Genomic DNA, 54,965 nt, shown 5'->3' with positions numbered 1-54,965 from the left:
CAGCACCGCGACCAGGGCGACGCCGACCACCAGGCCGACCAGCTGGGCGGCGATGAACGGCAGCACCGAGCCGGGGGCGATGCCGGCGAAGGTGTCGGTGAACGCCCGGCCGATCGTCACCGCGGGGTTGGCGAAGCTGGTGCTGGAGGTGAACCAGTAGGCGGCGCCGATGTAGGAGGCGACCGCGACCGGGGCGAAGTGCGCGCGGCCGGCGCGGGCCAGGCCGAAGATCAGCAGCACCAGGCCGGCGGTGGCGACGACCTCACCCAGCCACAGGTGCGGCGCCGAGCGGTCGTGCGTGGACCAGCGCACCAGCGGCTCGGCGAACATCGCGTCCGCCAGCACCGCCCCGCCGATCGCCCCGAGAGTCTGCGCGGGCACGTAGGCGGCCACCTCGCGCGGGCTCGGCCCCTCGCCGTCGCGGCGCCCGGTCCACCACGCGGCCAGCGTGACCACCGGGTTGAAGTGCGCCCCGGAGACCGGGCCGAGCAGCGCGATCAGCACACCGAGCCCGAACACCGTGGCCAGCGAGTTGGCCAGCAGCTGCACGCCCACGTCCTGGGACAGCTTGGTGGCCTGGATCCCGGAGCCGACCACGACGGCGACCAGCGCGCCGGTCCCGACGAACTCCACCGCTGTGCGGCGGCCCGGCGGCGCTGTCTCGGTCATCTCGCGACCTCCGCCGAAACGGTGCCGGCCGGGGCCTGGAGCAGGGCGGAGAGCTTGGCGAGCGCCGGGGGCAGCACCCAGTAGTAGACCCAGGTGCCGCGCCGCTCGGAACCGACCAGGCCGGCCTCGCGCAGCACCTTGAGGTGGTGGGAGATGGTCGGCTGGGAGACGTCGAAGGGGCCGGTCAGGTCGCAGACGCAGGCCTCGCCGCCCTTGTGGGAGGCGATCAGCGACAGCAGTCGCAGCCGCACCGGGTCCGACAGGGCCTTGAACATCTTCGCCAGGTCGGCGGCGGCTTCCTCGCCCAGGGGCTCGCGGACCATCGGCGAGCAGCATGCCGCCGCATCGTTCTGGCCGAGCACCGACAGTTCCAGATTCGACATGTGTCTATGTTGACAGCCATCTATTCACAGAGGCAAGCTCGCTGTATCGACAGACGTCGAAACAATGATCCCGGATCGGGGAGCCCGCCATGTCCCGTGTTCAGCTCGCCCTGCGCGTCGCCGACCTCGAAAGCTCCATCACCTTCTACTCCAAGCTGTTCGGCACCGAGCCGGCCAAGCGCCGCCCCGGCTACGCGAACTTCGCCATCGCCGAGCCCCCACTCAAGCTCGTCCTCATCGAGGGCGAGCCGGGTGAGGACACCCGCCTGGACCACCTCGGCGTCGAGGTCGAGACCACCGAACAGGTCAACGCCGCCACCACCCGCCTCACCGAGGCCGGCCTGGCCACGTTCGAGGAGAACGACACCTCCTGCTGCTACGCACTCCAGGACAAGACCTGGGTGACCGGACCCGGCAAGGAGCCCTGGGAGGTCTACGTCGTCAAGGCCGACGCCGACACCCTCGGCAAGAGCGCCAACGGCGCGCCCGACGCCTGCTGCGGCACCACCGCCTGCTGCACCCCCGACGAGGAAGCCCTCGACCCCACCCGAAGCCCGGCCGAGACGAAGGCCGCAGCCGGCTGCGCCTGCGCAAGCTGACGTGTCGTGAGCGAAGGCGCACAGGACGGTCGGCGCCGCCACGTACGGTTCCGGCGGCGCGAACGACGTTCCGATCGTGTTCGTGAACCAGTAGGCGCTGGTCCGGGTGAGCAGGTCCTTCTCCTGGAACGGGACGCGGCCTGGGCTGGCGGCCACAGGGCCCCTTGAGGGCCTCCGTCCTCAGCGCGGTGCGCGGGGTGCCGCGGTCGGGAGACGGCTGTTCAGCGTTCGCCCCCCCGGGGGCAGGGCGGCGGGTGGGACAATCCCTCCTCCGGGGGAAGGGCCTCTGCGGGAGGCGGCGTCGTAGGCGGGGCGGACGCGGATGCATCGAGAAGCGCGGCGGGCGGCAGCCGAGCCGCACACGGGAGCCGGAGCGGGTGAGCCCTCCGGGGTCTCGAACCTGGTCGACGGCAGCACCGTCCACGGGGGCGTGTTCCAAGCCGGCCGGGACCTCGTCATCGACAACAGGACCACCGCGCCCGCTGTTGAGGTCCGGTGGCCGGTGCTCGTCGGCCGGATCCCCAGCCTCGCCGGGTACTTCCAGCACCGCCCCGAGAGCGGGATGCTGCGGACCGCTCTCGAAGGCGGCGGGAAGACGGCGGTGCTGGGCCAGGTCGTCACGGGCACCGGCGGCGTCGGCAAGACCCAGCTCGCCGCCCACTACGCCCACCAGGTCCTGCAGACGTCCCTCACGGCCGCAGCCGGGTCGGCTGCGGCCGTGCCCGGACCGGCGACGCCGGACACTACCGGCACGGACATGGCCCCGGACGGCGATGGGGCCGGCGGGACCTCCCCGGCGGCCTCGGTACGGCGGACGGCGCCGGTGGACCTGGTGGTGTGGGTGAACGCCGCCACGACGAACGCCATCACCACCGCCTACGCCCAGGCGGCCCGCGCCGTCGCCCCCGGCCAGTACGACGGACAGGACGCCGAGGAAGCCGCCCTCGGCTTCCTCGCCTGGCTCCAGGTCTGCGGCCGGCGGTGGCTGATCGTCCTCGACAACGTCCCCGACCCGGCGGCGCTGACCGTCCTGTGGCCGCCCGACACGGAGAACGGGCGGACGGTGGTCACCACCCGCAGCCGCCACGGCACCTGGACCACCACGACCCGCACCCTGCTCCCGGTCAACCTCTACACCCCCGAAGAAGCCCTCGCCTACCTGCGATCCGCCCTCGACAACCCCGAACGCACCGCATTACGCGGCGCGGACACCGACGAGCAGCTCACCGCTCTGGCTCAGGACCTCGGGCACCTTCCCATCGCGCTGGCCCAGGCCGCCGCCTACCTCAACGACACCGCCCGCGCCATCCCCCGCTACCGCGCCCTGCTCGCCGACCGCGCCCGCCGGCTGGAAGAGAACCTGCCCGACCGCACCGGTCTGCCCGACCAGCAACAGCACACCATCGCCGCCCTGTGGGACATCTCCATCGAGCAGGCCGACCGCACCCGCCCCCAAGGCCTCGCCCGGCCCCTGCTCGAACTCGCCTCCGTCCTCGACCCCGACGCCGTCGCCGACACCGTCCTCACCACCGAAGCCGCCCGCGCCTACCTCGCCCGGGCCCGGAGTACATCGACCGGCGAAGCCATCGGACCGTCAGCGGACAACGGCGACAACGCCCCCGTGACAGCGGGCCCGGGCCGGACCGACAACGAGATCCACCTCCTCGTACCAGTCAACCAGGAGAACGCCGAGGACGTCCTGCGCGTCCTGCACCGCCTCAACCTCCTCGACCACACCCCCGCACCGGCCCGGACGGGTGCCATCGAGGAAGCGAGTACCGCCGACGACCCGCCCGGCGGCGGGTGGGGGGCGGTGCGTGTCCACCGCCTCGTCCAGCACGCGGTCCGCGACAGCGCCCCCGCCCGCGAACGCCGCGCCCGCCTCGTGCGGGCGGCCGCCGACGCCATCGAGCAGGCCTGGCCCGACGAGGACCATCACGACCGGAACCTCGCCGCCGTCCTGCGCGCCAATACCGCCACCCTCACCGCCCACGCCGGCGACCACCTCTGGCACCCCGACGGCCACCCCGTCCTCTTCAGGGCCGGCGACAGCCTCCTGAACGCAGGCCTCCACGCCACCGCCTACTGGCAGCACCTCACCGCCGCCGCCGAACATGCCCTCGGCGCACACCACCCCCACACCCTCACCGCCCGCAGCAACCTCGCCTCCTCCTACAAGCAGGCCGGACGCACCCAGGAAGCCATCGACCTCCTGCAACAGGTCCTCACCGACTGTGAACGCGTCCTCGGCGCACACCACCCCCACACCCTCACCGCCCGCAACAACCTCGCCTCCTCCCACCGGCAGGCCGGACGCACCCAGGAAGCCATCGACCTCCTGCAACAGGTCCTCACCGACCGCGAAAACGTCCTAGGACTCCACCACCCCCACACCCTCAGCACCCGCGGCAACCTCGCCCATGCCTACTGGCAGGCCGGACGCACCGACGAAGCCGTCACCATCGAGGAACAAGTCCTCACCGACTATGAACGCGTCCTCGGCACACACCACCCCCAAACCCTCACCGCCCGCAACAACCTCGCCTCCTCCTACCAGCAGGCCGGACGCACCCAGGAAGCCATCGACCTCCAGGAACAGGTCCTCACCGACCGCGAAAACGTCCTAGGACTCCATCACCCCCAGACCCTGTCCGCCCGCAGCAACCTCGCTTCCTCGTACCGGCAGGCCGGACGCACCGACGAAGCCATCGACCTCCAGGAACAGATCCTCACCGACTATGAACGCGTCCTCGGCACACACCACCCCCAAACCCTCACGACCCGCAACAACCTGGCCCACTCCTACCGGCAGGCCGGACGCACCGACGAAGCCATCGACCTCCAGGAACAGGTCCTCACCGACTGCGAACGCACCCTCGGCACACACCACCCCCAAACCCTCACCGCCCGCAGCAACCTCGCTTCCTCGTACCGGCAGGCCGGACGCACCGACGAAGCCATCGACCTCCAGGAACAGGTCCTCACCGACTGCGAACGCACCCTCGGCACACACCACCCCCGAACCCTCACCATCCGCGGCAACCTCGCCACCTCCTACCGGCAAGCCGGACGCACCGACGAAGCCGTCGCCCTGCTGCGATCCGTGGTGAGGGGGCGGGTACGGGTTCTGGGGTCAGGTCATCAGGGCACGGCGGGTTCGCGGGTGGCGCTGGCGGTGCTGCTGACCGGACGGGGCCGCTCTCTGCTGCCCGGTGACACGGCGGGCGCGTGGCGGGACGCCGCTGAGGCGGTCCAGGCCGTCGGCCCCTGCTTCACCGAGAACCCCGGCATGTACGGACCCGCCCTCGGCCACGCCTACCGACTCGCCGCCGATGTCCTCGACGCCGACGGGCAGTCCGACGCCGCCGCCGAGTACCGCCTGCGCGCCTTCTGCACCGCGGGGCGGCGGCGTCCCAGCGCGCCGGGGACCACAGCTGAGTCCTGGGACCGGCCGTAGACGGGCCCGCACCAGCCGCGCGGAGTGGGCGTCGGCCGGCGGTGACGCGGCCGGCACCCGGCTTTCCTGCGTGCCGGGCCGCCCCGGCGGCGCCGGCCGACCAGCCGGGCGCGCTCACTGCGGAGCAGCGGGCCGCGTTGGAGACTGTCCGCAGTCGGATCCTGCGGGGCGGCCGCAGAAGATGCGACGCGTCCGGTGCCGATGACCCGTCAGGAGGCGTCCCGGAGAGGCGCCTGACCTTCCAGGGCCTCGAAGCGGACGGAATATGAGCGGCACGGGGCGGGGGCCGACTGATAGAACACCGGTCCGGAACCTTGTCACCACCGACTTCCCCCCGGAGTGCGCGATGCCCGAGTCCGAGACGTCCTTCCTGATGACGGTCGAGGACGTCTTCGGGCACCACCCCCACGGGACGTACGTCGCCGGCGAGGTCCTGCAGGGCGTCGTGCGGGTCGGGGACGAGCTGGAAGTCGTCGGCCTCCTGCCCACCCGCCGCATCACGGCCGCCACGTTCGGGGTGTTCCGCAAGCAGCTGGCCGAGGCCCGGGCCGGCCAGAGCATCGCGGTCCTGATCCCCGGCATCAACCGCACGCAGGTCGCGGTCGGCCAGGTCCTCGCCACCCCGGGCACGGTCCGGCCGCACAGCCGGCTGCGAGCGACACTCCACGCGGACACGGCGCTCGGCACGTCGCTCCAACTGCGCTTCGCGAAAGGGTCGGAGGCGGTGGAGGCGACGGTGCACCTGCCCGTGGGCACCGACGTTTCCGCGCTCGGCCGGCCCGTCGAGATCACCCTGGACCGTCCGGCCGTCTTCGAGCAAGGGACGGAGTTCGGCGTGGTGGTCCAGACCCGCGACGTCATCACGAGCACCCGCCGTCTCGGCACCGGCCTGGTCACCGAGGTGCTCGACTGACACGTCCGCGCGGAGGTGTCGGCCGCCGCGGGGCTCACTCCGCGTGCGTCGACGTGTTCGGGCCGGCCGCGGCGAGGCGGTGCTCCAGGCCGTCGAGGATCAGGTCCAGCCCGTAGTCGAACTCGGCACCGTAGTCGTATCCGGGCCGCAGCACGTGCTCCCGGGTGAACTCGGCCAGGTGCGGGTAGCGCTCCGCCGGGAACTGGGCCAGGAAGTCCGGTACCACCTCGCCGACGTCTTCCGGGGTGAACGGCAGCGCGGCCTCCGTCAGTGCGAAGCCGTACGTGTAGCTGTCCAGCAGGGAGAAGGCGTGCGCCGCCAGCGGGAACGAGAAGCCGCCGCTCCGCAGGGTGGCGAGGACCGCGTCGTGGTGGCGGAGCGTCGCGGGGCCGGGGTGCGTGCGCGACTCCATCAGCGGGGTCGCCCACGGGTGGCGGCGCAGTACCGCCCGGGCCGAGTGGGCGCGCCCGCGTAGCGCCGGACGCCAGCGACCGTCCGCCACCGGCAGGTCGATCTCACCGAAGACGACGTCCACGATGCCGTCGACGATCGCTTCCTTGTTGGCCACGTGGTGGTACAGCGACATCGGTTTGACGCCGAGTTCGTCCGCCACGGAGCGGATCGTCAGTGCGGCGAGGCCGCCCGCGTCGGCGACGGCGATCGCCGCGTCGAGCAGCCGCTCCCGACTGAGCGGGGTCCGCTTGGTGCCGGCCATGTCACCTTCCGCCCGTGGATCCGTGATGTGTGGACTCGTGACGCCCCCAACCGTGACGCCTGGAGCCGTCCTGCACGGAGTCGTGTTTGACAACGGCGTCCAGGGTACCTTACTAAGTAAGTCGTACTTAGTACGGCTGCAAGGGAGGCGGGACCGATGGGAACCACCGGACACGAGAAGACGGACACGACCGGCAGACCGGAACCGGCCGGGGGCACGGAGTCGATGCGGGCGATCGTCCAGGACGGCTACGGCTCGGCCGACGTGCTGCGCCTGGCCGAGGTGGAACGGCCGACCGTCGCCGCCCACGAGCTCCTCGTCCGGGTGAGGGCCGCCGGAGTCGATCGCGGCACCTGGCACATCATGGCCGGCCGGCCGTACGCCGTGCGGGCTGCCCTGGGGCTGCGCCGTCCGCGGAACCCGGTGCTCGGGATGGAGCTCGCCGGAACGGTCGTCGCGGTCGGGAGCGGCGTGACCGGGTTCGCGGTCGGTGACGACGTCTTCGGCATCGGCCGTGGCTCCTTCGCCGAGTACGCGGCCGCCCGCGCGGACCGGGTCGCCCACAAGCCGGCCGGCATGGCCTTCGAGCAGGCCGCAGTTCTGGCCATCTCCGGGACCAGCGCGCTCCAGGCCCTGGGCGGGCCCGGTCGTGTCCGGCAGGGCCACCGGGTGCTGGTCATCGGCGCCTCCGGCGGTGTGGGGGCGCACGTCGTCCAGCTCGCCAAGGCCTACGGAGCCGAGGTCACCGGCGTCTGCCGGACGAACAAGCAGGACCTGGTCCGCTCCCTCGGCGCGGACCACGTCATCGACTACACCCGCACCGACTGCACGGCCGGCGACCACCGCTACGACCTGATCGTGGACACCGGTGGCAACACCCGGCTGTCCCGGTTGCGCCGCGTGCTCACCCCGCGCGGCACCCTCGTCATCGTCGGGGGCGAGGACGCCGGCGACTGGCTCGGCCTCGGCCGGCAGTTCCGCGCGCTCCTCCTGTCCGTCTTCGTCCGCCAGCGGCTGACCATGCTCACCACCAGGCAGCGGAGCGCCGACCTGGAAGTTCTGGGCGAGCTGGTGGAGAGCGGCCGGCTCACCCCTGTGGTCGGTGACACCCTCCCGCTGGCGCAGGCGCCCGAGGCGGTGTGCCGGCTGGAGGCCGGGCAGGCGCGGGGCAAGATCGCCCTCATGGTCTGACGGGTGTCACAGGCGCAGTCCGACGGTAGCGCGGTTCGGCGGCGGCGATGACGGAAGGCTTGAGGCGCCGCCGCCGCGCCCGCCGTGCGGCAGGCCTGCGGCCCACCCGACCTCCTCCCCCACCCCGAGCCGCCGGCCACCGCATCTTCTGGGTGATCGTGCGCCATCGCGGAGATCACCTCGTCCACGCCCACGGGGCGGCGCGGCCCACCGTCCCGGGCCGGTGCGGCGGGCGGCGGGCCGGCGGGCGTCAGGCCGGCGGGGGCGGGACGGTGACCGGGGAGGAGGCGCCGGGGAGGAGGAGGCGGGGCGTGCCGGTGCCGTCGGCCGGGGTGGCCCAGACGTCGGTGGCCTTGCCCGCCCGGGCCGGGAGGGCGTAGGCGAGGGTGGCGTCGTCGAGCCAGGCGGCCTGGTCGTCGACGCTGCGGGTCTCGGCCAGCGGGTGTTCGTGGAGGTCGGCCAGGTCGAGGACGTGGAGGCGCCAGGGCGCGGCGGGATCGGCGGAGACCTTCTTCTTGAAGGCGATCCGGGTGCCGTCCGGGGAGAGCGAGGGGCATTCCACGTTCTCCCGCAGGGTGCGGGCCGACCAGGCCTTGAGATCGCCCTCGACCAGGTGGGTGCGGCCGGCGGTGGAGACGGTGGCGTAGAAGCGGTTGTCGTCGGCGGCGAAGTTGACGCCCCAGTAGTTGACGTCGGCGGCGTGGTGGCGGGTGCCACCGATCGTCAGCGGGATCTCCTCGACGGACTTGATCAGGTAGCCGGTGCGCAGGTCGAGGATCGACGTGCGGGTGGAGAAGCGGTCCGCCGCGTAGGAGTCGCCGACGGCGAAGGTGGTCCAGGAGAGCACCTGGCCGGAGGGCGAGACCCGGGCCCGGTTGGGGATCCCGGGGACGATCACCGACCGGAGCTCGGTGAACCGCCGGTCGTAGACCACCGCCTGGGTCCGGGCGGGGGTGCCCGGCAGGGCGCGCAGGCACAGAGCGCGGTCCCCCGCGGCGTAGAAGCGGGCGCAGGACGGGCCGCCGGGCTCGCCGCCCGGGCTGCGGGCGACGCGGCCGGTGGCGGTGTCGCGGTAGTAGAGACCGGGCTGATCGAGCGTGAACGAGGCGTCCGCGGCGGCGAGTTGTGGTCCGCCGTCGCGTTGGCGGGCGTGCACCACGTAGCCGAGGGAGCCGCCCAGCAGGACGAGGGCGGCGAGGACCAGCAGGACCGTTCGCGACTTCATCGGCGCGCCTTCCTTCCCGGGAGGATCCGCCAGGCGGCGGTGAGTGCGGTGGCCAGGGCGAGGGCGGCCGCGACGAGGGCCGGACGCGGCCCCCACCACGTCCAGGCCGCGCCGAACCCGGCCGCGCCGACCAGGCGGGCCAGGGCCTGTCCGGTCTGCAGGACGGCGAGGCCGCCCGCCCGCCCGGCGGCCGGGAGCGCGGGCGCCGCCAGCGCCATCAGCACGCCGTCGGTGGCGGCGTAGAAGACGCCGAGGAGGACCAGGACCAGCACGGCGGCCGGCAGGCCCGACGGGGCCAGGAGCGTCAGGTAGGCGGCGAGCAGCGCGCCGTGGCCGAGGAGGAACGGAATCCGGCGTCCGGCGCGGTCCGCGATCCGCCCGGCGGGGACGGCGAGCAGCAGGTAGCAGGCCGCCGCGCCGAGAGGCAGCAGGGGGAAGAGCGCGGCCGACAGGTCGAGGCCGCGTTGGAGCAGGAGGTAGAGGAAGGAGTCGCCGACGGTCGCGGCGCCCAGCAGCGCGGCGGCCGCGACCACCCGCCGGAAGGCGGGGTCGGCAGTCGGCCGGGCGGCCGTGCCGGCCAGGCCGGTCAGGCCGGGTGCGGCGTTCGGCCCCGCGGACGGGAGCGCGGACGGGACCGGGCGGGTCGATGCGGCCCGCGGTGGCGGCGCCGACGGGTCGGCCGGGACGAAGAGGCCCAGCACCACGACACCGAGCAGGCCGGTGGCGAAGCTGACCACGAACACCGCGTCGTACGCGTCCGCGGTCGCCCACAGCACCACGAAGGCGACCAGCGGGCCGAGCAGCGCCCCGGTCGTGTCCATCGCCCGGTGCACGCCGAACGCCCGGCCGAGGGTCTCCGGCGGTGCGCTGAGCGTGATCATCGCGTCCCGGGGTGCGGTGCGTACGCCCTTGCCGAGCCGGTCCGCGGCCAGCGCGGCGGCGATGCCGCCGGCGGCCCCGCCGGCCATCAGCAGCCCCAGCCGGGAGAGTGCCGACAGCAGGTAGCCGGCCCCGGCGACGGTCCGGTGCCGGCCGGAGCCGCGATCGGCGAGCCGCCCGCCGAGGAGCCGGACCAGTGCCGTGGCTCCGTTGAACAGTCCGTCGAGGAAGCCGAACTGGAGGGGTGAGAGGCCGAGACCCAGGACCAGGTAGAGCGGCAGCACGGCGGTGACCATCTCCGAGGAGACGTCCGTGACCAGGCTGACCGCGCCGAGCGCGACGACCGTGCCCGGGACGCGCCGCCCCACCCCGGCGGGGCGGGGCGGCGCGTCCGGACGACGGCCCGTGGTGGCCAGGTACATCATCAGTGGCAGCTGTAGGTCGGGCTGGTGTCCTTGGCCTTGCCGTCCGTCCCGACGAAGCTCCAGCCGTACCCGGAGTCGGTGAGGTCCAGCTTCAGCACGCCGTAGTCGCCGCTGATCCGCTTCTGGCTGTTCGGCTGGACCTGCTCGATCGGGTACGGCTCGGCGCCGCCCATCCCGCCGACGATCTCGACGATCCCGTCGGCGGTGGCCTTCCCGTCCGGGTCCTGCGGGGCGAACCGCTCGTAGTGGTGGTCGTGCCCGTTGAGCACCAGGTCCGCCCGGGCGTCGTAGAGGATCCGCCACACCGGCCGGGAGACCGGGTCGTTGCCGTGCCCGCCGGAGGAGTACAGCGGGTGGTGCCAGTAGGCGGCGACGCACTTGCGGGTGTTGGCCGCGAGGTCGGCCTTGAGCCAGTCGATCTGGGCGCTCTGGTCGAAGGCGTTGGAGTCGAGGGCGACGAAGTGCCAGTTCCCCTCGTCGAAGCTGTACCAGCTCTTGCCCTGTGGGTAGGCGATGCTGCCGAAGTACGCCTTGTACCCGGAGAGCGAGCCGGCCGGGTCGTAGGTCTCGTGGTTGCCGGGGACGGGGTGGGTCTTCGCCTTGAACGCGCCCCAGCTCTTGTCGTAGTAGGCGCGGAAGTCCGACAGCCGGGCGTCGTCGTACTGGTTGTCACCCATCGTCAGGTAGAACATCGGGTCGATCTTCCGGGCGAGGGCGGCGGTCTTCGGGTGCGCGCAGGCGCTGTCCGAGGCGGTGCACTGCGCCGCGATGTCACCGGCCGCGACGACGGTGAACGCCCCGCCCGGGGCGGTCCCGGTCGGCGACGGCGTGGCGGTCGGCGACGGCGTGGCGGTCGGCGAGGGCGTGGTGCCCGTGACGCCGTAGACCTCCAACTCGAACAGCGAGTACCCGTAGGACGTGCCGCGGGCCGTGCCGTACATCCGGACGTACCGCCCCTTGCCGGTCAGCCCGGTCCAGTCGTCCGTGCCGCCGTCGCCAGCCGCCTCCTCGGCCACGGCGGTCCAGGCCGCCCCGTCCGCCGACACCTCCAGCCGGTACGCCTTCGCGTACGCGGCCTCCCAGGTGAGCTTGATCCGCGAGACGGTGGCGTTCGCCCCGAGGTCGACCCGCAGCCACTGCGGGTCCTTCCCCTCCGCGCTCGCCCACCGGGTACCGGTGTTCCCGTCGAACGCCTTGCCCGCCGCGTAGGACGAGCCCTCCGTGGACGAGGCCGTGGCGGCCTTGCCCCGCGAGAGCAGCGGATCGGCCGCCGCTCCCGCCCGCCCGGACCAGCCGAGCAACAGTCCGCCGACCAGCACGAGCACCGCGGCGAAGACTCCGATGTGAACAGGCCTTACCGAGACGTGGGGACGCATCCCTGAACTCCCTGACCTCGAACGACGGCGAGAGCTGGACTCCGGCGGGGCCCGCACGCGATCCCCGCCGGTCGAGCGGTGGTTCCCTCACCACCGCGGCGGCCGGGTCAGAGCTCTCGCTGAGCGCGTCACGCCCCCGATCGAGGGCGCCGCGCCAAGCCGCCGCCAAGAGCCTAGTAAAAAGTAAAGTTTCCTGACAATAGTCCGGGGGTGCCGAATCCCGCACGGATCGACGGGCACCGACCTACGGGCATCCCGGGGCGGCGGCCCGAAAACACCCCCGGGGGTACGGTGGAGACAGAGGCACGAGGTCGACCGGCGCACCCCGGTCGAGGCGATGGACCCGCAACCGCCGGTCCGCGTCACCGGGCAGCCCGTACTGACACCGGGTATCGGCGGTGCGTGGTTCAGCGGGCGCTGCCGAGGTCACGGTCGCTGGCGGCGCCTTCGAGCATGAGGGTGGTCTCCTCGATGCGGCGGAAGCGGCCGTCGGGGGCGAACTCGGCGAAGAGGTAGACCTCCATGCGGACGGTGGAGCCGTCGGTCTTGGTGATGGTCATGGTGTGGCGGTCGGCGTAGAGGGTGCCGTCGGTGAGTTCGTCGTGGACCTCGACGGAGCCGCCGGCGACGACCGAGCGCAGGTGGGCGATGTGGGCGAGGAACTCGGTGCGGTCGGCCCACTCGCCGTCGGTGCGCTGGCGGTAGTCGGGGGCGAAGTGCCGGTCGGCGGCCTCGTCGAGGTCCAGGCCCGGGGTGAGGAGGAGGTCGGTGAGGGCGGTGCGGATGTCGGTGTGGACGGCGGTGAAGGTCATGGCAGGTCCTTGGGGAGCGGTTTCGGATGGGGGTCTGCGGCGTGGCGCCTGGCGGGGCAGGTGTCAGGCGCTGGTGGTGGCGAGGGTGTCGTCGAGCCAGTCGAAGATGCGGGCCAGGGCGAAGCGCATCGCGCCGGGGTGGCAGTGGGCGCCGGCGCCCTCCGCCACGGTGAAGTGCATCAGGGTCTTGGGACAGGTGAGGTGGTCGTAGAGCTGTGCGGGCTGGCCCTTGAAGAACTCGTCCTCTTCGGCGTCGCAGACCAGGGTGGGGCACTGGATCTTCTCGGCGATGCCGCCGGCGACGGTGTAGTCGAGGTAGGAGGCGTTGAAGGCCCGGGGGGTGTCGACCCCCATCACGTACATGCCGTGGTTGAACGCCCAGCGGGCCGTGGCGTCGGTGGTCATGAGCCGCTGGAGGGCGGCGTCGAGCTCGGGGGCGCTCTCGGCGCGCAGCAGCTGTTCGGCCTGCTCGCGGCTGCCGGGGATGTTGCGGACGGAGAACTGGCCGAGGTCGAAGACGCCGTCGACGGCTATGCAGGCGGCCAGGCGGTGCTCGAACGCGGCGGCCCTGGGGGCAAGCAGGCCGCCCATGCTGGAACCCAGCAGCGCGATCCGGCTGTTGTCGACCTCCGGAAGCGTCTCGGCGAAGTCGATCACGGGGGTGATGACGTTCTCCCAGTCAGGGCGGAAGGCCAGGCCCTGGCGGTGGCGGGGGCCGGGCTGGCCGGGGCCGTCGAAGGCCAGCACGGTGTAGCCGCGCTCCACGGCCGCCAGCGCGCCACCGAAGTGCATCTCCTCGGCGGTGCCGTCGAAACCTGAGTGCATGATCACGGTCGGGCGTGGCGCGCCGGAGGTGTCGACCCGGTAGAGGTAGCCGGGCAGGGTGGTGCCCTCGTAGGGGATCTCGACCGGCTCGATGACCGGGGTGAACAGCGCGGCCGCCGCTCGGAAGCAGGCCACGCTGCGGTCGTAGGCGTGGTCGTGGCGGGGGTCGCACGGGTTGCCGTGCAGGAAGAACTCCGCCGAACGGTAGTAGTTGGAGGCCCGCAGGAACCCGTCCCGGGCGCTGACCTTGTGACCTGCCTTCAGTGCGCGCTCGGCCTCGCCGGCCACCCGGTCCGCGGTGGCCAGCCACTCGGTGTGCCAGCTGTCGTAGTCGCCCTCGGTGATGCGCTCGCCAGTGGCGACGACCTCGCCGAAGTCGGCTCCGCCGTAGGCGATGTGGCTCATCGAGCGCAGGGTCTCGTACCAGAACTGGGTGTTGTTCGGGAACAGCAGGTTCTTCATGACGGCCTCCTCGGCGTTAAGCACTGATCTGTGCTTACGAGAAGGACTGTAGATCCTCCAGGCACCCTTAGGCAAATATCTGTGCTTGACGACCCGCGCCACCCGGCCGCCCTCGCCCTGGACCACCTCGCCGAAGAGCACACCGGCCCCGCGACTCCCCACCGCAAGACACCGGGGTCCAACCGGCCTTCCCGCACGGCCTCATGGGCGCCCGCAGGACGACCGTCGCCATCGCCGGCACACCGCCTCGGCCCGGCACGGAGCCCTCGGCCGGTGAAGCCGCGCCCGCACACCTCGGCAGCACGGCCACAGCCACACACTCGCGGCCGGTACCGGCCGCACCCGGAAACGGGGCCCGTGCTTCGGCGGTCGGGCACTGCGGGTGAGGCCGATGCCGGAGGGGCCGCCGCCTCCCACCTCAACCGCCTCGCCCACGCCTTCGAGATGCCGTGGACGACGGCTCCCGTGCGAAATGGCGCACACCGGGTACCACCGCTAGGGGCCGAACGGGTGTGTCCGGTGGCGGCGCCGGCCGTCCGCGGCGACCGTCCAGACATGACCATCACCAGGCGCATCGCCGCCCTCACCTTGCTCACCGCCGCCGCCCTGCCCATCGACACCGGCCTGGCCTCCGCCACCCCGCAGACCCGCCACCTCGACCCGCCCGTCTCCGTCCAGGACTGCGAGGAGGGCGGCGGTTGGCTCGCCGTCGACATCAGGGAGCGGCGCCTGTTCTGCCACGGCGGCCAGTACAACGACCGCTACATCAAGGAGCTCTGACCCTGTAGGACTCGCCACGGGTGTGCCCCCGACCGAAGGCCGTGCGGCCCCAAAGCCGCACGGCCTTCCTGCGTCCGACGCGGCAGGTACGTGGGAAGTCAGCGGGGCCGACGCCCCGTGCAGGGGTGATCAGACGGTGTGGAGGACGCCGGCCGCCCCAGGCGGGAGCCTCGCCCACACCGGCGGCGCCGGCGGCCGGAGGCTCGCCTACGGCGCCGTCGGCACGGCCCTGTTCGCCGCCGGCACGGGCGCCGTGGTGGTCGCTCGCCGCCGGACCGCCCGCCGCTGAGAACCCCTGCCGCCGAGGGGACCCCTGCCGCGGTGACGGACCCGCCGTCAGTGCTGCGAGAAGGGGGGCGCGACCCCCCGCCGGCCGGCTCCCCGGGAGGTTGGCCAAGTGACACGGTGCTCGGCCAGGCGCGGCAGGCTACTTGGCCGAGATCTGCGACCTTTCGGGAGGAGGAGGGAGGACACCGCGGCGCCGGACGGATAGGGCGCTCCGGTTTCGACGGTGTCCGTCGAGGGGCTGAGCAGGGCGGAGAGCAGGGGAAGGGGTTCGGACGGTGGGCGCGCGTATCGTGGGATCCGGAGTGTGCGGAGAGCTGGGGGAGATGGACGATGCGCACGGTGGGGCGGGCGGCCGCGTACGCGGCGTCGGCGGCGTTGTTGGGCGGAGGGGTGGTCGTCGTCGTCCGCAAGCTGGCGGGCCTCGCCCACCGTAGCCAGGGTCAAGAGGGCGTCCCGCTGCTGGTGCTGCTTGTCGTGATGGCCGTCTACATCACCCGGATGGTGCGGAATCACGACATAGACGGGTGGATTGCCTCGCTCTGCGCCATCGCCACGGTCATGCTGTACGTCCACATCTCCCTGCTGGACACCCGGGCGTTGCGCGAGCACGGCCTGGAGCAGCACGCCCGGATAACCAAGGTGCAAACGAGGTTCAACGCCGACGACAGCGACTACCAGGTCTACACCCTGGAAGCCCTGGACGGGCCTCCGATCGACCGGACGGCCCAGGGCCGAAGCGGTTCGGGTGAGGTCGGCACGATCATCACCGTCACCACCGACCCGTCCGGCCAGGTCGCCCCGAAACCGGGCGGACTGCCGAGCGCGGCCACGCAGCTGTGGCTGGGCCGGGTCGACACCGCCCTCACCGTCCTCCTGGTCCCGGTTCTGGCCGGCTGGACGAGGAAACGCATCGGGAAGTGCCCCCGCGCGCAGGGCGCGTGACACATCGGCGACGCCGCCCGTCCGGTTGTCACGGTGCCGAGATCAGTCCGGGCCCCGGAGGCGGGGAGTCGCCGACGCGAACACCGCTCGCGACCCGTAGGAACTCCAGCTTCTCCGCGTCGGCGGAACCCGCGGCCACCGTGTAGACGACGAGACGGACGTCGCTGCCCGGGACGGTGAGCACGTCGCAGTCGCACGTCACTTCGCCGACCTGCGGGTGCACGACGGTCTTGCGGGCCGAGACGTGCCGACCGACCGCGCCCTCGTCCCACAGTCGGGTGAACTCCGTACTGGTGGAACGCAGTTCCTCCACGAGGTCGACCAGTCCACGGCTGTGGGGGTACGTGACCAGGGCCGCCCGCAGATCGGCGACGAGGGCGGAGCGCAGGGTGTCGCCGTCCTGCTGCACGGGCCAGGCGGCGAGCCCTCCGGGCCCCGACGCGAAGACCGCCCGCACCAGGTTCCGCTCGGTGTGCGTCCGTCCGCTGGGGTCGCCCAACAGCGCCGCCCATGCCGGAGTCCAGGACAGCAGGGTCCAGTCGGCGCTGAACACCCCCACAGGGAACTCCCCGAGACGGGCCAGCATCCGCTGGACCCCCGCCGGGACGTGCGTGGAGACCGTCCCCTCCTGCGGGGGCAGGAGGCCGGCCAGCCGGTAGGCGTGATCGCGCTCCTCGGGTTCCAACTGCAGGGCCCTGGCCAGGCTTGCGACGACCTGCGCCGAAGGGTTCGCGGCGCGCCCCTGTTCCAGCCGCACCACGTAGTCGACCGAGAGCCCGGCGAGCTCGGCCAGCTCCTCACGCCTCAGCCCCGCCGCGCGCCGCCCGGGCCGCGCAGTCCGCCCGACGTCCACGGGAGAAAGCCGGTCGCGCCAGCGGCGCAGTGCCCTGCCAAGAGTCTCGTCCACCCGGCCATTGTGTCCGCCGGCCGGCCCCTGTGCCTGGTACCGGCAGTCCTACTGTCGCACAGGGCACTGGCTCCCCTCCCGCCGTCGGCCGACAGTGGACGCATGACGACCACATTCATCACAGGTGCCAACAAGTCCCTCGGGTACGAGACCGCCCGCCGACTGGTCGAAGCGGGCCACACCGTCATCGTCGGTGCGCGCGATCCCCGGCGCGGCCGGGCGGCCGCCGACGCGCTCGGTGCCCGGTTCGTGCAGATCGACGTCACCGACGACGCCTCCGTGGCCGCGGCCGTCGCCGACGTCAGGGCTCACGAGGGGAGCATCGACGTCCTGGTCAACAACGCGGGAATCCTCGGCACCCCCAACGCCGCCGACCAGATCACGGCCGCGGACGCCAGCGCGGTGTTCGAGGTCAACGTCGTGGGGATCGTCCGCGTCACGCACGCGTTCCTGCCCCTGCTGCGGGAGTCCGCGAACCCGGTCATCGTCAACGTGTCGAGCGGCATGGGCTCCTTCGCGGCCACCCACGACACCGAGCGTGTCGAGGGCCGGTTCGTCGCGCCGCTCTACACGGCGTCGAAGGCCGCGGTGACCATGCTGACCACGCAGTACGCGAAGTCCTGGCCGGACGTGAAGGTGAACGCGGCCGACCCGGGCTACACGGCGACCGACTTCAACGGTCACAGCGGCCCGCAGACGGTGACCGAGGGGACCGACGCGATCGTCGAACTCGCCACCATCGGAACGGACGGGCCGACCGGGACCTTCCGTGACCGGCACGGCGCGATGGCCTGGTGAAGTCCTCTTCCGCGGTGGTTCCGCGTCCTTCAGCCCACCTGTCTGGTCGTGCCGACACACAGCGCCCAGATGACGAAGGCATCTATCGCGATCAGGACCGCCGCCCAGAACGGATAGTGGGGCAGCCACAGGAAGTTGGCGATCATTCCCAGTCCGGCTACGACGACGCCGACGGCCCTCGCCCACACGGCGCCGCTGAAAAGCGCCGTCCCGGCCAGAACGAGGACCGCCCCGAGGATCAGGTGGATCCATCCCCAGCCGGTGGTGCTCCACGAGTACGTGTAGTGACGGGTGACCACCACCAGGTCATCGTTCGCTATGGCGGCGATCCCTTGCAGGACCGCCATGATGCCCCCGAAGAGCAGCATGACCGCGGCGAAGGTGGTCCATCCGCCCGCGTAGGCTCTCTCGACCGTTCGGGTTCTGTGGTCGGTTCCCGTGACGTTGCCAGCCATGATGTGGACTCCTTCCAAAGCAACCGCGTCACCCGACACGGGCGATCTGCTCGGAGACTCCTCCTCCAGGCTGCCACGCACCGTCGGCGACCCGCGAGGGCAGGCCCCGGTCGCCCGCCTCCGGACGGGTACCGCATGAATCGGGCTGCGGCCTGCAGTAACAGCCTTCCTTCGAACGAGCGTGCCGAAGCGTGGTGGCTGTCCCGGGCGAGGGGAACCGACCGGGGTGACGGCGCGGCGCGAAGCACGAAGGTCGGCACCGTCCACGCGGGATGCTCGTCACCCGAGGTCGGTGCTGAGCCCTTGGGTCACCTGTCGTCGGGATGTCGGCTGCTCCGCTGGGGCGCGGCCTTCCAGCAGCAGGTCACCCTTGCCGGCGACTCCCCCTCCGCCTCCGGACGGGGGCCGGTCCGGAGGCGGAGGGGGCGGCTGCGGGAGTCCAGGGTGACGATCGGGTCGCCCGCGGCGGTCCGGGACCGGACGTCGCGGGGGCTGCCCTGGGCCTTGGCCGCCGTCGGGCCCCTGGAGTCGGTCAGAACTCCAGCACCTCGCGGTCGAGCGGGTACTGCGCACGGTGGGGGCCTTCGTACGGTGAGGGCGTGATCGGCAGGACGCCGGTCGGCTGAAGGCCCAGGTTGTCGTCCCAGATCCGGGGTTCGACCTGTCCGAGGACGCGGAACCGCCGGAAGGTGAACGGCGGGCTGTCGGTCGGGAAGAACTCGGCCGTGGTCATCACCTGGAAGTGCAGGTGCGGCGTGGTGGAGTTGCCGCTGTTGCCGATCAGCCCGAGGACCTGGCCGGGTTCGACGCAGTCGCCCTCCCGGACGTTGAGCGAGCCGGGTTCCAGGTGGCCGTAGAGCAGGTAGCGGCCCGGTGCGACTTCCAGGGTGACGTGGTTGCCGACGGTGTCCTCGATCGGCGGGATGGGCGGCGTGTGGGGCGGCGGGTTGTCCGGGATTCCGTCCTGGACCTCCACCACCCGGCCGCGGGCCGCGGCCGCGACCGGCTGGCGGTAGCTCAGGTAGCTGGTGAGCTGGGCGGGGTCGCCTTCCCAGGCCTGCCCTTGCTCACCCACTTTGTACCAGTCGATGGCGAAGCGCTGCGGCACGTCGAAGCGGCCGTTGATCGGGGCGAGGCCGCGCCGGTGGTGGGTGTTGCCGCAGCACGACTCGCTGGCGTACCAGGTGCCGGGGAGGACCGGCGGGTTCAGGTCCAAGGGCGCGGTGCGGGCGGTCGGGGTGGCCTGCACCGTCTCCTCGAACGCGGACGGGCCGGAGGGGGGCAGGACGGCACCCGACAGGTGGTGTTCGAGGACCTCGGGCACCGGCTGACCGTGGTCGAGGGCCAGGTCGATCCAGATGATCCACTGCTGGGAGCCCTGGATGACGGTCGGCGTCGGCGCCGGGGGCGCCGGGGTGTACCCGTCCGCACCGGGCAGGGGGTCGCCCACCGGATTGGCGGCCTCGGCCAGCGCCTGCCCGCTCAGCGAGCCGATGACCTGGTGGCTGCGGGCGTCCTGGATGTCGACCCGGTCGAGCCTCAGCGGGGTGCTGCTGGACAGTGCGCTCGTGGTGAGCAGCTCGTACGAGAGGTGCGTCTTGCCGTCCGTGGCGTCGAACGGTGCCGGTTCGGTCAGCACTGCCGCCGTCAGCGGCGTGAACTGCGTGCCGGGCGCCAGAGCGGCCGCGCCGGCCCCGTGTCCTGGTCCCGCCGAGGCCACCAGCATGCCTCCCGCGAGCACGGCTGCGGCGAGCCCGCGCAGTAGAGGGCCGCGACCAGGGCGGTGACGAGGGTCGTGCTCTGCCATCGTGCTCTTTCCTTCGTCGGGTCCGGGGCCGTGAAGGCCCAGGCACGCCCCGCGCCGAGGCGCAGGCCCATGCAACCCGGAGGCGCACCGCTTCGGGCGGAGGCCACCGGAGCCAGGTGTCGAACTACACCCGTCCGGCCGCACGCGGGTTTGCGCCGCCGACCGGACCGAAGGCGCCCGCCACTGCGCCATCTGACGTCATGTCGGAACCATGGACACGGGTGGGGCTGCCCGAAGAACCCGGAACACAGGCGGGCCGGACGAACCCGCACGAGTGGGGCCAGAACCGGCGCGGAGTGGGGTCATCCGGCCACGTCGAGGAGGGCCTGGAGCAGGCGCTGGGGGTCCTCGGCGAGTCGGTTGCAGACGTAGAGCCACCATTCCGTGCCGAACACGACGTACTCGCGGGTGGGATGGCCACGCTCGGCCATGGCGTCGAGGTGGTCGGGCCCGAGGCCGAGGAGGGTTTCGAACTCCCAGGGGGCGCAGTCGTGGCCCTTCCCGCCGAGGTGGTGGTCGATACGGTCAATCAGCTCCCGGTCGTGGGTGGCGAAGGAGCACAGGTGGCCCGAGTCGGCCAGCTGTTGCGCGTACTCCAGGTAGGCGGTGGTCAGGGCCGGGGCCTCACGCGGGTGGGCGATGGTCCCGGGTTCGAGGAAGGCGCCCTTGACCAGGCGGATGCGGCCGGGACGGGTGAGCAGTTCCGGCAGGTCGTCCGCGGTGCGGTGCAGGCGCGCCTGGACGGTGATGCCCACGTGGTCGAACTGCTCGCACAGTTCGCGGTGCACTGCCAGCACCGCGTCGGTGCGGTCGGAGCCTTCGGCCGAGATCATCATCTCGCGCCCGGTGGCGGCGGTGGCCCGGGCGATCAGGGAGGCGTTGGCCAGGGCGAGCTCCGCGTCGACGGCGAGGCCGATGTGCGACAGGTCGAGGGAGATCGAGCACTCGGGCGGCAGCAGCCGGGCGGCGGCGAGGAACGTGTCGGTCTCCTCGACGGCGCGCTGCGGGTCGCGGCAGCTCTCGCCCATGTACTCGACGTTCACCCGGTGGCCGGCGGTCAGGACCAGCTGCGCGCGCTCCAGGGCGTCGGCGAGGGTTTCGCCGGCCACGTACCGCCGGGCGACCTTGCGGGCCAAGGGGCCCAGCACGGGGTCGCCGGGGATGCGCCACTTCAGGTCCTCGTCGAGCGCGAGTGCGCGCAGGACCTGCGCCGCCTGCGACGAGAGGGCGGCGCCGGAGGCGGGGGTGTGCGTGGTCATGGGGTGCCTCGCTGTTCGCGCGGTGGGGGGGGGGGGGGGACGTCTGCGAGCCTTCCAGGACGGAGCACCCGCCGGCAGTGGCAGGAATGACGGGTAGGCTGAAATTCCTGCCACCGTCGTGAGGGGAGAACGGGAGCCGATGCTCCGCGATGTCGCCGTCCTGGCCCTCCAGGGCGCCCACGCCTTCGAGCTGGGCGTGTTCTGCGAGGTCTTCGGCATCGACCGCAGCGACGATGCGCTCCCCGTCTACGACTTCGCCCTCGTCTCGGGAACCGGCGACAGCGTGCCGACGCGACACGGCTTCGAGGTGCGGACCCGGCACGGCCTGGAACGGCTGGCCTCGGCGGACCTCATCTGCGTTCCGGCCTACGACCCGCACGTGCGGCAACCGGACGGCCTGGTCGAGGAACTGCGGGCCGCCGTGGAGCGCGGCGCCCGCGTCCTGAGCATCTGCACCGGGGCCTTCCTGCTCGGCGATGCCGGGCTGCTGGACGGGCGGCGCTGCACCACCCACTGGCGGTACGCCGACGAACTCGCCCGCCGCCACCCGCGCGCCCGGGTCGAGTCGGACGTGCTCTACGTCGACGAGGACCCGGTCATCACCGGTGCCGGCACCGCCGCCGGCATCGACACCTGCCTCCACCTCGTCCGCAAGGAACACGGCAGCACCGTCGCCAACGCGATCGCCCGCCGCATGGTCGCACCACCGCACCGCGACGGCGGCCAGCGCCAGTACCGCGAACGCCCCCTCCCCCAGGACGGGACCGGATCCCTTGCCCCCGTCCTGACCTGGATCGAAGCCAACCTCGACCAGGATCTGACGGTCGAGGCCATGGCCCGTCACGCTCATCTCTCCCCGCGGACCTTCGCCCGGCACTTCCGACGGGAGACCGGGACCACCCCGCTGCAGTGGCTCACCGGGCAGCGCGTCCTGCTCGCCCGGCACCACCTGGAGACCACGGACGAGCCGGTGGCCGTCGTCGCCCACCGCACGGGCTTCGGCAGCGTCGACAACCTCCGCCACCATTTCGCCCGCCGCCTCGGCACGACGCCGCAGGCCTACCGGCGCACCTTCGGAGGCCTGCCCGGCAGCGGATGACCCACCCGAGTCCACGGCTCCACAGGGGACGCATCCCTGGACTCCCCGACCTCGAACGACGGCGAGAGCTGGACTCCGGCGGGGCCCGCACGCGATCCCCGCCGGCCGCCGCGGTGGTTCCCTCGCCACCGCGGCGGCCGGGTCAGAGCTCTCGCTGAGCGCGTCACGCCCCCGATCGAGGGCGCCGCGCCAAGCCGCCGCCGAGAGCCTAGTAAAAAGTAAAGTTTCCTGACAATAGTCCGGTGTGCCGAATCCCGCGCGGATCGACGGGCACCGGCCTACGGGCATCCCGGGGCCGCGACCCGAAAACACCCCCGGGGGTACGGTGGAGACAGTGGCACGAGGTCGACCGGCGCACCCGTGGCCCGACCGGCCCCGTCGGCCGGGGAGGGCGGATACGCTGCCGTCATGGCCGAGCCGCGAACGTACGATCCCGCCGAGGTCCGGGCAGCGCTGGCCGGGCAGACCGAGCTGCTGCACGGCACGGTGCGCGCGTTGTGCGCGGCGCCCGGTGCGGAGCGGGCGCTCGCCGGGCCGACCCGGCTGGGGGACTGGACGGTACGGGAGTTGGTGGCGCACCTCGCGATCGTGCTGGAGTGGCTGCCCCAGCACCTGGACCAGCCGGTGCCTGAGGGCCGGCCGGTGAGCCTGGTGGAGTGGACCGAAGGGACGCGGCGGTTGAGCGCCACCGTCGACATGGTGGCGCGCGAGCATGCCGAGGGCGCGTTCGCCGGCACCCCGCAGGAGGTGGCGAGCGCCTTCGACCGGGCGGCCGACGCGCTGCTGGCCGCCCTGGATCGGCCGGAACTCGGCGAGCCGAAACGGCTGTTCGCCATGCGGTTCGGCCCGATGCTGTTGAGCGACTTCCTGGTGACCCGGCTGGTGGAGACCGTCGTGCACGGCGACGACCTGGCGGTGGCGCTCGGGCTGGACCTGCCGCACGAGCGGCAGGCGGTGGCCGCGGTGGTGGGCCTGCTGGCCGACGCCTTCGCGGCGCAGGTGCCGGGCAGCTCGGTGGAGTTGCGGATCCCGCCGTACGCCGTGGTGCAGGCCGTGCCGGGGCCGAGGCACACCCGTGGGACGGCGCCGCACGTGGTGGAGACCGACCCGCTGACCTGGATCCGCCTGGCGACCGGCCGGACCGACTGGGCCTCGGCCGTCGAAGCCGCGACGGTCCGGGCGAGCGGGGAGCGCAGCGACCTGGCGGCGTATCTGCCGCTGCTCGGATGAACACCCTGGAGCGGGCGGCGGTGGCCGCCTTGGCGGACGGGTGCCGCCCACGGCGCGCCGGCAGGCCGCGCTGAGCCCACAAGGTTGCGGGTGGGAGTGCGACGCGATGCGTTGCGCCTCTGAGCTGCACCGGCCGGCGTGGACTCCGCATCGTGCCGGGCCCACCGGCGACGGGTCGCCCTACGCTCCGGAGCAGATCCGGTCGGCCTGCCCTCAGCAGCCGCTCATCGAGTTGTAGTACCCCTCGATGTCCTTCCCGTTCACATAGATCCCGTAGAGGCCGGACGTCGTGTCGCGATGGAAGACCGAGGACGTTTTGGCGTCGCCGTTGTACCGGACGAAGTACGCCCAGGGCCCGGTGTCCTCGACGGAGGAGAGCCAAGTGGAGGCCTTGCCGAACGTCTTGTTACCGACGACACCGTCAGCCTCCGACGCTCCCAGATACTTCGCCTGCCACTGCCGGGTCGCCTCCGCCGTCTTGGGCCCGAACCTGCAGTCGATGTCCGACTCGTCGAGGAACCCGTCCATGTAGAGCACGGCCTGCCAGATGCCCGTCGCACCGCTGTCGGCGTGCTGGCTCATGGAGAGGAGACCTTCGTCGGACCAGTCGTCGGTGACGTCTCCGAAGCCGTTGATGTAGCCCTGGGTGGTGGCGGCTCGCGCGGTCGTGGTGGTCGTGACGATGCTTCCCAGCACCAGCGCGGCAGCAGCGACCGCCACCGCCTTGCGCTTGAACCTCTTCATGACCTTCTCGGCTCTCTCGATGTCAGTCCGTCCGGCGTCGACGGCGGATGCGCCAATGGGCGGCCCCCGCCGGTGAGTTGTCGAGGCGATCCCCCGTGACGGAAACGGCGTTCCCCCGTACGGCAACCCGCACCGTCTCGTCTCGTGACGCACCGTCTCGTCTTGCCTCGCGGACCATGTTCCTCGAGCGAGACGATCACGTCAAGACGGCACGTGACGTCTCGTGGAATAATCCGGACCATGCCGCCAGCCCCGAATCCGGACCTCCGCAACCAGCGCGCCCACCGCGCCATCCTCGACGCCGCCCTCGAGATCGCCGTCCGCGACGGCTACGCCCGGGTCACCGTCGAGGGCATCGCCCACACCGCCGGAGTCGGGAAACAGACCATCTACCGCTGGTGGCCCAGCAGGGCCGCCGTCGTCCTCGAAGCCCTCAACGACCGCACCGGGCCCTTCTCCGGCGTCCCGGACACCGGCGACATCACCGCCGACATCACCGCCGCCGCACAAGGAGTCATCCAGGCCCTCGGCACCGAACTCGGAGTCATCTGGCGCGGCCTGGTCGCCGACGCCCAGAGCGACCCCCGACTCGCCGAAAACCTCCTCACCGACTTCCTCGAACCCCGCAACAAGGCCTGGCAGGACCGCCTCGACCAAGCCGTCACAGCCGGCGAACTACGCACCGACGTCCCGACCCGAACCATGGTCGAACTCCTCTTCGGACCCGTCTACTACCGCCTCCTGCTCGGCACCGGCCCACTCGACCCGGACGACACCGCCGCCCGCATCGACTACCTCCTCAACGGCCTCAGGCAGCGCTGACCGCCGGCCCTCACCACGAACCGCCACCAAGCCTGGTCACCGGCGGCACCAACCTCTACGACAACGCCGGCGGTCGGGTCACCGTCACTCCCCGCGAGCCCGGCACCTCTTCCCTCGACTTCTCTCAGTAGGCCCCATCCGGGCAGCCCCCGGCCGCAGACGGCCGAGGACGTCCCGACAGGCCGTCCGTGAAGGTGGGACAGTGGACCGACCGTTCATCCGGCAGATCCGGGGGGACGGCCGGTCGACCAGCGGGCCGGTTCTCCGACCGGCACCCGAAGTGACGCAGGACCGGGGGGTCACGGGCCGCTCGGGCCGTGGTCGGGTCAGGCCAGTGCGGCCTCGACCAGGTCGGCCGCCCTGGCTGCGCCGCCACCTGCCCGGACCTGCGCGGAGAGCTCCGCCAGGCGGTCCGCCACCTTCTGGTCGGCGGTCAGCTCCAGCACGGCGGTGCGCAGCGCGGCGGGTGTGGCGTCGGCGGTGTCCAGGCGGCGGGCGACGCCGAGTTCGACCAGTCGGTCGGCGTTCTCGAACTGGTCCGCGGCCTGCGGCACCGCGATCATGGGCACCCCGCAGTAGAGGCCCTCGCTGCATCCGCCCATCCCGGCGTGGGTGACGAACGCGTCGGCCTGCTGCAGTACCGCGAACTGCGGCACCCACGGGTGGACCTCGACGTTGGCCGGAATCGGCCCCAGTTCCGCCGGGTCGGTCGCCTTGCCGACCTGGAGCACGACGTGCCAGCCGGGCAGGCCGCCGAAGGCCTCCACGCAGGCGCGGTAGAACTCGGGTTGGTGCGTGAAGGCGGAGCCGAGGGAGACCAGCAGCACCTTCTCGGCTCCCTCCGGGCGGGTCCAACCTCCCTGCTGTGCGCGGTCGTCGAGGCAGGGGCCGGCGAAGGAGTAGACCTCGGGGTCGATCTGCTCGATGCTCGGCTGGAGGGCCGGGGGGACGAGGACGAGGGCGCGGTCCGGCTTGAGCATGAAGGAGAACAGGTCGCGGGGCGGCACCCCGTTGTCGGCCAGCCACCGGGTGAACCGCTCCGGGATGCCCTCGGCCTTGATGGCTTCCGCGGCCGCCCGGAACGGCTCCGCCGGTTCGCCCCCCGGGGCGACCCTGGACGGCGAGATCATCATCGACGGCACGCCCCAGCCGTCGGCCAGGGCCCGTCCCGCGTACGCCATGAAGTCGTACAGGACGAGGTCGGGCCGGTCGTCGTGGAAAGCCTCCCGCATCCTGGGCAGCATCGCCTGTGCCTCCCCGAAGATCATGCCGTGCACGCGGTCCTGGATGGCGGGGTCGACCGCCCCCTGGAGCGCGGTCATGCCCGTCTCGTGGGGCACGAATCGAGCACCCGTCGACTCGACCTGTTCGGCGAACGACGGATCGTTGACGTAACTGACCCGGTGGCCGCGGGCGACCAGCTCCCGGATCACCTCCAGGCTGGGGTTCACGTGGCCGTGCGCCGGGACGTTCACCATGGCGATGTGTGCTGGGCGGGACATGTCAGGCCTCTCGTCGTATGCCATCGAGGGTGCTACACGCACTGATCTGATTCTTCGTCAAATTACCTTGTGCGGTGGCATATGAAGGGTGGAGGGCGAACCTTCAGGCCAGTGGGTGACCGTACGTACGCCGTGGTCTCGCTGACCGGCTCGATCCCGCGGCTTGGCAGCGGCGTCGAATCCTTCGCGGGTGCTGCCTGGGGCGTCCGTTGTCGCGGTCCACAGCGGGCCGGGGGCACTCAGTCCCCCGCCGGTGTCCAGTGCTTCGCGAGGTGGGTGGTGGTGCGGTGGGCGGTGGTGGCGAGGAGGGCGTCTGCCACGAGGCCGCTTCGTCCGGTCCTCGCGCGGTTGGTACCGGGGCGGGCCTCGGCGGCGGTCAGCTGTGCGCGTGGAACTGTCCGGAGACCGACGTCTGGTCAGATCCGCAACGCGGCGCCGCCGTTGCCCCACCGCGGCACCGCGTCGCGCCCGTGGTCCAGCGTGACCGGACAGCGGCCCGCGGGACGGGCGCACGCGCAACGGCTGGTATGACTGAGGCATGCAGGAAGAGACGGCACGATCCGCGATCGACACGTTCATCTCCGCGTTCAACGCCTCGCACGACGACTATGTGACGGCCCTGCTCTCCCAGGCCCTGACCTCGGACGTGGTCTTCTGGGGGCCGTTGGGTCGCAGCGAAGGGATCGCGGCGGTCGAGCGGTTCGTGCTGGACATCCGGCGCCACCCGGCGGGGACCGGCACGATGGCACGCTGCTCGGCGGTGGACATGCCGGACGAGTGGGCGCGGTACCGGTGGGTCTTCACCACGCCGGACGGAGGCCCCCGCCTGGCGGGAACGGACGTCGTCCATCTCCGGCGCAGCCTCATCGACCAGATCATCGTCTTCGCGGGCGAGCTCGAGCCCGCCACCCCCTGAGTCGTCCCCCGGCCGCCGTCTCCCCCGGGACGGCGGCCGCGGCACCCCGCACCCGGCGGTCGTCGACCCCGGCCGGCCCCGGCCGGCCCCGGGCGGCCGCCACGGCGTCGATCGCCCGGTTGACCGGCCGGTGCGCGAGCGGGGCGGCTGCACGGCTCGGACGGGCGTCACTGCAGGGCGGCCGCCTTGCGCAGCAGCACCGTGCGCTCGCGGGAGTTGCGGCACAGCCGGGCGGCGAGTTCCAGTTCGGCCCGGGCCTCGGTGGTGCGGCCGAGGCGGACCAGCAGCTCGCCGCGCACGCTCGGGAGCAGGTGCGAGCCCGACAGACGACCGGACGCGAGCAGGTGGTCGACCAGGGACAGCGCCTCCTGCGGTCCGCTCGCCATCGCGACGGCCACGGCCCGGTTGAGCTCGACGACGGGTGACGGGGCCACGCGGCCGAGCGCCTCGTACAGGAGGACGATGCGTTCCCAGTCGGTCTCCTGCACCGAGGGCGCCGCCGCGTGGCACGCCGCGATCGCGGCCTGCAGACCGTACGGTCCGAGGCCCCGCCCCAGGGTGGAGGCCCCGCCGAGGGCGGCCAGGCCGCGACGGATCGCGGAACGGTCCCACCGGCGGCGGTCCTGGTCCTCCAGCAGTACCGCCTCGCCGTCGGGCCCGGTGCGCGCCGGGAAGCGCGCGGCGGTGAGCTCGAACAGCGCGAGCTGGCCGTGCACCTCCGGCTCGCCCGGCAGCAGGGCGGCCAGCGTCCGGGCCAACCGCACGGCCTCGTACGCGAGATCTGGGCGCAGCAGGTCGTCTCCGGCGGTCGCCGTGGAGCCTTCCGTGAAGATCACGTACAGGACGCTCAGGACGGCGCCGAGGCGCGCCGGTCGTTCCTCGGGCGCCGGGAGTTCGAACGGCACGCGGGCGGCGGCGATCGTCTTCTTCGCGCGGGTGATCCTGGCCTGGACGGTCGGGGTGGGCAGGAGGAACGCGCGCGCGATCTCCTCGCTGGACAGGCCGCCCACCACGCGGAGCGTGAGCGCGACCCGGGCCTCGGGCGAGAGCACCGGGTGGCAGGCGGTGAACATGAGGGCGAGGACGTCGTCGTCGACGCGGTCGGGATCCCAGGGCAGGTCGTCCGGCCGGCCGGGTGCGGTCTGCGCGCCGGAGCTGAACTCGCCCTCCGCGAGCGGGCCGGCGAGCAGGGCGTACCGTTCCTCGAGCGCCGAGCCGCGGCGGAAGGCGTCGATGGCCCGCCGCCGGGCGGTCGCGAGCAGCCAGCCCACCGGGCTGGCCGGCGGACCGTCTGCCGACCAGGAGACGAGTGCCTCGGCCAGCGCCTCCTGCGCGACGTCCTCGGCGAGCGCGAAGTCGCCGGTGTAGCGGGCCAGGGCGCCGACGATCCGCGCCGACTCGATCCGCCAGACGGCCTCGACGGCCCGCCGAGCCGACTCGGGGCTCGGCGGGCCGTCGGGGGCCGGGGTCGTCACAGCTGGCCGGTCCGCTCGCGCCACGCCCGCTCCTTGACGATCCACTCGTTGTCCTGCGGGAACTCCTCGATGCCCGGCACGCGGCGGACCTCGCACTTCGAGCCCGGGAACGCCGGGAGCCGCTTGGCCCACTCGACCGCTTCCTCCTTCGACGCGACGTCGATCAGGTAGAAGCCGCCGAACAGCTCCTTCGTCTCACCGTACGGTCCGTCGGTGACCACCGGGGTCTCCCCGCTGAAGTCGACCACCACGCCCTGGGACGGGTCGTCCAGACCCTCCGCGGCGACGAGCACCCCCGCCCGGATCAGCTCCTCGTTGAAGCGGCCCACGGTCTCCAGCATCTCCTCGAACGGCGTGGTCATCATCTTCGCGACGGACTCGTCCGTGCCCCGCATGATCAGCATGTACTTCGCCATCGTCCATCTCCTTGATCAGGGGTCGTCTCCTCGACCCTCTCAGTCCTAGGTCGAACGGCGCAGCCGCGGATCGACACGGTGGAAGGAAATCTTTTTCAGACCGGTCGCGCCAGGTCCGGCGCCGGCGGAAGTCGGGAGACAGCGGCGTGCGGGGGAACCGGGGACCACGGAGTAGGCCGAACAGGAATGCCTTAGCGGTGAGGTGCATCACGCCGGCGACGACCCCGGGGCTCCGCCACCTTCCTCGGGCCCCTCCCCCGCACCCCGCACACCCCGCTCGCCGCTCGGCCGGCTTGCGGTGTCAGCCGTATGCCCCGGCCCGCATGCACCGCGCCTCGTCCCGGGGCAGCCTCGCTCCATACGCCCAGGACGCCGCCCCGGACCCCGCGCCGGATCCCGCCGGTGCACGGCCCGGGACGTCGGTAGACCGATCGGAACCACCCCGGAGGACAGCGTGAAGGAGCATCTCGGCGTCATCGCGGCCACCACCCTGGCCGTCGCGGCCCTGGCCGCCGGGCCCGCCCGGGCCGCCACCACCGTGCCCAACCCGACCGGTGTCCTCGGCCCCGCCACGGACGCCGCGATCTCCGGCGCACAGGCCGCCGCCGGCCTGATCGGCGTCAACATCGGTTCCATCAACGCCCTGAACGGTCTGCTCGCGAACACCGACGTCCTCAACTACCAGAGCGTTCTCGACGATCTCCTCGCCACCGCGTTCCCCGGCCTGAGCCAGGGCTGACAGCCCGCGCGCGGCCCGTGAGGACCTCGGCCCGGCCCGACGGCGGCCGCGGTCGGCAGTCCGGGCAGCAGGCGATGGGCCCGCCGGATCGCACGACCGCCGGACCGTCCGCGGGCTCAGCCCAGTTCCAGCGTGCCCACTGTCTGGTCACCGCTGGACTCCCCGGTCGGGCGGAAGCCGAGTGCCAGATAGAAGCCTGCCGGACCATCCGCTCCGGAATGCCAGGTGGTCGTCAGGCGCGTGCCTCCTCGACGCCGGATCTCGTCGGCTACGGACTGCACGGCGAAGCGTCCGTATCCTCGGCCCTGCTTTCCGTCCGCGATGTTGAGACGCCAGAGTCCGGAGCGGAAGTCGTCGCCCTTTCCGGTCCAGTCGATGTCGAAGAAGGCCATCAGGAACCCGACGACTTCGTCGTCGTCGCAGAGGAGCCGGGGCCATGCGATGCCTGGGTGGACGTATGCCTCGGCGAGCGACTTCACCACGGGTGCCACCAGGTGCTCCTGGTCGGGGTGGACCCTCAGGTTGACGGCGCTCTCGAAGTTGTCAGGGGTGATCTCTTGCAGGTGCAGCGAAGTCGACATGCCGGTATCTAAGCGTGTTCTTCACGGCCTGAACTCGAACGATGCAGCGAACGGGGTCGCTCGTCGGTGAGTTCGCCGGACCCGGGTGCGGCCTTCGTCTGATCGTGTGCTCCGGCCAAGGACCCACTGGACTCGACGAACCGCCGGACGGACTTCCGGGTCGAGGGCTGGTTCTTGACCGCACTGCAAGCCAGCAGTCCGGTGCCGGTGGCGTCGAAGTAGAGGGTGAAGAACCAGGACCGGTCCGGCGCGTCGAGAAGCCCGGTGAGGAACGATACGTCGCGGTGCCGGGAGAGGATCTCGACCGACTCGTCGAGGCCGAGGGTGACCAGGCCGACCTTGCGTGCCCAGCCCAGCCGGGTGGCGGCGATGCCGCGCACCGTCCAGTCTGGCGCGACCCTGCTGGAGAACCGCAGCCTGCCGCCGGCCAGGAGGGCCTCGCGGGCCGGGGCGCAGGCGGTCGTCTGGTCGGTGAGCATGGCGGCGAGATCGGGCCGGGCCGGGTGCTCGCTCTGGCTGGTCATGCCGAGACCGTAGCCACCGGCCACCGGGCCGTGCCACCGGATTCGGGCAGCGGAGTCCCCGTGGTCGGAGCGACCTGCTTGAAGTAGCGCCAGCACGTACTGGTTCGAGCAAGCCACACTCGACAGCCGCCACCAGGCCGAACGCCCGCAAACCGCCGCCCGCGGAAGGGAAGACCGCTGGACCTCGGCGAGATCGCATGGAGGTGTCCAGCGCCGCCGGAACGCCCGGGACCGGGGCCCTCCTTCACGGTCAGCGTCGCTGGGTGCGGGCCCGGTCGGTCAAAGCCCCGGAGATCCCGTTGTCGACCAGGTTGCGGATCGCGCCGCCGAAGGCCGGGGCGCCCTGCTGCAGGCTGCCCCGGCCCCGCGTCGCGACGCCCCCGTGCGTCGTCTAGATGTTGGGGAAGACCGGGCGGTCGCTGTCGGAGTGGTGCCAGTCGAATTCCTGGGTGATGCCCGCGCTCGCGTTGCGGCCCAGGGTCCACAGGCCGTAGGAGGAGCGCGGGCCGGGGTTGCCGACGTAGGTCAGGCAGGCGCCGCCGGCGTTGCACACGCTGCGGTCGGTGTTGAACGTCCAGCGCTGGTTCGCGTCGTTCGCGTTGCAGCCCACCGCCTGGGCGCCCGGGTTGTCGGACGGGCTGTCCGGGAAGTGGCCCCACAGACACCGGCCGTCGTTGGTGCTGTGGATCAGGCCGTCCGGGGAGACGAACCAGAACTGGTTCCAGGAACCGTCGCACGGGCGCAGCAGGACCGGGCGGCCGTCGCCGTTGACCTGCCGGTACTCGTCCATGCAGTAGTAGGTGCCGTCGGGGCCCCCACTGGCCGGTCGGGCGAGCGCCGCGAGGAAGCCGTAGGCGTAGGGCTGCGGGTTCATCGGGTCGGCCTGTGCGGTGGCGGGCAGGGCGAGGGCCCCGGCCAGGGCGAGCAGAACGGTGGACAGGGCGGTGAGTGTTCGTCGCATCGGCGTGTTCCTTGACCTTCCGGTGGGTGATGGCCGCAGCGGGCGCCCGGCCCGGCTGCGCGCCACCCACAGTGGAGGACTGCTTCGCCGCCGGTCAGCACCGGTCGGGTCCGGACAATCAATCCCGGAGAACACCGCCGCCGCAGGCACCCGGTGCGTCAGAGTACGGACAAACAATCCCGTGGCTCTGACCAGAGGGAGGAACGGAAGTGGGCCGCAAACAACGTGCGTTGGACCCGTCGGCCGGACCGGTGGCCGGGTTCGCCGCCCAGTTGCGCGAGTTGCGACAGTCGGCCGGGAACCCCACCTTCGCCACGATGAGCCGGCGGGTTCATCGTTCCGTGTCGGTGCTCTCGGAGGCGGCCGGCGGGGTGGAGCTGCCCACCTGGCCGACGGTCGAGGCGTTCGTGCGGGCCTGTGGGCAGAGTGAGCCGGCCTTGTGGCGGGAGCGGTGGGAGCGGGTCCAGGAGGAGGTTGCGCGGGACGCGCCCGCGCCGTCCTCGGTACCGTCCGGGGGCGGGGCCGTGGCGCGGGTGGACGGGCCGGTCGGGCCTGCTGTCCCGACCGGCCCGGTACTGGGGCCGGGTGGGCGCCGGCGGTGGGTTCCGGCCCGTTTCCGGGCGCTCGCCGCGCTGGCCGCGGGTCTGACGGCCGGCTGGGCGGTCGGGTGGTCCGCCGGCTGGTCGGCCGGCCAGGATGCGGCTACGGCAGCCGGCCCCGCCGCTGCGGCCGCCGCGGACACGCCGGCCCCGATGCCCTCCATCGTGGTCGTGCCCCCGCCCTCCCCGCTGCCCTGGCCGTCCGCCGGTTCCGGATGCGAGGTCCGCACCCACTGGGTGTACCAGTTCACGCAGTCCTACCGGGGGCAGGTGTACGCCCTGCTGTCGACGCCCACCGGCCGGAGCGCCGACGTGGCCACCACCGTCACCTGGGGTGTTTGGGCCTGGCACCACGACGTGACCGTCACCTCGGGCGTGCCGGCTCAGGGCCTCGGCGGCACGCTCCTGTTGTTCGACAAGCTCGACACCAACGTGCGCAACCCCCTGGTGGAGGTCGACACCGCCGTCCCGACCTGTGCCGCTTTCGGGACCGCGGGCGGCACCTCCGTCGCGCCGCTGGCCGTCGTCGACGCCGACCAGGGGTGGGTCGGCGTCACCGCCTCGCCGGCACCGGTCGACGACCGGTAGGCGCGGTTGGGGCGGTAGGTGGCGGGCGCAGGGGCGGCAGGTGGCGGGGCCGGGACAGTTCGCTTCGGCCCCACGGGCTTTCCGGCCGGCCCGACCACGCGTCGCCGGCGGGCCCGTCGGCGCTTCCGGCCGTAGCGTCCGGCCGTGGCCGCCACGCCCGCCACGCCCGCCTTCGAGGCGATCGTCGACAGCCTCTGCACCGTCGCCCCGCCCGACTTCGTCGGGGCCCGGACCGCACGCGCCAAGAGGAACTCCTGGAGCACGGACCTCCCCGTCGAGGAGATCGCCCGCCCCGCCGGGTGCGGGAGCGCGGCCGTCCTACGAGAGCAGTCCGTGCGGCGCCGCGCAGTGCCGCCCCGCTCCGAGATCCGTTCGGAGCGGGGCCGGTGTCGGTTTCCCGCGAGGGTCGATGCCCCTCTCCCCCGGCCCCGCGCCCGGGCCGGGAGGAGGGCGGGGGTCAGAACGTGCGGGCCTGGGTGACCTGGTGCAGGTGGATCAGGACGTCGTAGGCCTGGCCGATCGCGAGCCGCGGCATCGGGTCGCTGACGTAGATCGAGCCCGCGTCGTAGCTGGGGCGGCTGACGGCCAGCCAGTCGCGGGCCGCCCGGGGCGCGGTGCGCAGGTCGACGTAGTAGTCCCGGTGGCGGACCTGGTCGAGGGTGTACTCGTTCATGTCCGGCGTGGCCGCCGGGACGGTGACGGTCTTCCAGTCGTCGTTCAGGACGGCGCCGTTGGTGAGGAAGGAGCCGCTGTCGAAGGTGAAGCCGATGGCCACGTAGTCGCGGCCGTAGGTGTCGCGCAGGTGGGAGCCCTGCGGCTTGGGGTACAGGAAGGTGTCGGTGGCCAGGTAGCCGACGTGCCCGTTGTGGGCCGACAGCAGGACCTTGCCGCCGGTGCGGCGCTGCCACCAGGCGGTGTTGTCCGCCATCGCGCGGTCGCGCAGCTGTTCCGAGGCGGCCACGGAGACCGGGTCGGTGATGTCCAGGGTGGTGAAGGCGAAGGTCTGGGCGATGTTCCGGGCGTGCTGCACGGCCCAGGCGTGGGCGTCGCCGTCGGGGGCGCCGGTGCCGGTGCCTGCGCCGCTGGCGGTGACGAGGTCGAGCGCCTGCTGGGCCTTGGCGGCGTCGTCGCGGCGCTCGGCGGCCGGCTTGCGCAGGTAGGCGAAGGTGTCGTCGAACGGCCGCAGGTCCTTGTAGAGCCCTTCGAGCTGCGGGAGGAGGTCGGGGCGGGCGCCGCGCACGTAGGACGTGACCCGTTCGAACATCCGGTCGCCGAGCCTGGGGAGGCCGAGGTCGTCGCCGACGAAGTGGACCGGGCGCTGCGGGTGGCTGCGGTTGTGGGCGCGCATCCAGGCGATCAGGTCGGCGAACTCCTCGCGGTCCCACGGACTGCCGCCCAGGGCCTCCTTGACGACCTGCCGCGCGTCACCCGGACCGCCCTGGACGTACTCGTCGATCTGCAGGCCACTGCTCCAGCTCGTCTCCAGGGCGAAGGCGGTGAAGCCCTTCTCCTCGACGAGGTAGCGGAACAGCCGCTGCTTCATCGCGAAGAACTCGTGCGAGCCGTGGGTGGCCTCGCCGAGGCCGACGACCTCGGCGTCGCCGATCATCGAGCCCATGGCGCGCAGGTCGGCGTTGCCGCCGCCGGGTTCGGTCGTCCGCAGCGGCCGGGCGACGCTCTCCAGCGCGCCCACCACGGCGGAGCGTTGCGCCGTCGGCGTGCCGGTGCCACTGGAACCCGGGGCCACCGGCGCGGCGACCGCCGCCACCGGGACCAGCACCGCCGCGGCGACCACCGCCGCCAGGAGTCCACGCCGTGCGATCCGCTTGTCGTCCGCCATCGTCCCGACCACCTCAGCTCGACGGAACGCCGATGACCTCGGCGTTCGATGAGTTGATCTTCGTGTGGGCATGGCCTGTGGCGCACTGGGGAGCACCGCCGTCGTCACCGGGGGCAATCCCCCGCCCGGACCCCCCGGCGCACCCGCCGGTGCGCCGGGGGGTGCGGCGGGGTGCGACGGGTCCGTGGTGGTCGCGGCGTGACGAGCGTGGCGCCTGCCGGTGTCAGGCGGCGCCGACCGGTACCGGGTCCTCGGGGAGCTGCCAGCTGCCGCCGCGCTCCTCCTTCGAGAAGCGGGCGGCGAGTTCGGGGACGCGCAGGAAGCAGGCCAGAGCGGTGGCGGCCTGGAAGGCGTCGATCGCGCGCCGGGTCGTCGGCATGCCCAGGCGCAGGAGACGCGGGTTCACCCGGCCCTGGATCCGGTCGACGAAGGGCCGCAGCACGCGGTCGTAGTCCGCCAGGGCGGTGGGCAGGTCGCCGGGGTGCCGGTTGATCTCGCCGGCCAGGACGTGGGCGCCGACCAGGGCGCCGGAGATGCCCATGCCGCTGTACGGGGAGGCGCAGTGGGCGGCGTCGCCGGCGAGGACCACGCGGCCCTTGGACCAGGTGTCGGTCAGGACCTGGACGGCCTCCTGGGAGTGGAAGAAGGGGCTGGTCGGCATGCCGTCGACGAAGCGCTCGGTCTGCCAGCCCGCGCCGCGGAACCTTCCGGCCCAGAACTCCCTTTGGTGCTCGACGGGTTGCCGGTGGATCGCCGAGGCCTCCTCGGACTCCTCGCGCAGCATGAAGTACACCTGGGTCTCGGTCGGATGGTGGCTGCGGCGCATGATCAGGCGGCCGCCCGGGGCCAGGTAGGTGTCCCGGACGTTGCTGTCGGAGGCCGTGCGCGGGATGAACCAGTAGGCCGTGTGGATGCCGATCCGCCGGTACGGGTCGCGGTCCGCGGGGAGGATCGCCCGGCGGATGCGCGATCCCTGCCCGTCGGCGCCGACCAGGAGGTCGAACTCGCCGCAGGAGCCGTCGGAGAAGTGCGCGGTGACCTTCCGTCCGTCCTGTTCGAAGCCGTCCACGCTCACGCCGAAGACGTACTCGGTGTCGTCCATGGTGGCATCGTGCAGGATGCGCACCAGGTCACCGCGCATGATCTCGTACTCGGACGTGAGGCTCTGCCGGCCACGGCCGGAGGTGTTGGCCGTGATCGTCGCCCTGGCCCGGCCGCGCGCGTCGACGAAGGCGACACCCGCCTCGTCCACGAGCTTGCCGCGCACGGCGTCCAGGAGCCCCATCCGCTCGACGGCCTCGATGCCCTGCCCCCGCAGGTCGACCTGCGCCCCGGTGGCTCGCAGCGCCGGAAAGCGTTCGGCGACGGTCACCGCGTGCCCGCCCCGGGCGAGCCAGAAGGCCAGTGCCTGGCCCGCTACCCCGCCGCCGGCCACGAGGACCCGCAGGGGGCGCCTTCCCGATCCGTGGACCATGCCCATCACCCCGAAATCTATCAGTGAATGGTTTCCGACCCAGGCTCATCTATCAGTGATAGATTTGTCAACGTGACCAAGGTGAACCGCGACATCGTCGTCTCCGAAGCCCTCGACCTGCTCGACGAGGTGGGGCTGGACACCGTCAGCACACGGCGACTGGCGAAGCGGCTGGGCGTCGAACAGCCCTCGCTCTACTGGTACTTCCGCACCAAGAAGGACCTCCTGACCGCCATGGCGGAGGCGGCGATGGCACCGCATGCCGCCGCCCCGCTGCCGACGCCCGGCGACGACTGGCGCGACTGGTTCCTGGCCAACACGCGAAGCTTCCGGCACACCCTGCTGATGCGCCGGGACGGCGCGCGCCTCCACGCCGGCAGCACCCCCGCGGGCGACCTCGACCGGATCCGCCGCAAGATGGACTTCCTGCTCACCTCGGGGGTACCCGAGTCGGACGCCCGGATGGCGATGCTGGCCGCCAGCCGGTTCACGGTCGGCAGCGTCCTGGAGGAACAGGCGGACGCCGGCTCCGCCGACGACCCGGGCCGCCCGGCGGACCTGCCCGTGCTCGACCACGAGTCGGCCTTCGAGGCCGGCCTGACCCTCATCCTGGACGGCCTGGCGCACCGCACCGCGATGCCGGTCGCCTCCCCCGCCGGCGAACGCGCCGACGGGCACGCCGCGCAGGCCCCATGACGTGCGGCGGGAACGGGCCGAACCTACCGCGCGGCGGCAGGTTCGGCCTGCGCGCTGCCACCGGCGACCGGACTACCTGGTACGCCATTACCCCCCGGACACCACGCGCCGCCACCCCCGCCCGCCCTCGCCGCCGGCCGTGGGCCGTGTTCGGCGAAGGTCCAGGGTAGGCGACGCCTTAGCGATGTCTTAGCGGTGAGGTACCTCACATCGGCGATCACCCGGGGTCGCGCCCAGATGCCTTAGCACTGAGATACATTGGCTTAGTGCTAAGTAATCGACTCGCCATCGTGCTGCTGACCGCCCTCGCCCCCGCCATCTGGGGCTCGACCTAGGAGAGCCGCTCGCCTCGGGGTGGCCGCCGCACTCGGCGGCGCGGTCGTGATGGCCACCGGCGTCGTCCTCTCCAAGCGGTGGACCTCACCGGCCCCGCTGCTCGCCACCACCGGCTGGCAGCTCACCGCGGGCGGTCTGCTGCTGCTTCCGGTCGCGCTCCTGGTGGAGGGCGCGCCGCCCGCCCACCTGACGGGCGGCAACCTGCTCGGCTACGGCTACCTCTGCGTGATCGGCGCGGCCGTGGCGTACGCGCTGTGGTTCCGCGGGATCCGCGCGCTGCCGCCGACCTCCGTCACCTTCCTCGGGCTGCTCAGCCCGGTGGTCGCCACCGCCCTCGGCTGGCTCGCCCTCGGACAGGACCTCAGCCCCGTCCAGGCGCTCGGGGCGGTGATCGTGCTCGGCTCGCTGGTCGCGGCGCAGGCGCAGACGCAGCGGCGGACCGGCCTCGCCGCCCCACAGAGTCCGGTCTCCCCCGCCGGGCAGCCCGCGCCGGCCACGGCCGCCGCGACGCGGCAGCCCGTCCCCGAGCGCATCCGCTGAGCCCGAGCACCCTGCGAACGTCCACGGCGCCTGGGCGCCTGCTTCGCCCGAAACCCGTTCGCCCCCCGTACGTCCCCTTCCTGAACCGGAGAACCCCATGCGCATCACCGTCTTCGGCGCCACCGGCAACGTCGGCAGCCGGGTGGTGGCCGAGGCCGTCGCCCGCGGCCACCAGGTCACCGCCGTCCTGCGCGACCCCGCCCGGCCGCACGGCCTGCCCGGCGCCGTCACCATCGCCACCGGCGACGCCCGCACCCCCGAGGACGTCGCCCGGCTGGCCACCGGCCAGGACGTGGTGATCGGCGCCACCCGCCCGGCGCCCGGCAGCGAGTCCGAACTCGCCACCGCCACCAAGGGCCTGCTGGCCGGCCTGGCCGGGACGGGCGTGCGCCTGCTGCTCGTCGGCGGCGCCGGCAGCCTCACCCTGCCGGGCGGCGACGGCGCCACCGTCGTCGACGACCCCGCCTTCCCGCCCTCGTGGCTGCCCATCGCCCGGGCCTGTGGCGAGCAGCTCGCGCTGTGCCGCGCCGACACCGAGGTCGACTGGGCCTACCTCAGCCCCGCCGCCCTCCTCGCACCGGGTGAGCGCACCGGCCGCTACCGGCTCGGCCGGGACGAAGTGCTGGTCGACGCCGACGGTGTCTCCGCCGTCTCGATGGAGGACCTCGCCGTCGCCCTGCTCGACGAGGCCGAGCGGCCCGCCCACCAGCGCACGCGCTTCACCGTCGCGTACTGAGGCGGACCCGGCCCGGCCGTCGACCGGTCCGATCGCCGGCGGGGCGTGGTCTCCGCCGACGCAAGGACCGGGTTCCTGTCACACCGTGAGCATCTGGAGGGTTTCGTGGGATCGTGCAGTGCACCGGCAGCCGCCGTGCCGTCAGCGGACAGGTTCACCCGGTCCGGTGAGCCGGCGCCGAGTAAGGCGGTACCGAGCGACGCGGCGCCGAGTGAGCCGGGGTCCGGTGACGCGGTGTCCGGTGAGCTGATGCTCGTCGCACTCGGCACGGAACACCTGACCGGCGTCCCTGCCGGGATCACGAACCTGGGGCTGGGCCCCGTACGGGTGTCGACCTTCGCCGTCTCGCCGGTCCGGTCGCACCGCACTCCGTTCCGTGTCCCGCGGGGTGACCCCGAGCAGTACCAGCTGGTGCTGACGACGCAACGCGCCCTTCGGGTGCCCCTGCCCCGCCCCGAGGCGGTGATCGCGGAGGACCCGTTACGGCCGGACACCTCACGTACCCCGGAGGACACGGGCACCTCCGACGGCGGTCTCGTCCAGGCGATCGTGCTGCAGATGCCCCGGTCCGTCCTGCCGCTGCAGCCGAGCCGGACCGACCGCCTCCTCGCACGGCCCATCCCCGTGACCGGGGGAACGGGAGCGATCCTCGCCGACTTCCTGACCGCACTCGTCACGCACGGCCCGGACTGCCGGGCCGAGGAAACCGCACGCCTGGGATCCATCGCCGTCGACCTGGCCACCGCCTGCCTGGCCCAGCACCTCGGAGCCCTCGGCGAGGCACCGGCCGAGGCACCGGCCGAGGCCCGCGCCCGGGCCATGCGGCAGCGGATCGCCGGCTTCATCGAGCACAACCTCGGCGACCCGGACCTGACGCCCCGGACCATCGCCGACCGGCACCACATCTCCCTGCGCGGCCTCTACACGCTCTTCGAGGGGCAGCCCGTCAGCGTCGCCGCCTCCATCCGCCGAAGCCGGCTCGAACGCTGCCACGCCGACCTCGCGCGCCACGAGCTGAGGAACCACTCCGTCCAGGCGATCGCGGGCCGCTGGGGCTTCCCGAACGCCACCGTCTTCAGCCGCGCGTTCCGCGAGGCGTACGGCCTCACGCCGACCGAGCACCGCGCGAACGCCCTCCGGACCGCACTGCACGCAGGGTCGGGAGGCCCTGCACGGCATGTGCACCACAGCGCGCCGACCCGGCCTAGATTTCATGGCGCCGGAGACCACAGGCCGACGTAAGCGGTGCTCACGGGTGGGGAGTTGACGGTCTGCCGTGGGATCACGGCGGCCGGGGCACGGTCGTGGCCCCCTCCGCCCCCCGCCACCATCGCCGTCCGCCCGAAGAAGAAGAGGAACAGTCCGTGACCATCCGCCTCAAGCCCGCCGCCGTTCTCGCGGCCGTCGCCGCCACCACCGCACTCGGCACCCTCGCCGCCCCGGCGAACGCCGCCTCCCCCGTCAAGGCCGCGGCCGGCCACCACAGCTACAACCCGCAGGCGCCGCTCGGATCGATCGACAACCCGGTCATCATCGGCGGCAACCAGGAGCTCGCCGTACTCACCCCGGCGCAGCGCGCGGCCACGGATCAGGCGAAGATCGTACTCGCCGCCGAGGCCAAGAGCCGCGAGGAGGGCACCCGGCTCAACGTCAGCCCGCAGCCCGCCACCGACCACAACTGCGTGGTCGGCGTGTACTGGTCCCAGTGCGACAGCGCCGGCTGGGGTTGGTGGACCCTCGCCACCACCCTGGACAAGAACCACCACGAGTGGGCGACCCAGCAGGGGTACTCCCCCAACCACAACTTCGACACCTACATGGACCGGTCCTACGACGGCGGCAGTACCTGGGACGGCATCCTCAGCACGGTGGTGAACACCGCCGCCTGGGGCGACAGCATCTACGACGGACCCGGCAACTGGGTCCGCGCCTGCATCTACAACATGGACGACCACCTCGTCGCCTGCGACGCGTGGCACTGACCGGCTGCACGCCCGTGCTCCTGAGCGGGCATCGGTGAACGACAGGCCCCGCACCCCGGCCCGACCGGGGGCGGGGCCGCGCCGCCCCCGGCAGCCCCGGTGCCGTCCTGGCCGGCACGGATCAGGACCGCACCGGTCCGGGCCTGTGCTGACCGGGGCTCGCCCCGATCCTCCGCGCCCCGGAGGGTGCCGACGGCGTGACCGATCCGAAACGCCCGCCTGCTCCTGCCGGTGCTGGACGACGCCGCGTGCTCCGAGGAGGCGGTGGAAGCCGTCGCCGAGACACCGGTCGCCCACGGCGCCCCGCAGGAGTGCCGACCGCTGGTCCGGCGGCTGATCGGAGGCCACCTGGGGAGCCCGGCCGTGGTCGTTCGCCGCGGGCGAGCGGAGCTGGATCTGCGACGGCGAGCACAGCCCCCGGCAGACCCGATACGGTTGAAGAGGTCGGCTGGGCGTCGGCGTGGTCGAGCTGATCGGTGACGTCGGCTGGTCCGTCCGGCGGCCCGACGGACGACCCGATGATCCGAAGGAACGGCCTAGCCCTGCGGCCCGACCGGGGCCAGCCGCAGTTGTTCCACCCGGCCGGGCCAGTGCGGCCGGGCGGCCGCGCCCCCGGTGAACCAGAGCAGCACGTCGGCCTCCTCGCGGACGGGCAGCGCGGGGAAGGTGTTGGCCGCGCGCTCGGTGCGGTGCGCCGCCGGGCCCGCCGCGGGCCCGCTCCCGCCGGGGTCCAGGTGGCAGATCGTCACCGTCACCAGCGGCGTGTGCGCGGGCGGACGGTAGCCGGGGCCGCGCAGCAGCAGCACGTCGTCCGAGTCGAGCATGGTCGCGTTCGCCGCCTCCCGGTGCTCCCGCCACAGCGGCCCGTAGTAGAACGCTTCGAGCGCCCGCTTGCGCTGCGCCATGTCCGGGAAGGCCCGCACCCAGACGAACCGGTCCGGGTCGTCCACGTCGCGGAACCGCCCGCCGAGCGTGATCCCCACGGCCTCCTGCGCCGCCACGAACTCCCGCTCGAACAGCTCGATCAGCGTCTCCCGCATCCCGGGACGCAGGGTGTACTGCCGCAGCTCGACGATCAACGCGTGAACTCCATCACCCAGTTGAGCTCCCAGCTCGCCCCGCCGTCGGCCGAGAACCGCTGCTCCCAGCGGGCCGCGTCCGGGCCGAGCCGGTACCAGGTGTACTGCACCCGGATCGGGCGGCCCTGGTAGCCGTCCTCGCCGAAGAAGTCCCCCCGGTCGCCGTCGAAGCCGCCGACCACCGGCGGCTCGAGCCGGCCGGTGCGGCTGTCGGCCCAGTGGAGCGACCACTGCTTGCTGTCCTGGTCGTACAGCCGCAGGGTCGCCCCCTGGCGGCCCAGGGTCGGGAAGGTGATCTCGTCGAAGTTGCCCGTGCCGCCGAAGAGCGGCCGGGCAACGCTGGTCCCGGGGAACTCCTCCCAGTCGTCGCTGCCGGTGAGCGGAGCGGTGAGCTTGCGGTTGGTGACCTGCCAGGTGCCGGTGAAGAAGTCGAAGTCGTTCATGGGAGGGACGCTACGGCCGGTCCACTGACACCTCCTGTCAGTGGATACTTCCGGTGTGCGCGCTTCCCGACTGCTCTCCCTCCTGCTGCTCCTGCAGAACCGTGGCCGGCTGACCGCCGCCCAGCTGGCCGAGGAGCTGGAGGTCTCCGTCCGGACCGTCTACCGCGACGTGGAGGCGCTCGCCGCGGCCGGCATCCCGCTCTACGGCGAGGCCGGGCACGCGGGCGGCTACCGGCTCCTGGACGGCTTCCGCACCCGCCTGACCGGCCTCACCACCAGCGAGGCCCAGGCCGCCTTCCTCGCTGCCCTCCCCGGCCCGGCCGCCCAGCTCGGTCTCGGCGAGGCCCTGTCCACCGCCCAGCTCAAGCTGCGCGCCGCACTGCCCACCCCGGCCGGCTGGGTCGAGGACCGGTTCCACCTCGACGCCCCCGGCTGGTACGGCCGGGCCGACGAGACCCCGCACCTGGCCGCCGTCGCGGACGCCGTCCGGGAGCGGTACGCGATCCTGGTGCGCTACTGCCGCTGGGAGGGGACGGTCGAGCGCCGCCTCGAACCGTACGGCCTGGTCCTCAAGGCCGGCCGCTGGTACCTCGTCGCCTCCCCCGGCGAGGGCACCGCCCCACGCACCTACCGGGTCGACCAGATCCTCGAACTCACCGTCCTGGCAGAGCAGTTCACTCCTCCGGCCGGCTTCCGCCTGGCCGCCCACTGGCAGGCGCAGGTCGCCGACTTCCACGCCCGCCGCCACACCGCGCACGCCACCGTCCGCCTCTCCCCCCGCGGCCTCGGCCGGATCCGCGAGCACCTCGGCCCCGCCGAGCACCGGGCCGCCACCGAGACCGGCACCCTCGACCCCGACGGCTGGACCACGGCGCGCCTCCCCATCGAGTCCCTGGCCCACGCCCACGACCAGTTCCTCAAGCTGGGCGCCGACCTCGAAGTCCTCGCACCGCCGGAACTGAGGGATTCGATCACCACCACCGTCCGCGAACTCGCCGCCCGCTACCTCGGCACACCGCGGAGCGACTGACGTCCCGTCGCGCGCCACAGACCGAGAACCCACGGCCGCCTCGCCCGGTTCCTGACCGACACCGGCAGGCGCCTCGCACCGGTCCTCCGTCGGCGCAGACGGCCGGGAAAAATTCTTCGGATCCGTCTGCAACCCCGGCGGGGGCCGCGCGTCTGTATCAGTGAGAGGCACGGAAGGGGGCCACCTTCCGGAGGCGGCGGACCTCGTCCGACCGCGAGCCGGTCTCCGTGGGCCGACAGGCGCACGGGCCGTTGCCGCCCCTCGCCCGCTTCACTCCACTCACAGTCCCGGTCGCAGTCGCCCGCGCATCCGCTCCGGATGCCGCCCGCTGTACCTGACATGCCCACATCACATTTCCCAGGGGGAACCATGTCCACCAACACCCGCTCCCGGCGTCTCGTCGCCGCCGCCGCGCTGGGGGTCGCCGCACTCGGCGGCTCGCTCGCCGTCCCGGCACAGGCCGCCTCCGCCCAGGGCGCGCCCCACGGAACCCTGGCCGTCCAGGCGCCGGCGACGGTCGGCTTCGCCGGGCAGCCGGTCGCGTTCACCGAGACCGTGACCAACACCGGTACCGAGACCACCACCTACGCGCTCGTCCTGCAGACCGAGACCGAGCCGGGCACGCCGCGGCAGCACGCCATCACGATCGACTACAAGGACCCGGCGAACGGCACCTGGAAGTCGGTGCCGCTGGACTTCTACGGCGGGGAGACCGACGTCACCTACAACGGCACGATCAACGGCATCACCGTCGCGGCCGGAAAGAGCGTGAAGCTGGACATGCGCATCGGCGCCCCGATGGGCCTGCCGCACGACGGCGCCGGCAACGGCGGCTTCCGCTCCATCACCCTGGGCTCCCGTCTCACCGAGCCGGGATCGGGGCCCAAGCTGGACGAGCGGTTCGCGAAGATCGGCGTCGACTCCATCAGCACCTCGCTGGCGCACCTGCCCGCCACGGCGGTCGCCGGCGGCGAGCCGATCGAGTTCGACGCCGTGCTGACCAACCCCACCCCGTCCGCCTACGCCAACCTCGGCAACGTGCTCTTCACCGACCCGCACGCCACCGTCCAGGTGCGCACCGCGAACGGCCGGTGGACCACGCTGAAGAAGGTCTCCGACGCCGACCCGGACGGCAAGCCCGGCGTCTACCTGCAGGGCCGCGACTCCTCGATCGGCGCCCACAAGACCACGGTGACCCGGGTCCGGGTGTCCTACGACGCCACCACGCCGCTCGGGGCGACCAAGATCGACCCGTGCGTCTTCGTCAACGAGGCCTCCCCGTTCCACGGGACCACCCTGTGCGCCCAGGGCAGCACCGTCACGATCGTCGCCCCGGCCAAGGGCTCCGCGGCCTCGGGCACTTCGGGCACGTCCGGCACTACGCGTGCCTCGGGTGCCTCGGGTGCCTCGGGTGCCTCGGGTGCCTCGGGTGCCTCCGGCAGCGGTACCAAGCAGGGTGCCGGCAACACCTCCGGCAGCGGTACCAAGCAGGGTGCCGGCAGCACCTCCGGCACCACGTCCGGCGCGGGCGCCAAGCCGGCCACGGGCACCGCGCCCGTCGCCGGGCCCGCCACCGACACCGCGCCGGTCGCGCCCGCCCCGGCCGCCCCGGCTGCGCCCGCCCCCGCCACCGCCCCGACTGCGGCGGCCGCGCCCGTCGCAGCGGAGCTCGCCGCCACCGGGAGCGAAGCCGGGACCGGCATCCTCCCGGCCGCCCTCGCCGCAGGGCTCGCGACGCTCGGTGCCGGCGCCGTCCTGCTCGGCCGCCGGCTGCGCCGCCGGGCCTGAACCGCAGCGCCGGGAGCCACTCGCCCCGTCGCTTCCCCCGACCACGCTCGGGGGAAGCGACGGGGCGGGGTCGTCGAGGAGAGGCCGCAGGAGAGCAATACCTCAGGGCAATACGTCGGTGAGGTGAGGGTGACGGGTGTCCGCGGCGATCCGAACCGGCGAAGGGACCGCGAGCGCGGCGACGGCCCGCCCGCGCTCGGCAGCCTCCCCCGCCTCACGATCGGCGTCGGCCTGGCGGCCGCCGGCGCACAGCCCGTCGTCGCCCCGGGAGCCGGCCCTCGTGTGCCCCCTCCCCCCGCTCGTCCGAGAACGGCGCGAGCAGCGGGTGCCGACCGGCCGGCCCCGCTCCCCGTGGGTCGAGGTCGGACCGGCAGGATGCGGCGGCCGAGCCGCTAAGGCGTGCCGCCCTGTTGGCGGCCCATCCAGTCCATGATGGCCTGCTCGGTGCGGGCGAGCGCGTCGGTGGGGCTGAACTGCAGCAACTCCGTCCCGGCGTCGACGTACGGCCGGTGGCCCGGCGGCTGGTAGAACGCGTCGCCGGCCTCGTACACCTCCTCGTGGTCGGCGAAGACGAAGCGCATGCGCCCGGCGATGACGTAGCCCCAGTGCGGGCACTGGCACCGCCCGTCGGGCAGCGACTGAAGCGGCCCGTCCAGGTCCGCGTCCGCCCCGAAGGAGACGAATTCGACGGTGTAGCCGTTCATCTCCTCGCGGCGGTCGGTCACCGGACCGAACTCCTGGACATTCGTCGCGGACTGCTTGGATACCTTCGGCATCGCTCGGCTCCTCTCCGTGACGGCCCCCGAGACTTCCCGTCGTTTCGAGTCGACCACTCCCTACGACCGGGTGCATCCGGGCGGCGGTGTCGGACGCTCACCGCCGGGATGGCCGCGGGCGGCGGCGTGCTGCGCCGGTCCCGAGGGGGCGCCGGAAGCCGGTAGCCGGCCTCGTCGACGGCCGTGGGCTGCCGGGACTTTGAGGTGGTCCCGGAGGCCGTCGCGCGGTGCCTGGTCAGCGGGCGATCGAGATCGCGAAGGGCGTGAACCCGCTGGCGCGGATGACGTGCGGCACGAACAGGATCGCGGCTTCCGTGGCGCGGGCGGTGTGGATGCCGCCGAGATCGGTGATCCACTCCTCGTGCCAGCCGAGGTCGGCGAGCAGGCCGCGGACGGTCTGCTTGGCCTGCGGGTCCTCGCCGGACAGGAACGCGGTCGGCGGTTCGGTGAGGGTGGCCGGCGCGGTCATCACCGGGAAGAGCATGGTGTTGAGGGTCTTGACGACACGCGTCTGCGGGAGCGCTTCCTGGAGTTGCTCGGCCAGGCTGGAGCCGGGGTAGATCAGGTCGGCGGGCAGTCCGTCCGGTCCGTCGACGGTGGCGTTGGAGACGTCGACGAGGATCTTGCCGCGCAGCTCTTCGCGCAGGGCGGCGAGCCGTTCCAGCGAGCCGGCGCCCGGGGTGGCGTTGATGACGACCTCGGCCGTCCGGGCGGCAGCGGCGGCGGCACCCGGTGCGCGGTCCACCGCGCTCACCTCGTGCCCCGCCCGGGTGAGGGCGGCGGCCAGATTGCCGCCGACGCGGCCGTTTCCGAGGACTGCGATCGTGGTCATGGTGGTCAGGTCCTTTTCGTCGCGGACGGGTTGTGGCGGTGGGTCGTGGCCGCGGGCTGTGGCCGTGAGGTGTGCCCGTGAGATGTGGCCGCGGGTCGTGATGTGCGGTCAGCGGGAGAGCGTGGCGACGGCCGCGGCGTGGACACCGGGCGTGGCGGCGAGGAAGCCCGCGCTCTGCGGGGTCCAGGGGCGGCCCTGGGCGTCGGAGACCGTCCCGCCCGCCTCGGTGACGAGCAGCGCGCCGGGCAGCAGGTCCGCGCGGGCGCCGGCGAACTGCCAGAAGGCGTCCATCCGGCCGGCGGCCACGTTCACCAGGTGCAGCGTCGCGGGCACGGCGGTGCGCACCACGAGCGCGTCGGAGAGCATCGCGGTGATCGAGGAGCCGACCCGGCGCACGACCGTCTCGTCCTCGTCCGGTCGGGCCTGGCTGGTGGCCACGATGCCCAGGCCCAGGTCCTCGGTCGGGGAGACGCGCAGCGGCCGGCCGTCGAGGTGGGCGCCCGCGCCGGTGAGCGCGGTGTAGGTCTCGCCGGTCAGCGCGAGGTGGACGACGGTGAGCACCGGCCGGTTGTCGCGCACCAGGGTGGCGGTGACCGCCCACTCCGGCAGGGCGTGCAGGTGGTTGACGTTGCCCTCGGCCGGGTCCACCACCCACCACTCGCCGGCCGGCAGCGCACCGCCGTCCAGCTCGTCCTCCACCCAGCCCGCGCCCGGGCGCAGTTCGGTGAGGGCGGGGCGCAGGACGGCGAGGGCCGCGTCGTCGTTGGCGGCGAGTGCGGCCATCAGCTCTTCGCGGGTCCGGTAGGCGACCACCTCGCCGAAGCGCCCGCGCAGCGCCGCACCGGCCTCGCGCACCGCGTCAGTGGTCCGGGCGAGCAGGTCGGCGGCGGAGAGCGCGGGGTCGGAGAGGTCGGCGGCGGTGGTCTGAAGCATTGCGGACATGGCGGTACTCCCGTGCGAGAAGGGGTGGTTGAGGCCGGTCCAGCCGCGTCGTGCGGTGCGTCCTGCGCTCTGGTGACGAAGGTATCCAGGCCAGGCATTACCTTCAAGTGCATGTCAAGCACGGGAAGGATGACTCTCACGCAACTGAACGGGCACTGCTCGCCGCCCTCGACGCACTCCTCGCCACCCCATCGCGGCGCACCGCGGGGCAGGAACCGGAAGGCCGCCGCCCGCGGGGTGCCGACCTTGCGGCCCCTCAGGGCCTCGGCGGGCTACCGCCGGGCCGAGACAGTCCGTGGCCCGCCTGCCGTGCGGTGCCACGGACCGTCAGAAACGTTTCGTGGCACCGGCGTTGCGGCCCGGAACGAGCCGGGAGGGCGGCGCCGGATCCCGCGGTCGGCAGCCGAGGGAGAAGGGCCGTCGAACCCGGCTCGCGCCGCTCGCCGAGCTCGGCGTGGGCGTAGGCGGGTCGGCTCGCTTCCAGCCGGACGCCACTGGCCGATCCCGCGGGTCACGGGGTCGGTCGCCGGCGCCCGCCGCCGCCTCCCGCAACGACCGGGCGCAGCGAGGCCGACCGGGCCCTGGACGGAGACGGCGCGCACGACGTTCGCCACTCCCGCGGCCCTGCCGGACCGACGCCCCGTGCCCTGGTGGCCCTGCTACGGAACCCGGTCGTCCGCCTCACCGGCTGGCACGACAGCCGTCATGCGGATGAGGCGTTTCGCATCGTACGGAGCGGGCAGGCGGCCGAGGCGTCCGATCGGACGCCTTCGGTCTCCTGGGCAGTCGGGGGTGTGCGGTGGCTCGGTCGTCGGGTGGCGACGGACGGTGGTGGCGGGCCCTGCGGCGCACGCCGCTGACGATGTGGAACGACGACGTCACCGACTTCGCCGCAGCCCTGACGTACTACGCGATCCTGGCGGTCCTGCCGGCGCTGCTGGCCACCGTGGTCGGCTTCGCACTGATCAGCCCGGCGGTGGCCCGGGACGCGGCGGCGCACCTGGCCGGGCTGGTGCCGGGCCAGGCCGGCGCGCAACTGGGCGGAGTGCTGTCCCAGGCACTGGGCGGTGGTTCGACCGGCTGGACACTGCTGGCGGGGGGCGCCGGCAGCGCGCTGTGGTCGTGCTGCAGCTATCTGGCGGTGTTCCGGCGGGCGCTCCACCGGATGCACGGCACCAGCGACCGGCGCTCCCCGCTGCGCAAGGCCCCGCGGATCGTGGCGACGGCGGCGGTGCTGCTGGTACTGCTGGCGGTGGGCGCCCTGGCCTTGATCCTGAGCGGTCCTGTCGCCGAGGGAGTGGGCCGGGCTCTGCACCTGGGCGGGACGGTACCGCTGGTGTGGTCGGTTGCCCGCTGGCCCGTTCTGCTGCTGGTGGTGGCGGTACTGGTGCTGATCGTCTTCCGGACCGGCCCCGAACCGGCGCGGCGGCGGCACACCAGCCTGCCCGGCGGCGCCCTGGCGGCGGCGCTCTGGCTGGCCTTCTCGGCCGGCTTCACGCTGTACACCAGCGCCCTGGGCACCTACAGCCGCCTGTACGGCTCGCTTGCGGGGACGGTGCTGTTCCTGATCTGGCTGTGGCTCTCCAACCTGGCGCTGCTGGCGGGTGCACAGTTCGCAGCGGAGCTACGCCGCGACGCCGCCGGGCCGGCCGGCGTGTCCGGGGCCACCGTTCAGCCGCCCGTCAGCAGTCCCCGACCAGCCGAAGGCTGAAAGCCGCTCCACGGGGTGCCGAGCCGTTCCTCCTGAGTTCGTGTTCGTCGAGCGCCACCGCCCAGGCGGTGGCACCGAGCAGCCCGCGGCGCAGCCGGCTGCCTTCCCGTGAGCCGGAGCCGATGGCGCCGGGCCGGAGTCGGACGCCCCACCGCCGGGGCGGCAACTCGTGCTCGGCTCCTACGGGTTCTCGTGGACCTCGGCGAAGGGCCCCGGCCCACCGTGCACACCCTCCGCTGCGCGCTGGCCCTGGCGGAGCTGATGGGCACGAAGCCGGCCGTCTTCCCCGGCGGCCACAACGGGAACACCACCTTTCCGCACGCCACGGCACGGACCCTCAAGGCCCTCCTGAGCCGGTGACGGGAGGCGACCGGCCGCGAGAAAGCCGGAACGCCGGCATTCGGCACCCCCGAGACCCTCAGAGGGCGTTCGATACCGTCCGGTCGCACGGGTCCGGGGCCCGGCCTCCGGCCGAGCCGCGCGGCGGCGATCGGCGGGCCCGGGCCGGGAGCGCTGCCGGTTCACGGGTCGGGGGTGTCCGGGCCGACGGGCAGGACGCGGGCGATGAGGAGGGCGACGTCGTCCGGGGTGTCGGGCCGGCGCAGGGCGGCGAGGAGCAGGTCGCACGTGTCGTCCAGCGGGCGGCGGGGGCCGGCGAGGAGGTCGGCGAGGGTCTGCAGACGGCGGTCGATGTCCTGGTCGCGGACTTCGACGAGGCCGTCGGTGTAGAGGACGAGGTCGTCGCCCGGGCGCAGGGTGAGGTCGCGGGTGGGGAACGGCAGGCCGCCGACGCCCAGCGGCGGACCGGGGTCGATCCGGACCGGGTGGGGGGTGTCGCCGGGGCGGGCGAGGACGGGCGGGGGGTGGCCGGCGGAGGCGATGCGCAGGAGCCCGGTGGCCGGGTCGAACAGGGCGATCAGGCAGGTGGCCATGGCGTCGCCGAGGTCTCGGGTGGTGGCGTCGAGGTGGGTGAGGAGGTCGGCCGGGTCGGTGGTGAGCCGGGCCAGGGCGCGGGTGGTGGTGCGCAGCTGGCCCATGGTGGCGGCGGCGTTGATCCCGGAGCCCATGACGTCGCCGACGACCAGGGCGGTGCGGTGGCCGGCCAGGGGGATGGTGTCGAACCAGTCGCCGCCGGTGTCGTCGGTGGCGCTGGCGGGCTGGTAGCGGTGGGCGATGGCCAGGCCGGGCGGGTGGGGGGCGTGCTGGGGTGGCAGGAGGTGGCGCTGGAGGGCGAGGGTGGCCTGGCGCTGGTGCTGGTACCAGCGGGCGTTGTCGATGGCGACGGCGGCGCGGGCGGCGAGTTCGGTGGCGAGCAGGACGTCGTCCTGGTCGAACGGGTCGGGGTTGCGGGTGCGTTTGAGGTCGAGGGCGCCGAGGACCTGTCCGCGGGCGATGAGCGGCACCGCCAGGTAGGAGTGGACGCCGGCCTCGGCGAGGAGGCGGGCGGCGGTCTCGTCGCGGGCGATGCGGGGCAGGTCGGCGGCGCTCACGTGGGCGACGAGGACGGGGCGGCCTCCGACGGCGGCCTGGGTGACCAGGCGGCGGGGGTGGTAGCGGGTGACCTCGCCGACCGGGTCCGCGGCCCGGGTCGCGGGCGTGGGCTGGGCGGCTTTGATCGCCATCGCGCGGAAGCGGGCGGGCCCGTCGTCGGCGCGGCCCGTCGCCCCGGGCAGGGCGGCGTCCAGCAGGTCGACGGCGGCGATGTCGGCGACCTCCGGCACGGCCACCTCCGCCAGCTCCCGGGCCGTGGTGGGCAGGTCCAGCGTGGTGCCGACCCGGATCGACGCATCGGCGATCAGCGACAGGCGCCGCCGGGCGCGGGCCGCGGTCAGGGACTGCTCGTAGGAGTTCGTGACGTCGATGACGGAGATCGCCAGCCCCATCACCCGGTGTGCCTGGTCCTCCAGCCGGTAGAACGACGACGTCCACGCGTGGGTGCGGTCGTCGTGCGGCATGTGGCCGACGGTGAACTCCTCCAGCACCGGTCGGCCGGTGGCCAGCACCCTGCGCATCCGGTCCTCGATCGCCGCGACGTCCAGGTGCGGCAGGACCTCGTGCGGGGTGCGGCCCAGGTGCTCGGCGGCCGGCACCCCGTTGATCCGCTCCAGCGCGGGGTTCACCAGCTCGTAGCGCAGGTCCTCGTCCAGGACCGCGAGGCCGATCGGCGCCTGGTCGACCATCCGCGCCGACAGCGCCAGGTCCCGCTCCACCCGTTGCAGGGTCTCCCGGGGCGACACGATGCCCAGCGCGTACCAGGTGCCGGACGCGGCCTGCAGGCGCATGTTGCGCATCTCCACCAGCACCGTGCGCCCGTCCTTGTGCCGGGCCGGGAACGCCCCCGCCCAGGTGCCCTCGCCGGCCATCACCCGCTCGAACGCCTCCAGCACCGCCTGCCGCCGGTCCGGCGAGACCAGCAGGTCGATCGCCGCGCGGCCGAGCGCCTCCTCGCCCCGGTAGCCGAACAGCGCCTGTGCCTGCGGGCTCCACAGCGAGATCCGCCCCTGCCCGTCCACCACGACGGCCGCCACGCCGAGGACGTCCAGCAGGCCGCCCGCCGCCAGTGCCGCATCGGCCGGCCCCAGCCGCTCCGCCACCGTGCACCACCTCCTCGCCCGGTCGCCGCATCGGAGTCCCGTGTCATTCCATCGTCTGCCCGATGCCGCGAACCGCAGCCTCTCGTGCCGCGGCAGGGCGGCGGATCCGCTGGAGCGGCCTTCGCACGGACGGACCACGGGCGGCGGACGCGGTGCGCTGTTCCGGCGTCCGCCCCGGCGCATGGACGTCGCCGTGCTCCCGGACGACGGCCGGAAGGGTTCCGCTGCCTCTGAAGGCCTTCGTTGTCAGGGGCTGCTGAGAGGATGCGGGCCCGGAGGAGGGCGACCCCGCTCTGCCCTGGCAGTGAGGAACGTCAGATGGATTTCGCCGAGGCCCTGTTCGCCCACCTCGTGGAAGCACCGCAGAGGAGCGGGCCGCGCGATTCGTGGTGGATCCATCCCGTGGGTACGCTCCCGGTCTCTTCGGACATGGCCCTCGTGTACGACCCCACGTCTGGTGAGGCGGACGGCCTGGAGGTGCCTGCGGGCAGCCATCGGGTGTACGCGGTGATGGATGCGGCGCCGGGAGAGGCGCCGATGACGCTCGGGTTGCTGCTGTGGTTCGACGAGGCACCGCCGGTGGAGCTCGGTGAGTACTCGGGCGTGGGCGTGATGACGCACTGCGGCGTCGTGTGCCTCGGCGATCGGCGGAACGACGACGGCGCCCTGGTGAGCGGGCTGATGAGGCTGGCCGGGCAGGAGATCCGGCGCCGTGCGGCGAACGGCCGGGACCGGGGTCTGCTGCCGGCGTTCGAGGGGGCGTGTCGGCAGTACGGTCCCGACGCCCTGCAGCCGCCCGAGAACCCCACTCCTGACGCGTTCCGCGCCGGATGGCACGTCCTGTCGGACGAACTGACCGGGTCGACGGTCATCGCGCTGCTGGACCATGGCGAGAGCGGCGGCATCTACCCCTGTCTCGACGCGCAGGGCCGCGAGGTCGCCCACCTCGTGCAGTTCGAGACCGGGTGACGACCCGCCGGGGCGGTCCCGGTCCGGGCGGCCCGGGCCCGTGACGGGAGGTCCTGTCCGTGGCCGCTCACCCGCCGGTGGCGGCACGGACGCTGCCGCGCAGGGTGAAGATCTCGTCGACGCCGGTGATCTCCAGCAGTCGCCTGGCCTGTGGCGGGGGCGCGGCCAGGACCAGCTCGACCCCGGCAGCCCGTGCGCTGACGCGGATCTTGAGCAGTGCGTTCACGAGGGTGGAATCGCAGAAGGTCAGGGCCGACATGTCGACGACCAGCCGTGCGGGGCGATCGGCCACCGCGCGGTCGAGTGCGCTCTCCAGCACTCGGCTCTGGTCGTGGTCGACCTCGCCCGCAAGACGGACGACGTGGGATCCTCTGCCGGTTCTCGTGGTCGTGATGCGCATCGACGGCGCGGTGGCAGTGGTGTTCTCGGCGCGCGAACGGTGTCCGGCGGACATGGGCGGAGCCCCTTCCGGCGGGGGGTCTTCTCTGGTGGTGGGCCTGCGCCAGCCCGGGTGGCGTCGTCCGCAGCGCCGGGACGGACGTCCGGCCCACGGGAGGGGGAGCGCCCGGGCCGGGGTCTCCCGGGTTCCCCCTCCGGGTCTGTTCAGGCGGCGACCGTCAGGTCGGCGCGGCCGAACAGCAGGGCGTAGCCGCGGGGCAGCTGGGCGAGGATGCGGTCGCTGAGGTCGTCGTCGGCGAGGGCGGCGAGGGCGGCGAGGACGGAGGAGGTGTCCCAGCGGGCCGCGGTGAGGCTGGTGCCCAGGTTGCGGGCGACCGCTTCGACGAAGACGGGGGCTGTGACCGGGGCGGGGAGGGGGATCTGCGAGGCGAAGACGGCGCGGGCGCGGTCGGGCAGGACCGCGGCGAGGTCGCAGCGCTCCTCGCCGGTGAGCTGGGAGCCGAGGACGCCCATGACGGCGGTGAGGACGCGTTCGGCTTCCTCGTCGCCGGCGTAGCGGCCGAGGGTGCGGACCTGCTGGATCAGGTGGCGGTAGCGGGTCATGGCTGTGGAGCCTTCCGGGGGCCGGCCGGCCGCGGGTCGGCGGCGGCGTGGGGGTGGTCGGGGTCGTGTCCTGCGGTCGGGTGGCCGAACAGCAGGTCGTAGCCGGGCGGGAGTTGGAGCAGGATGCGCCCGGTGAGGTCGTCGCCGGCGGCGTCGGCCACGGTGGACAGGACGGCGCCGATGTCCCACAGGGCCGTGGCTTCGGTGGCGCCCTCGATCCAGGCGGCCGTCGCGCGCACGAAGCGTTCCGGGTTGAGCGGCTCGGCGGCCTGCAGGGGGTTGAGCAGGATCAGGGCCATGGTCTCCGGTAGCCGGGCGGCCAGTTGGGCGCGCACGTCGCCGACCAGGTGGGCGCCCAGCAGGGCCAGGACGACCCGGGCCGCGCGCTCGGCCTCCTGTGTGGTGTCGTACTCGCCGCGTTCCCGGACCTCCTCCAGGAACGCCTCCCATCGAAGAGTCACCGCGGTTCTCCCTCCGTCTCGGCGCCGGCGCGACCGGTGCCCGGATCGGAGTCCGAGTACCCGGTGCCGGTGTAGACCGGTGAGGTTCAGCAGCCGGATCTTGCGCCCCCGGGCCTGGCGCAGCGCTGCGGGCGGCCAGGGCGCTGACCGTCCGGGCGGCCTCGGGAAGCGGCCGGCGGGGGGTGTTCCGGGCGCCCCTTCGATCGAGGGGGGAGATCGGGGGCGGCCGGAACGGTCGGGGGACGGGTCAGGCCCGGATCTGCTTGCGTTCGCCGCTGTGGCTGATGGCGACCTTGCGGGGCTTGGCCTTCTCGGCGACCGGGATCTTCAGGGTCAGCACGCCGGCGTCGTAGTCGGCGGTGATCCCGGCG

Annotated in this window: 53 protein-coding genes and 2 pseudogenes (1 of these 55 running past the window's edge); 24 read left to right on the top strand and 31 right to left on the bottom strand. The window is 73.1% G+C overall.

Going from position 1 to position 54,965, the window contains the following annotated elements; all coding sequences use genetic code 11:
• Both ACIRS1_RS34825 and ACIRS1_RS34820 read right to left on the bottom strand, forming a co-directional pair.
• Window positions 1-669, bottom strand: partial view of an aquaporin gene (locus tag ACIRS1_RS34825; protein ID WP_402846311.1) — the 5' portion only. Its footprint begins 84 nt before the window's first position; 669 of the gene's 753 nt are visible here — the first part of the coding sequence; it begins with the start codon at window positions 667-669; its stop codon lies off the left edge, out of view.
• Window positions 666-1,052 carry an ArsR/SmtB family transcription factor gene (locus ACIRS1_RS34820; protein WP_402846309.1) on the bottom strand — a complete coding sequence of 129 codons (387 nt, stop codon included), beginning with the start codon at window positions 1,050-1,052 and terminating at the stop codon, window positions 666-668. Before ACIRS1_RS34820 ends, ACIRS1_RS34825 begins: the two co-directional genes overlap by 4 nt.
• Window positions 1,053-1,141: 89 nt before the next feature.
• Between ACIRS1_RS34820 and ACIRS1_RS34815 the strand changes: the two genes are divergently transcribed.
• From ACIRS1_RS34815 to ACIRS1_RS34805, 3 genes are all read left to right on the top strand, one after another.
• A complete protein-coding gene (locus ACIRS1_RS34815) occupies window positions 1,142-1,651 on the top strand; it encodes an ArsI/CadI family heavy metal resistance metalloenzyme (protein ID WP_402846307.1) in 510 nt (169 codons plus the stop codon).
• A gap of 322 nt (window positions 1,652-1,973) precedes the next feature.
• A complete protein-coding gene (locus ACIRS1_RS34810; protein WP_402846305.1) occupies window positions 1,974-5,108 on the top strand; it encodes a tetratricopeptide repeat protein in 3,135 nt (1,044 codons plus the stop codon).
• A 346-nt stretch (window positions 5,109-5,454) separates the two neighbouring features.
• Window positions 5,455-6,021, top strand: a complete 567-nt coding sequence (locus ACIRS1_RS34805; protein ID WP_402846303.1) for an EF-Tu/IF-2/RF-3 family GTPase — start codon at window positions 5,455-5,457, stop codon at window positions 6,019-6,021.
• Between the two features lie 34 nt (window positions 6,022-6,055).
• Here the strand turns inward: ACIRS1_RS34805 and ACIRS1_RS34800 are convergent, their stop codons facing one another.
• On the bottom strand, window positions 6,056-6,736 hold the full coding sequence (locus tag ACIRS1_RS34800; RefSeq protein ID WP_402846300.1) for a TetR/AcrR family transcriptional regulator: 681 nt from the start codon (window positions 6,734-6,736) through the stop codon (window positions 6,056-6,058).
• Window positions 6,737-6,892: 156 nt separating this feature from the next.
• Between ACIRS1_RS34800 and ACIRS1_RS34795 the strand changes: the two genes are divergently transcribed.
• Window positions 6,893-7,927, top strand: coding sequence for an NAD(P)-dependent alcohol dehydrogenase (locus ACIRS1_RS34795; RefSeq protein ID WP_402846298.1), 1,035 nt, complete (start codon window positions 6,893-6,895; stop codon window positions 7,925-7,927).
• A gap of 250 nt (window positions 7,928-8,177) precedes the next feature.
• Here ACIRS1_RS34795 and ACIRS1_RS34790 read toward each other — a convergent pair whose 3' ends face one another.
• From ACIRS1_RS34790 to ACIRS1_RS34770, 5 genes are all read right to left on the bottom strand, one after another.
• Window positions 8,178-9,152 (bottom strand): hypothetical protein, encoded by a 975-nt coding sequence (locus ACIRS1_RS34790; RefSeq protein ID WP_402846296.1) that lies wholly within the window; start codon window positions 9,150-9,152, stop codon window positions 8,178-8,180.
• Window positions 9,149-10,453 (bottom strand): MFS transporter, encoded by a 1,305-nt coding sequence (locus tag ACIRS1_RS34785; RefSeq protein ID WP_402846347.1) that lies wholly within the window; start codon window positions 10,451-10,453, stop codon window positions 9,149-9,151. The genes ACIRS1_RS34790 and ACIRS1_RS34785 overlap by 4 nt, the downstream gene beginning before the upstream one ends.
• Before the next feature lie 2 nt (window positions 10,454-10,455).
• On the bottom strand, window positions 10,456-11,832 hold the full coding sequence (locus tag ACIRS1_RS34780) for a discoidin domain-containing protein (RefSeq protein WP_402846294.1): 1,377 nt from the start codon (window positions 11,830-11,832) through the stop codon (window positions 10,456-10,458).
• A 407-nt stretch (window positions 11,833-12,239) separates the two neighbouring features.
• Complete coding sequence (locus ACIRS1_RS34775; protein WP_402846292.1) at window positions 12,240-12,644, bottom strand: nuclear transport factor 2 family protein; 405 nt, start codon at window positions 12,642-12,644, stop codon at window positions 12,240-12,242.
• A gap of 63 nt (window positions 12,645-12,707) precedes the next feature.
• The gene (locus tag ACIRS1_RS34770) at window positions 12,708-13,931 is read right to left on the bottom strand and encodes an alpha/beta fold hydrolase (protein WP_402846290.1); all 1,224 of its coding nucleotides are present in this window, start codon (window positions 13,929-13,931) and stop codon (window positions 12,708-12,710) included.
• A gap of 555 nt (window positions 13,932-14,486) precedes the next feature.
• On the opposite strand from ACIRS1_RS34770, the gene ACIRS1_RS34765 reads away from it, so the two are divergent.
• Together ACIRS1_RS34765 and ACIRS1_RS34760 are read left to right on the top strand one after the other, a co-directional pair.
• On the top strand, window positions 14,487-14,711 hold the full coding sequence (locus ACIRS1_RS34765) for a hypothetical protein (protein WP_402846288.1): 225 nt from the start codon (window positions 14,487-14,489) through the stop codon (window positions 14,709-14,711).
• 618 nt (window positions 14,712-15,329) lie between these two features.
• Window positions 15,330-15,941, top strand: coding sequence for a hypothetical protein (locus tag ACIRS1_RS34760; RefSeq protein ID WP_402846286.1), 612 nt, complete (start codon window positions 15,330-15,332; stop codon window positions 15,939-15,941).
• A 28-nt stretch (window positions 15,942-15,969) separates the two neighbouring features.
• Here the strand turns inward: ACIRS1_RS34760 and ACIRS1_RS34755 are convergent, their stop codons facing one another.
• A complete protein-coding gene (locus ACIRS1_RS34755; RefSeq protein ID WP_402846285.1) occupies window positions 15,970-16,848 on the bottom strand; it encodes a helix-turn-helix transcriptional regulator in 879 nt (292 codons plus the stop codon).
• 102 nt (window positions 16,849-16,950) lie between these two features.
• Between ACIRS1_RS34755 and ACIRS1_RS34750 the strand changes: the two genes are divergently transcribed.
• Complete coding sequence (locus tag ACIRS1_RS34750) at window positions 16,951-17,646, top strand: SDR family NAD(P)-dependent oxidoreductase (RefSeq protein WP_402846283.1); 696 nt, start codon at window positions 16,951-16,953, stop codon at window positions 17,644-17,646.
• A gap of 29 nt (window positions 17,647-17,675) precedes the next feature.
• Here the strand turns inward: ACIRS1_RS34750 and ACIRS1_RS34745 are convergent, their stop codons facing one another.
• The 3 genes from ACIRS1_RS34745 to ACIRS1_RS34735 all read right to left on the bottom strand — a co-directional run bounded on the left by ACIRS1_RS34745 (window position 17,676) and on the right by ACIRS1_RS34735 (window position 21,167).
• Window positions 17,676-18,101 carry a hypothetical protein gene (locus ACIRS1_RS34745; protein WP_402846281.1) on the bottom strand — a complete coding sequence of 142 codons (426 nt, stop codon included), beginning with the start codon at window positions 18,099-18,101 and terminating at the stop codon, window positions 17,676-17,678.
• Window positions 18,102-18,633: 532 nt separating this feature from the next.
• Window positions 18,634-19,908 (bottom strand): M23 family metallopeptidase, encoded by a 1,275-nt coding sequence (locus ACIRS1_RS34740; protein WP_402846279.1) that lies wholly within the window; start codon window positions 19,906-19,908, stop codon window positions 18,634-18,636.
• A gap of 302 nt (window positions 19,909-20,210) precedes the next feature.
• Window positions 20,211-21,167 (bottom strand): proline dehydrogenase family protein, encoded by a 957-nt coding sequence (locus ACIRS1_RS34735; protein ID WP_402846277.1) that lies wholly within the window; start codon window positions 21,165-21,167, stop codon window positions 20,211-20,213.
• Between the two features lie 139 nt (window positions 21,168-21,306).
• Here ACIRS1_RS34735 and ACIRS1_RS34730 point away from each other — a divergent pair, with 139 nt between their 5' ends.
• The gene (locus ACIRS1_RS34730; protein WP_402846275.1) at window positions 21,307-22,266 is read left to right on the top strand and encodes a GlxA family transcriptional regulator; all 960 of its coding nucleotides are present in this window, start codon (window positions 21,307-21,309) and stop codon (window positions 22,264-22,266) included.
• Window positions 22,267-22,674: 408 nt separating this feature from the next.
• Window positions 22,675-23,496 (top strand): sterol carrier family protein, encoded by an 822-nt coding sequence (locus tag ACIRS1_RS34725; protein ID WP_402846273.1) that lies wholly within the window; start codon window positions 22,675-22,677, stop codon window positions 23,494-23,496.
• 213 nt (window positions 23,497-23,709) lie between these two features.
• Here the strand turns inward: ACIRS1_RS34725 and ACIRS1_RS34720 are convergent, their stop codons facing one another.
• Window positions 23,710-24,240: a peptidoglycan-binding protein gene (locus ACIRS1_RS34720; RefSeq protein WP_402846271.1), complete on the bottom strand. Its 531-nt coding sequence runs from the start codon at window positions 24,238-24,240 to the stop codon at window positions 23,710-23,712.
• A 240-nt stretch (window positions 24,241-24,480) separates the two neighbouring features.
• On the opposite strand from ACIRS1_RS34720, the gene ACIRS1_RS34715 reads away from it, so the two are divergent.
• A complete protein-coding gene (locus ACIRS1_RS34715; RefSeq protein ID WP_402846269.1) occupies window positions 24,481-25,062 on the top strand; it encodes a TetR/AcrR family transcriptional regulator in 582 nt (193 codons plus the stop codon).
• 326 nt (window positions 25,063-25,388) lie between these two features.
• Here ACIRS1_RS34715 and ACIRS1_RS34710 read toward each other — a convergent pair whose 3' ends face one another.
• Window positions 25,389-26,588, bottom strand: a complete 1,200-nt coding sequence (locus ACIRS1_RS34710) for a macrolide family glycosyltransferase (RefSeq protein ID WP_402846346.1) — start codon at window positions 26,586-26,588, stop codon at window positions 25,389-25,391.
• A gap of 514 nt (window positions 26,589-27,102) precedes the next feature.
• On the opposite strand from ACIRS1_RS34710, the gene ACIRS1_RS34705 reads away from it, so the two are divergent.
• Window positions 27,103-27,480, top strand: a complete 378-nt coding sequence (locus ACIRS1_RS34705; protein WP_402846267.1) for a nuclear transport factor 2 family protein — start codon at window positions 27,103-27,105, stop codon at window positions 27,478-27,480.
• A 167-nt stretch (window positions 27,481-27,647) separates the two neighbouring features.
• On the opposite strand, the gene ACIRS1_RS34700 is transcribed toward ACIRS1_RS34705, so the two are convergent.
• Window positions 27,648-28,979 carry an RNA polymerase sigma factor gene (locus ACIRS1_RS34700; RefSeq protein ID WP_402846265.1) on the bottom strand — a complete coding sequence of 444 codons (1,332 nt, stop codon included), beginning with the start codon at window positions 28,977-28,979 and terminating at the stop codon, window positions 27,648-27,650.
• On the bottom strand, window positions 28,952-29,371 hold the full coding sequence (locus ACIRS1_RS34695) for a YciI family protein (RefSeq protein WP_402846264.1): 420 nt from the start codon (window positions 29,369-29,371) through the stop codon (window positions 28,952-28,954). The genes ACIRS1_RS34700 and ACIRS1_RS34695 overlap by 28 nt, the downstream gene beginning before the upstream one ends.
• A gap of 454 nt (window positions 29,372-29,825) precedes the next feature.
• Here ACIRS1_RS34695 and ACIRS1_RS34690 point away from each other — a divergent pair, with 454 nt between their 5' ends.
• Window positions 29,826-30,110: a hypothetical protein gene (locus ACIRS1_RS34690; protein WP_402846262.1), complete on the top strand. Its 285-nt coding sequence runs from the start codon at window positions 29,826-29,828 to the stop codon at window positions 30,108-30,110.
• A 116-nt stretch (window positions 30,111-30,226) separates the two neighbouring features.
• On the opposite strand, the gene ACIRS1_RS34685 is transcribed toward ACIRS1_RS34690, so the two are convergent.
• The 3 genes from ACIRS1_RS34685 to ACIRS1_RS34675 form a co-directional block, all read right to left on the bottom strand.
• A complete protein-coding gene (locus ACIRS1_RS34685) occupies window positions 30,227-30,691 on the bottom strand; it encodes a GNAT family N-acetyltransferase (protein ID WP_402846260.1) in 465 nt (154 codons plus the stop codon).
• Window positions 30,692-30,699: 8 nt separating this feature from the next.
• Window positions 30,700-31,215, bottom strand: a complete 516-nt coding sequence (locus ACIRS1_RS34680; protein ID WP_402846257.1) for a hypothetical protein — start codon at window positions 31,213-31,215, stop codon at window positions 30,700-30,702.
• Window positions 31,216-31,606: 391 nt separating this feature from the next.
• The gene (locus ACIRS1_RS34675; protein WP_387903243.1) at window positions 31,607-32,176 is read right to left on the bottom strand and encodes a ricin-type beta-trefoil lectin domain protein; all 570 of its coding nucleotides are present in this window, start codon (window positions 32,174-32,176) and stop codon (window positions 31,607-31,609) included.
• A gap of 209 nt (window positions 32,177-32,385) precedes the next feature.
• On the opposite strand from ACIRS1_RS34675, the pseudogene ACIRS1_RS34670 reads away from it, so the two are divergent.
• Together ACIRS1_RS34670 and ACIRS1_RS34665 are read left to right on the top strand one after the other, a co-directional pair.
• Window positions 32,386-32,604: pseudogene (locus ACIRS1_RS34670) on the top strand (helix-turn-helix domain-containing protein); the annotation flags it as partial.
• A gap of 324 nt (window positions 32,605-32,928) precedes the next feature.
• On the top strand, window positions 32,929-33,363 hold the full coding sequence (locus tag ACIRS1_RS34665) for a hypothetical protein (RefSeq protein WP_402846351.1): 435 nt from the start codon (window positions 32,929-32,931) through the stop codon (window positions 33,361-33,363).
• A gap of 457 nt (window positions 33,364-33,820) precedes the next feature.
• Here the strand turns inward: ACIRS1_RS34665 and ACIRS1_RS34660 are convergent, their stop codons facing one another.
• Window positions 33,821-35,203, bottom strand: coding sequence for an erythromycin esterase family protein (locus tag ACIRS1_RS34660; RefSeq protein ID WP_402846255.1), 1,383 nt, complete (start codon window positions 35,201-35,203; stop codon window positions 33,821-33,823).
• 223 nt (window positions 35,204-35,426) lie between these two features.
• Entirely contained in the window at window positions 35,427-36,683 is a 1,257-nt protein-coding gene (locus ACIRS1_RS34655) for an FAD-dependent monooxygenase (RefSeq protein ID WP_402846253.1), read from the bottom strand.
• A 66-nt stretch (window positions 36,684-36,749) separates the two neighbouring features.
• Between ACIRS1_RS34655 and ACIRS1_RS34650 the strand changes: the two genes are divergently transcribed.
• From ACIRS1_RS34650 to ACIRS1_RS34630, 5 genes are all read left to right on the top strand, one after another.
• A complete protein-coding gene (locus ACIRS1_RS34650) occupies window positions 36,750-37,373 on the top strand; it encodes a TetR/AcrR family transcriptional regulator C-terminal domain-containing protein (protein WP_402846251.1) in 624 nt (207 codons plus the stop codon).
• A 354-nt stretch (window positions 37,374-37,727) separates the two neighbouring features.
• Window positions 37,728-38,249, top strand: coding sequence for a DMT family transporter (locus ACIRS1_RS34645; protein WP_402846248.1), 522 nt, complete (start codon window positions 37,728-37,730; stop codon window positions 38,247-38,249).
• Between the two features lie 97 nt (window positions 38,250-38,346).
• Window positions 38,347-38,985 carry an NAD(P)-dependent oxidoreductase gene (locus ACIRS1_RS34640; protein ID WP_402846246.1) on the top strand — a complete coding sequence of 213 codons (639 nt, stop codon included), beginning with the start codon at window positions 38,347-38,349 and terminating at the stop codon, window positions 38,983-38,985.
• Window positions 38,986-39,234: 249 nt separating this feature from the next.
• On the top strand, window positions 39,235-40,227 hold the full coding sequence (locus ACIRS1_RS34635) for a helix-turn-helix domain-containing protein (protein WP_402846244.1): 993 nt from the start codon (window positions 39,235-39,237) through the stop codon (window positions 40,225-40,227).
• A 122-nt stretch (window positions 40,228-40,349) separates the two neighbouring features.
• Window positions 40,350-40,967, top strand: a complete 618-nt coding sequence (locus tag ACIRS1_RS34630) for a hypothetical protein (protein ID WP_402846242.1) — start codon at window positions 40,350-40,352, stop codon at window positions 40,965-40,967.
• Window positions 40,968-41,503: 536 nt separating this feature from the next.
• On the opposite strand, the gene ACIRS1_RS34625 is transcribed toward ACIRS1_RS34630, so the two are convergent.
• Both ACIRS1_RS34625 and ACIRS1_RS34620 read right to left on the bottom strand, forming a co-directional pair.
• Window positions 41,504-42,046 (bottom strand): NIPSNAP family protein, encoded by a 543-nt coding sequence (locus ACIRS1_RS34625; protein ID WP_402846240.1) that lies wholly within the window; start codon window positions 42,044-42,046, stop codon window positions 41,504-41,506.
• Window positions 42,043-42,489 (bottom strand): hypothetical protein, encoded by a 447-nt coding sequence (locus ACIRS1_RS34620; protein WP_402846237.1) that lies wholly within the window; start codon window positions 42,487-42,489, stop codon window positions 42,043-42,045. The genes ACIRS1_RS34625 and ACIRS1_RS34620 overlap by 4 nt, the downstream gene beginning before the upstream one ends.
• Before the next feature lie 55 nt (window positions 42,490-42,544).
• Between ACIRS1_RS34620 and ACIRS1_RS34615 the strand changes: the two genes are divergently transcribed.
• A complete protein-coding gene (locus tag ACIRS1_RS34615) occupies window positions 42,545-43,519 on the top strand; it encodes a helix-turn-helix transcriptional regulator (protein ID WP_402846235.1) in 975 nt (324 codons plus the stop codon).
• 369 nt (window positions 43,520-43,888) lie between these two features.
• On the top strand, window positions 43,889-45,307 hold the full coding sequence (locus ACIRS1_RS34610) for a hypothetical protein (protein ID WP_402846233.1): 1,419 nt from the start codon (window positions 43,889-43,891) through the stop codon (window positions 45,305-45,307).
• 392 nt (window positions 45,308-45,699) lie between these two features.
• On the opposite strand, the gene ACIRS1_RS34605 is transcribed toward ACIRS1_RS34610, so the two are convergent.
• The 3 genes from ACIRS1_RS34605 to ACIRS1_RS34595 form a co-directional block, all read right to left on the bottom strand.
• On the bottom strand, window positions 45,700-46,083 hold the full coding sequence (locus ACIRS1_RS34605) for a hypothetical protein (protein WP_402846231.1): 384 nt from the start codon (window positions 46,081-46,083) through the stop codon (window positions 45,700-45,702).
• 235 nt (window positions 46,084-46,318) lie between these two features.
• Window positions 46,319-46,915: an NADPH-dependent F420 reductase gene (locus ACIRS1_RS34600; protein ID WP_402846229.1), complete on the bottom strand. Its 597-nt coding sequence runs from the start codon at window positions 46,913-46,915 to the stop codon at window positions 46,319-46,321.
• A 108-nt stretch (window positions 46,916-47,023) separates the two neighbouring features.
• The gene (locus ACIRS1_RS34595) at window positions 47,024-47,857 is read right to left on the bottom strand and encodes an inositol monophosphatase family protein (protein ID WP_402846227.1); all 834 of its coding nucleotides are present in this window, start codon (window positions 47,855-47,857) and stop codon (window positions 47,024-47,026) included.
• A 778-nt stretch (window positions 47,858-48,635) separates the two neighbouring features.
• On the opposite strand from ACIRS1_RS34595, the gene ACIRS1_RS34590 reads away from it, so the two are divergent.
• Window positions 48,636-49,568 (top strand): YihY/virulence factor BrkB family protein, encoded by a 933-nt coding sequence (locus ACIRS1_RS34590; RefSeq protein ID WP_402846344.1) that lies wholly within the window; start codon window positions 48,636-48,638, stop codon window positions 49,566-49,568.
• Between the two features lie 222 nt (window positions 49,569-49,790).
• Window positions 49,791-49,928, top strand: a complete 138-nt coding sequence (locus ACIRS1_RS34585; protein ID WP_402846225.1) for a hypothetical protein — start codon at window positions 49,791-49,793, stop codon at window positions 49,926-49,928.
• Between the two features lie 161 nt (window positions 49,929-50,089).
• On the opposite strand, the gene ACIRS1_RS34580 is transcribed toward ACIRS1_RS34585, so the two are convergent.
• Window positions 50,090-52,162 carry a SpoIIE family protein phosphatase gene (locus tag ACIRS1_RS34580; RefSeq protein ID WP_402846222.1) on the bottom strand — a complete coding sequence of 691 codons (2,073 nt, stop codon included), beginning with the start codon at window positions 52,160-52,162 and terminating at the stop codon, window positions 50,090-50,092.
• A 318-nt stretch (window positions 52,163-52,480) separates the two neighbouring features.
• Between ACIRS1_RS34580 and ACIRS1_RS34575 the strand changes: the two genes are divergently transcribed.
• Complete coding sequence (locus ACIRS1_RS34575; protein ID WP_402846220.1) at window positions 52,481-53,131, top strand: hypothetical protein; 651 nt, start codon at window positions 52,481-52,483, stop codon at window positions 53,129-53,131.
• Between the two features lie 67 nt (window positions 53,132-53,198).
• Here the strand turns inward: ACIRS1_RS34575 and ACIRS1_RS34570 are convergent, their stop codons facing one another.
• From ACIRS1_RS34570 to ACIRS1_RS34555, 4 genes and pseudogenes are all read right to left on the bottom strand, one after another.
• A complete protein-coding gene (locus tag ACIRS1_RS34570) occupies window positions 53,199-53,585 on the bottom strand; it encodes an STAS domain-containing protein (RefSeq protein ID WP_402846219.1) in 387 nt (128 codons plus the stop codon).
• A gap of 149 nt (window positions 53,586-53,734) precedes the next feature.
• Window positions 53,735-54,133, bottom strand: coding sequence for a DUF2267 domain-containing protein (locus ACIRS1_RS34565; RefSeq protein ID WP_402846217.1), 399 nt, complete (start codon window positions 54,131-54,133; stop codon window positions 53,735-53,737).
• Window positions 54,130-54,594, bottom strand: a complete 465-nt coding sequence (locus ACIRS1_RS34560) for a DUF2267 domain-containing protein (RefSeq protein WP_402846215.1) — start codon at window positions 54,592-54,594, stop codon at window positions 54,130-54,132. Before ACIRS1_RS34560 ends, ACIRS1_RS34565 begins: the two co-directional genes overlap by 4 nt.
• Window positions 54,595-54,841: 247 nt before the next feature.
• Window positions 54,842-54,965 (bottom strand): annotated as a pseudogene (locus ACIRS1_RS34555) (Hsp20/alpha crystallin family protein); the annotation flags it as partial.

The organism is Kitasatospora sp. NPDC101176, from assembly GCF_044768035.1.
GTDB lineage: Bacteria > Actinomycetota > Actinomycetes > Streptomycetales > Streptomycetaceae > Kitasatospora.
Note: the sequence above shows the minus strand (reverse complement) of the source record. Positions and strands in the feature narration are given on the sequence as shown.

Bases quoted from the DNA above. Each gene is read 5' to 3' on its own strand.
- ACIRS1_RS34820 (WP_402846309.1), bottom strand. From the start codon at position 1,052: ATGTCGAATCTGGAACTGTCGGTGCTCGGCCAGAACGATGCGGCGGCA.
- ACIRS1_RS34815 (WP_402846307.1), top strand. From the start codon at position 1,142: ATGTCCCGTGTTCAGCTCGCCCTGCGCGTCGCCGACCTCGAAAGCTCC.
- ACIRS1_RS34810 (WP_402846305.1), top strand. From the start codon at position 1,974: ATGCATCGAGAAGCGCGGCGGGCGGCAGCCGAGCCGCACACGGGAGCC.
- ACIRS1_RS34805 (WP_402846303.1), top strand. From the start codon at position 5,455: ATGCCCGAGTCCGAGACGTCCTTCCTGATGACGGTCGAGGACGTCTTC.
- ACIRS1_RS34800 (WP_402846300.1), bottom strand. From the start codon at position 6,736: ATGGCCGGCACCAAGCGGACCCCGCTCAGTCGGGAGCGGCTGCTCGAC.
- ACIRS1_RS34795 (WP_402846298.1), top strand. From the start codon at position 6,893: ATGGGAACCACCGGACACGAGAAGACGGACACGACCGGCAGACCGGAA.
- ACIRS1_RS34790 (WP_402846296.1), bottom strand. From the start codon at position 9,152: ATGAAGTCGCGAACGGTCCTGCTGGTCCTCGCCGCCCTCGTCCTGCTG.
- ACIRS1_RS34785 (WP_402846347.1), bottom strand. From the start codon at position 10,453: ATGTACCTGGCCACCACGGGCCGTCGTCCGGACGCGCCGCCCCGCCCC.
- ACIRS1_RS34780 (WP_402846294.1), bottom strand. From the start codon at position 11,832: ATGCGTCCCCACGTCTCGGTAAGGCCTGTTCACATCGGAGTCTTCGCC.
- ACIRS1_RS34775 (WP_402846292.1), bottom strand. From the start codon at position 12,644: ATGACCTTCACCGCCGTCCACACCGACATCCGCACCGCCCTCACCGAC.
- ACIRS1_RS34770 (WP_402846290.1), bottom strand. From the start codon at position 13,931: ATGAAGAACCTGCTGTTCCCGAACAACACCCAGTTCTGGTACGAGACC.
- ACIRS1_RS34765 (WP_402846288.1), top strand. From the start codon at position 14,487: ATGACCATCACCAGGCGCATCGCCGCCCTCACCTTGCTCACCGCCGCC.
- ACIRS1_RS34760 (WP_402846286.1), top strand. From the start codon at position 15,330: ATGCGCACGGTGGGGCGGGCGGCCGCGTACGCGGCGTCGGCGGCGTTG.
- ACIRS1_RS34750 (WP_402846283.1), top strand. From the start codon at position 16,951: ATGACGACCACATTCATCACAGGTGCCAACAAGTCCCTCGGGTACGAG.
- ACIRS1_RS34745 (WP_402846281.1), bottom strand. From the start codon at position 18,101: ATGGCTGGCAACGTCACGGGAACCGACCACAGAACCCGAACGGTCGAG.
- ACIRS1_RS34740 (WP_402846279.1), bottom strand. From the start codon at position 19,908: ATGGCAGAGCACGACCCTCGTCACCGCCCTGGTCGCGGCCCTCTACTG.
- ACIRS1_RS34735 (WP_402846277.1), bottom strand. From the start codon at position 21,167: ATGACCACGCACACCCCCGCCTCCGGCGCCGCCCTCTCGTCGCAGGCG.
- ACIRS1_RS34730 (WP_402846275.1), top strand. From the start codon at position 21,307: ATGCTCCGCGATGTCGCCGTCCTGGCCCTCCAGGGCGCCCACGCCTTC.
- ACIRS1_RS34725 (WP_402846273.1), top strand. From the start codon at position 22,675: ATGGCCGAGCCGCGAACGTACGATCCCGCCGAGGTCCGGGCAGCGCTG.
- ACIRS1_RS34720 (WP_402846271.1), bottom strand. From the start codon at position 24,240: ATGAAGAGGTTCAAGCGCAAGGCGGTGGCGGTCGCTGCTGCCGCGCTG.
- ACIRS1_RS34715 (WP_402846269.1), top strand. From the start codon at position 24,481: ATGCCGCCAGCCCCGAATCCGGACCTCCGCAACCAGCGCGCCCACCGC.
- ACIRS1_RS34710 (WP_402846346.1), bottom strand. From the start codon at position 26,588: ATGGCATACGACGAGAGGCCTGACATGTCCCGCCCAGCACACATCGCC.
- ACIRS1_RS34705 (WP_402846267.1), top strand. From the start codon at position 27,103: ATGCAGGAAGAGACGGCACGATCCGCGATCGACACGTTCATCTCCGCG.
- ACIRS1_RS34695 (WP_402846264.1), bottom strand. From the start codon at position 29,371: ATGGCGAAGTACATGCTGATCATGCGGGGCACGGACGAGTCCGTCGCG.
- ACIRS1_RS34685 (WP_402846260.1), bottom strand. From the start codon at position 30,691: ATGTCGACTTCGCTGCACCTGCAAGAGATCACCCCTGACAACTTCGAG.
- ACIRS1_RS34680 (WP_402846257.1), bottom strand. From the start codon at position 31,215: ATGACCAGCCAGAGCGAGCACCCGGCCCGGCCCGATCTCGCCGCCATG.
- ACIRS1_RS34675 (WP_387903243.1), bottom strand. From the start codon at position 32,176: ATGCGACGAACACTCACCGCCCTGTCCACCGTTCTGCTCGCCCTGGCC.
- ACIRS1_RS34665 (WP_402846351.1), top strand. From the start codon at position 32,929: ATGCCCTCCATCGTGGTCGTGCCCCCGCCCTCCCCGCTGCCCTGGCCG.
- ACIRS1_RS34660 (WP_402846255.1), bottom strand. From the start codon at position 35,203: ATGGCGGACGACAAGCGGATCGCACGGCGTGGACTCCTGGCGGCGGTG.
- ACIRS1_RS34655 (WP_402846253.1), bottom strand. From the start codon at position 36,683: ATGGGCATGGTCCACGGATCGGGAAGGCGCCCCCTGCGGGTCCTCGTG.
- ACIRS1_RS34640 (WP_402846246.1), top strand. From the start codon at position 38,347: ATGCGCATCACCGTCTTCGGCGCCACCGGCAACGTCGGCAGCCGGGTG.
- ACIRS1_RS34635 (WP_402846244.1), top strand. From the start codon at position 39,235: ATGCTCGTCGCACTCGGCACGGAACACCTGACCGGCGTCCCTGCCGGG.
- ACIRS1_RS34620 (WP_402846237.1), bottom strand. From the start codon at position 42,489: ATGAACGACTTCGACTTCTTCACCGGCACCTGGCAGGTCACCAACCGC.
- ACIRS1_RS34610 (WP_402846233.1), top strand. From the start codon at position 43,889: ATGTCCACCAACACCCGCTCCCGGCGTCTCGTCGCCGCCGCCGCGCTG.
- ACIRS1_RS34605 (WP_402846231.1), bottom strand. From the start codon at position 46,083: ATGCCGAAGGTATCCAAGCAGTCCGCGACGAATGTCCAGGAGTTCGGT.
- ACIRS1_RS34600 (WP_402846229.1), bottom strand. From the start codon at position 46,915: ATGACCACGATCGCAGTCCTCGGAAACGGCCGCGTCGGCGGCAATCTG.
- ACIRS1_RS34595 (WP_402846227.1), bottom strand. From the start codon at position 47,857: ATGTCCGCAATGCTTCAGACCACCGCCGCCGACCTCTCCGACCCCGCG.
- ACIRS1_RS34575 (WP_402846220.1), top strand. From the start codon at position 52,481: ATGGATTTCGCCGAGGCCCTGTTCGCCCACCTCGTGGAAGCACCGCAG.
- ACIRS1_RS34570 (WP_402846219.1), bottom strand. From the start codon at position 53,585: ATGTCCGCCGGACACCGTTCGCGCGCCGAGAACACCACTGCCACCGCG.
- ACIRS1_RS34565 (WP_402846217.1), bottom strand. From the start codon at position 54,133: ATGACCCGCTACCGCCACCTGATCCAGCAGGTCCGCACCCTCGGCCGC.